At 65.3% G+C, this 42,304-nt stretch carries 34 protein-coding genes; 19 read left to right on the plus strand and 15 right to left on the minus strand.

Features of this window, described 5'->3' with window-relative positions:
* The first annotated feature begins 120 nt into the window (after nt 1-120).
* The 9 genes from murB to ligA all read left to right on the plus strand — a co-directional run bounded on the left by murB (nt 121) and on the right by ligA (nt 13,094).
* Nucleotides 121-1,041: a UDP-N-acetylmuramate dehydrogenase gene (gene murB / locus G8O24_RS35860; RefSeq protein WP_188107241.1), complete on the plus strand. Its 921-nt coding sequence runs from the start codon at nt 121-123 to the stop codon at nt 1,039-1,041.
* Nucleotides 1,042-1,062: 21 nt separating this feature from the next.
* The gene (locus G8O24_RS35865) at nt 1,063-2,049 is read left to right on the plus strand and encodes a D-alanine--D-alanine ligase family protein (protein ID WP_188107242.1); all 987 of its coding nucleotides are present in this window, start codon (nt 1,063-1,065) and stop codon (nt 2,047-2,049) included.
* A gap of 348 nt (nt 2,050-2,397) precedes the next feature.
* Nucleotides 2,398-3,423 (plus strand): cell division protein FtsQ/DivIB, encoded by a 1,026-nt coding sequence (locus G8O24_RS35870; RefSeq protein WP_188107243.1) that lies wholly within the window; start codon nt 2,398-2,400, stop codon nt 3,421-3,423.
* Complete coding sequence (gene ftsA, locus G8O24_RS35875; RefSeq protein WP_188107244.1) at nt 3,420-4,742, plus strand: cell division protein FtsA; 1,323 nt, start codon at nt 3,420-3,422, stop codon at nt 4,740-4,742. The genes G8O24_RS35870 and ftsA overlap by 4 nt, the downstream gene beginning before the upstream one ends.
* A gap of 87 nt (nt 4,743-4,829) precedes the next feature.
* Entirely contained in the window at nt 4,830-6,626 is a 1,797-nt protein-coding gene (gene ftsZ / locus G8O24_RS35880; protein ID WP_188107245.1) for a cell division protein FtsZ, read from the plus strand.
* 361 nt (nt 6,627-6,987) lie between these two features.
* Nucleotides 6,988-7,950: a UDP-3-O-acyl-N-acetylglucosamine deacetylase gene (gene lpxC / locus G8O24_RS35885; protein WP_188107274.1), complete on the plus strand. Its 963-nt coding sequence runs from the start codon at nt 6,988-6,990 to the stop codon at nt 7,948-7,950.
* A gap of 231 nt (nt 7,951-8,181) precedes the next feature.
* Entirely contained in the window at nt 8,182-9,081 is a 900-nt protein-coding gene (locus G8O24_RS35890) for an outer membrane protein assembly factor BamD (protein ID WP_188107246.1), read from the plus strand.
* Between the two features lie 24 nt (nt 9,082-9,105).
* A complete protein-coding gene (recN, locus tag G8O24_RS35895) occupies nt 9,106-10,779 on the plus strand; it encodes a DNA repair protein RecN (protein WP_188107247.1) in 1,674 nt (557 codons plus the stop codon).
* A gap of 167 nt (nt 10,780-10,946) precedes the next feature.
* Nucleotides 10,947-13,094, plus strand: a complete 2,148-nt coding sequence (gene ligA, locus G8O24_RS35900; RefSeq protein ID WP_188107248.1) for an NAD-dependent DNA ligase LigA — start codon at nt 10,947-10,949, stop codon at nt 13,092-13,094.
* A 110-nt stretch (nt 13,095-13,204) separates the two neighbouring features.
* Here ligA and G8O24_RS35905 read toward each other — a convergent pair whose 3' ends face one another.
* Nucleotides 13,205-14,482 carry a multidrug effflux MFS transporter gene (locus tag G8O24_RS35905; protein WP_188107249.1) on the minus strand — a complete coding sequence of 426 codons (1,278 nt, stop codon included), beginning with the start codon at nt 14,480-14,482 and terminating at the stop codon, nt 13,205-13,207.
* Between the two features lie 109 nt (nt 14,483-14,591).
* A complete protein-coding gene (locus tag G8O24_RS35910; protein WP_188107250.1) occupies nt 14,592-16,421 on the minus strand; it encodes an aminopeptidase P family protein in 1,830 nt (609 codons plus the stop codon).
* 185 nt (nt 16,422-16,606) lie between these two features.
* Between G8O24_RS35910 and G8O24_RS35915 the strand changes: the two genes are divergently transcribed.
* Nucleotides 16,607-16,786, plus strand: coding sequence for a hypothetical protein (locus G8O24_RS35915; protein WP_188107251.1), 180 nt, complete (start codon nt 16,607-16,609; stop codon nt 16,784-16,786).
* A gap of 11 nt (nt 16,787-16,797) precedes the next feature.
* Here G8O24_RS35915 and G8O24_RS35920 read toward each other — a convergent pair whose 3' ends face one another.
* Nucleotides 16,798-17,685 (minus strand): 50S ribosomal protein L11 methyltransferase, encoded by an 888-nt coding sequence (locus G8O24_RS35920; RefSeq protein WP_188107252.1) that lies wholly within the window; start codon nt 17,683-17,685, stop codon nt 16,798-16,800.
* A gap of 165 nt (nt 17,686-17,850) precedes the next feature.
* On the opposite strand from G8O24_RS35920, the gene G8O24_RS35925 reads away from it, so the two are divergent.
* Nucleotides 17,851-18,006 (plus strand): Flp family type IVb pilin, encoded by a 156-nt coding sequence (locus G8O24_RS35925; RefSeq protein ID WP_376708088.1) that lies wholly within the window; start codon nt 17,851-17,853, stop codon nt 18,004-18,006.
* 301 nt (nt 18,007-18,307) lie between these two features.
* Here the strand turns inward: G8O24_RS35925 and G8O24_RS35930 are convergent, their stop codons facing one another.
* Entirely contained in the window at nt 18,308-19,918 is a 1,611-nt protein-coding gene (locus G8O24_RS35930) for a phytoene desaturase family protein (protein ID WP_188107254.1), read from the minus strand.
* A gap of 224 nt (nt 19,919-20,142) precedes the next feature.
* On the opposite strand from G8O24_RS35930, the gene G8O24_RS35935 reads away from it, so the two are divergent.
* Nucleotides 20,143-22,425, plus strand: coding sequence for a spermidine synthase (locus G8O24_RS35935; protein WP_188107255.1), 2,283 nt, complete (start codon nt 20,143-20,145; stop codon nt 22,423-22,425).
* Between the two features lie 18 nt (nt 22,426-22,443).
* On the opposite strand, the gene G8O24_RS35940 is transcribed toward G8O24_RS35935, so the two are convergent.
* A complete protein-coding gene (locus G8O24_RS35940) occupies nt 22,444-23,382 on the minus strand; it encodes a glycerophosphodiester phosphodiesterase (RefSeq protein ID WP_244646200.1) in 939 nt (312 codons plus the stop codon).
* Between the two features lie 195 nt (nt 23,383-23,577).
* On the opposite strand from G8O24_RS35940, the gene G8O24_RS35945 reads away from it, so the two are divergent.
* Together G8O24_RS35945 and G8O24_RS35950 are read left to right on the plus strand one after the other, a co-directional pair.
* Nucleotides 23,578-26,769, plus strand: coding sequence for a CHAT domain-containing tetratricopeptide repeat protein (locus tag G8O24_RS35945; RefSeq protein WP_188107257.1), 3,192 nt, complete (start codon nt 23,578-23,580; stop codon nt 26,767-26,769).
* 53 nt (nt 26,770-26,822) lie between these two features.
* On the plus strand, nt 26,823-28,085 hold the full coding sequence (locus tag G8O24_RS35950) for a hypothetical protein (RefSeq protein ID WP_188107258.1): 1,263 nt from the start codon (nt 26,823-26,825) through the stop codon (nt 28,083-28,085).
* A gap of 2 nt (nt 28,086-28,087) precedes the next feature.
* On the opposite strand, the gene G8O24_RS35955 is transcribed toward G8O24_RS35950, so the two are convergent.
* On the minus strand, nt 28,088-28,873 hold the full coding sequence (locus G8O24_RS35955) for a L,D-transpeptidase (protein ID WP_188107259.1): 786 nt from the start codon (nt 28,871-28,873) through the stop codon (nt 28,088-28,090).
* A 385-nt stretch (nt 28,874-29,258) separates the two neighbouring features.
* Between G8O24_RS35955 and G8O24_RS35960 the strand changes: the two genes are divergently transcribed.
* Nucleotides 29,259-29,579, plus strand: a complete 321-nt coding sequence (locus tag G8O24_RS35960; RefSeq protein WP_188107260.1) for a hypothetical protein — start codon at nt 29,259-29,261, stop codon at nt 29,577-29,579.
* A 30-nt stretch (nt 29,580-29,609) separates the two neighbouring features.
* Here the strand turns inward: G8O24_RS35960 and G8O24_RS35965 are convergent, their stop codons facing one another.
* Nucleotides 29,610-30,371, minus strand: a complete 762-nt coding sequence (locus tag G8O24_RS35965) for an ABC transporter permease (protein WP_188107261.1) — start codon at nt 30,369-30,371, stop codon at nt 29,610-29,612.
* Nucleotides 30,368-31,291, minus strand: coding sequence for an ABC transporter ATP-binding protein (locus G8O24_RS35970; protein WP_188107262.1), 924 nt, complete (start codon nt 31,289-31,291; stop codon nt 30,368-30,370). The genes G8O24_RS35965 and G8O24_RS35970 overlap by 4 nt, the downstream gene beginning before the upstream one ends.
* A gap of 281 nt (nt 31,292-31,572) precedes the next feature.
* On the opposite strand from G8O24_RS35970, the gene G8O24_RS35975 reads away from it, so the two are divergent.
* Nucleotides 31,573-32,286: a hypothetical protein gene (locus G8O24_RS35975; RefSeq protein WP_188107263.1), complete on the plus strand. Its 714-nt coding sequence runs from the start codon at nt 31,573-31,575 to the stop codon at nt 32,284-32,286.
* 98 nt (nt 32,287-32,384) lie between these two features.
* Here the strand turns inward: G8O24_RS35975 and G8O24_RS35980 are convergent, their stop codons facing one another.
* From G8O24_RS35980 to G8O24_RS35995, 4 genes are all read right to left on the minus strand, one after another.
* Nucleotides 32,385-32,846: a MarR family winged helix-turn-helix transcriptional regulator gene (locus G8O24_RS35980; protein ID WP_188107264.1), complete on the minus strand. Its 462-nt coding sequence runs from the start codon at nt 32,844-32,846 to the stop codon at nt 32,385-32,387.
* A 97-nt stretch (nt 32,847-32,943) separates the two neighbouring features.
* Nucleotides 32,944-33,657: an SDR family oxidoreductase gene (locus G8O24_RS35985; RefSeq protein ID WP_188107265.1), complete on the minus strand. Its 714-nt coding sequence runs from the start codon at nt 33,655-33,657 to the stop codon at nt 32,944-32,946.
* A gap of 58 nt (nt 33,658-33,715) precedes the next feature.
* Nucleotides 33,716-34,090: a hypothetical protein gene (locus tag G8O24_RS35990; RefSeq protein WP_188107266.1), complete on the minus strand. Its 375-nt coding sequence runs from the start codon at nt 34,088-34,090 to the stop codon at nt 33,716-33,718.
* A 30-nt stretch (nt 34,091-34,120) separates the two neighbouring features.
* On the minus strand, nt 34,121-35,002 hold the full coding sequence (locus tag G8O24_RS35995; protein WP_188107267.1) for an NmrA family NAD(P)-binding protein: 882 nt from the start codon (nt 35,000-35,002) through the stop codon (nt 34,121-34,123).
* A 253-nt stretch (nt 35,003-35,255) separates the two neighbouring features.
* Here G8O24_RS35995 and G8O24_RS36000 point away from each other — a divergent pair, with 253 nt between their 5' ends.
* Nucleotides 35,256-36,215 (plus strand): LysM peptidoglycan-binding domain-containing protein, encoded by a 960-nt coding sequence (locus G8O24_RS36000; protein ID WP_188107268.1) that lies wholly within the window; start codon nt 35,256-35,258, stop codon nt 36,213-36,215.
* 6 nt (nt 36,216-36,221) lie between these two features.
* Here the strand turns inward: G8O24_RS36000 and G8O24_RS36005 are convergent, their stop codons facing one another.
* Nucleotides 36,222-37,295: a tartrate dehydrogenase gene (locus G8O24_RS36005; protein ID WP_188107269.1), complete on the minus strand. Its 1,074-nt coding sequence runs from the start codon at nt 37,293-37,295 to the stop codon at nt 36,222-36,224.
* A 22-nt stretch (nt 37,296-37,317) separates the two neighbouring features.
* Nucleotides 37,318-38,616 (minus strand): MFS transporter, encoded by a 1,299-nt coding sequence (locus G8O24_RS36010; protein ID WP_188107270.1) that lies wholly within the window; start codon nt 38,614-38,616, stop codon nt 37,318-37,320.
* Nucleotides 38,617-38,823: 207 nt separating this feature from the next.
* Here G8O24_RS36010 and G8O24_RS36015 point away from each other — a divergent pair, with 207 nt between their 5' ends.
* Nucleotides 38,824-39,741: a LysR family transcriptional regulator gene (locus G8O24_RS36015; RefSeq protein ID WP_188107271.1), complete on the plus strand. Its 918-nt coding sequence runs from the start codon at nt 38,824-38,826 to the stop codon at nt 39,739-39,741.
* 38 nt (nt 39,742-39,779) lie between these two features.
* Nucleotides 39,780-40,604 carry an aspartate dehydrogenase gene (locus G8O24_RS36020; RefSeq protein ID WP_188107272.1) on the plus strand — a complete coding sequence of 275 codons (825 nt, stop codon included), beginning with the start codon at nt 39,780-39,782 and terminating at the stop codon, nt 40,602-40,604.
* A 3-nt stretch (nt 40,605-40,607) separates the two neighbouring features.
* On the opposite strand, the gene G8O24_RS36025 is transcribed toward G8O24_RS36020, so the two are convergent.
* On the minus strand, nt 40,608-41,912 hold the full coding sequence (locus G8O24_RS36025) for a PQQ-dependent sugar dehydrogenase (RefSeq protein WP_188107273.1): 1,305 nt from the start codon (nt 41,910-41,912) through the stop codon (nt 40,608-40,610).
* Nucleotides 41,913-42,304 lie beyond the last annotated feature (392 nt).

Consider the following 42,304-nt stretch of genomic DNA (forward strand, 5'->3'; position numbering starts at 1 on the left):
GGCGGGGGAGAGGGGTAGCCACGAACTCCGATCTCGCTTGGGGCTACCCCCCTCCCTGACCCTCCCCCACAAGGGGGGAGGGAACGGAGAGAGTGTGCGTTCCTCACGCGAGGACGGCGCATGAGCTTTCCCGACATCACCCCCTCACTCAAAGCCGCAATGCCTGACCTCCGCGGCCGGCTGCTGGCCAACCAGTCGCTCGCCGAGCTCACCTGGTTTCGTGTCGGCGGGCCGGCGCAGGTGCTGTTCACGCCGGCGGACGAGGACGATCTCGCCTATTTCCTTGCGCATCTCGCCAGCGACATCCCGGTCTATGTCGTCGGCGTCGGCTCCAACCTGATCGTGCGTGATGGCGGCATTGCGGGCGTGGTGATCCGCCTCGCGCCGCGCGCGTTCGGCGAGACGACCGCGCGTGACGATGTCGTCACCGCGGGCGCGGCCGCGCTCGACAAGCGTGTCGCGGAGGTTGCGGCTTCAGCCAATATCGGCGGGCTCGAATTCTATTTCGGCATTCCCGGCACGATCGGCGGCGCGCTGCGCATGAATGCGGGTGCCAATGGCGGCGAGACCAAGGACGTTCTGATCGAGGCGCGCGGCGTCGGGCGCGACGGCACCAGGCACGTCTTCTCCAACGCGGACATGAAGTTCGTCTACCGCAACAGCGGCGTCGATCCCTCCATCATCTTCAGCTCGGCGCGCTTCCGCGGCGAGATCCGCGATGCCGAGGCGATCCGCGCGCGGATGGCCGAGGTGCAGTCCCACCGCGAGACCGCGCAGCCGATCCGCGAGAAGACCGGCGGCTCGACCTTCAAGAATCCGCCCGGCCATTCCGCCTGGAAGCTGGTCGATGCCGCCGGCTGCCGCGGCCTGCGTGTTGGTGGCGCGCAGGTCTCGGAGATGCACTGCAATTTCCTGATCAACACGGGCGATGCCACCGCGCACGACATCGAGACGCTGGGCGAGACCGTGCGCGAACGCGTAAAGGCAAATTCCGGAATTGAGCTGCACTGGGAAATCAAGCGGATCGGAATTTCCGGCTAACAGGACCAGCGACGAGACAACATGCGCATCACCATCCTCTTCGGCGGCTCCAACCGCGAACGTCTGGTTTCCGTCGCGTCAGCCCAGGCACTGCACCAGGCGCTTCCGGAGGCTGATCTCTGGTTCTGGGATATCGAGGACAAGGTGCACGTGGTGCAGTCGAAGCAGCTGCTCGAACATGCCCGTCCGTTTGAGGACGAGTTCAAGCCCGGCACGGTTGGCATTCCGCTGGCGCAGGCGCTCGACCAGGCCAAGGCGGAAGATCGCGTCCTCTTGCTCAGCCTGCACGGCGGCAGCGCGGAGAACGGCGAATTGCAGGTGATGTGCGAGGCGCGGGGCGTGCCGTTCACCGGCTCCGGCTCGGCCTCCTCGCATCTTGCCTTCGACAAGATCGCAGCCAAGCGCTTTGCCGCGCTCGGCGGCGTGACGCCGCCCGTGGGCATCGCGCTGGAGAACATCGACGAGGCCTTCGCCGAATACGGACGGCTGATCGCAAAGCCGGCGCGGGACGGCTCGAGCTACGGCCTGATCTTCGTCAACGCCAGGCAGGATCTCGTCGCCGTCCGCAATGCGGCCAGACACGAAGACTATGTGATCGAGCCCTACATCGCCGGCATTGAAGCGACCTGCGGCGTGCTCGAGCGCACCGATGGCTCGATCATCGCGCTGCCGCCGATCGAGATCATCCCGGGCGAGGGCAATTTCGACTACGCCGCCAAATATCTCCTGAAGTCGACCCAGGAGATCTGCCCCGGCCGCTTCACCGCCGAAGTCACCGCCGCGCTCAAGACCCAGGCGATGCTGGCGCACCGGGCGATGTCCTGCACCGGCTATTCCCGCTCCGACTTCATCGTCTCGGAGAAGGGGCTGGTCTATCTCGAAACCAACACGCTGCCCGGGCTGACCAAGTCCTCGCTCTACCCCAAGGCGCTGAAAGCTGAGGGCATTGCCTTCGCCGACTTCCTCCGCGATCTGATCGTGCTGGCGGTCCGGCAGGTGCGGAAATAATTAGGATTGGTTAATGGCCCGACCGGCCAAAACGGCCAGTTTGGCGGCGAAAACCGGTAGAATGCCGGACATCGTGGCTTAACTGCCTCACTTGCCTTGGCAAAAAGCATCCCGCGTTAACGAATTTTACCTTTTGTTTACCAGGACGTCCGAAGGTTAACGCTGGCGGCGCATATGGCGTTTTGGCTGCCGGCGCGTGACCCGTTTCGGATTGTCCCCGACCCGGCGAACGCCTTGAAGGGGAGCGGTTTCTTCTATCGAGGACCATCACCCGGCCCGGCACGACCGAGACGTCATGTTCGCCAGGACCCGCGCAAGTCGTGGGCAAACTGTTGACGAGCTCGTGCAATGGATGGTGCAGGAAGCCTCACCCGGTCGTTTGTCAGATCGCTGAGGCCCCAAGCTGACCTGAAGGCGGCCGCTATCGGAGCGGTCGTGCTTCTGCGCGAGTGGATGCAGGATAGGCGCGAGGCGACCCGCGCCGCCGCCAAGGAAAAGATCAAGCAGAAGATCAAGGCCAAGGCCGTCATCGAGCGCGAGCCGCCGCCGCGCATTGTCGCGCTGGTCGAGCGCTATCTGCCGCGCCGGGTCGGGATCAGCATGACCGTGCTGCTGCTGATCGGCAGCTGCGGCCTCGGCATCGTCAAGGGCGGCCATCTGCAGGATTTCATCACCGCGGTCAGCGACGCCCGCAACGCCATGGCCAATTCGGCCGGCTTCCGCATCACCTCGGTCGTGATCAACGGCCGCAAGCAGCTCACCCAGGACGAGATCCTCGCCATCGGCGGCGTCAGCGGCCGCTCCTCGCTGCTGTTCCTCGACGCCGACGACGTTCGTGAAAAGCTCAAGGCCAATCCGTGGATTGCGGACGCCACCGTGCTGAAGCTCTATCCAGGCCGGCTCATGATCGACATCACCGAGCGCCAGGCGTTCGCGCTGTGGCAGGAGGCCGGCCGGCTTTCCGTCATCGCCGACGACGGCGCCGTGCTCGAACCCTATGTCTCGCGCCGGTTCCTGTCGCTGCCGCTCGTGGTCGGCAAGGGCGCCGAAACCCAGGCCCGCGACTTCCTGGCGCTGCTGGCGCGCTATCCGCAGGTCAATTCGGTGACCAAGGCCGCGATCTATGTCGGTGAGCGGCGCTGGAACCTGAGGCTGAAGGACGGGCTCGACGTTCGCCTGCCCGAGCAGGACGTCGGCAACGCACTCGCCGCGCTTTCCAAGCTGGACAAAGACGACCGGCTGTTCTCGAAGGACATCGTCGCGGTCGACATGCGCCTGCCTGACCGGCTGGTGGTGCAGCTGTCCGACGACGCCGCCAAGGCGCGCGAAGACCTGTTCAAGGACAAGAAGAAAAAGAAGGCCGATCCCGTATGACCGGTCTTGATCGCACCCAGACGCCGAAAACGCGCCCGATGCCGCACAAGCGCGGCGGCCTCGTTGCATGCCTCGACATCGGCACCAGCAAGATCGCCTGCATGATCGCGCGGCTGAAGCCGTCGGCGCCGAGCGAGGCCTTGCGCGGCCGCACTCATGCGGTGGAATTGATCGGTTACAGCCAGATCCAGTCGCGCGGCATGAAGGCCGGTGCGGTGATCGATCTCGCCGAATGCGAGCAGGCGGTGCGCCAGGCCGTCGGGATCGCCGAGAAAATGGCCAAGGTGCGGGTCGAGTCCGTGCTGCTGTCGGTTTCCGGCGGACGGCTCGCGGGCCAGCTGGTCGAAGCCGCAGCCGACATTCGCGGCGGCGCCGTGACCCCGGCCGATGTCAGCCGTGTCACCTCCACCGGCATGCGCCACGCCACCGGCGAGGGCCGCACCGTGCTGCATGCGCTGCCGGTTGGCTACACGCTCGACGGCGTCAAGGGCATTCGCGATCCCCGCGGCATGGTCGCGCATCAGTTCGGTGTCGACATGAACGTCGTCACCTGTGACGCCACGGTGGCGCGAAACCTGATGCTGGCGGTCGAGCGCTGCCACATCAATGTCGAAGCCATGGCCGCGAGCCCCTATGTGGCCGGGCTGTCGGTGCTGACCGATGACGAGGCCGATCTTGGCGCGGCCGTGGTCGAGATGGGCGCCGGCACGACCACGATCGCGGTCTATTCCGGCGGGCGCTTCGTGCACGCGGCCGGATTTGCGGTCGGCGGGCAACACATCACGATGGATCTGGCGCGCGGACTCTCGGCGACCATTGCCGATGCCGAGCGAATCAAGACCTTATACGGCACCGTCATCACCGGCGGATCGGACTCGCGTGAGCTGATGTCTGTGCCGACGGCCGGTGACGACCAGGATCTGCCGCAGATCGTTTCGCGCGCCACCATCGCCAATATCGTCAAGCACCGTGCCGAGGAAGTCTTCGAAATGGTTCGGGACAAGCTGAAGGATTCGCCCTTCGCGGCAGAGCCCAAGGGCCGCGTCGTGCTCTCCGGCGGCGCCTCGCAGCTCACCGGCCTCGTCGAGCTCGGCACGCAGATTCTCGGCCGGCCCGTACGGGTCGGACGTCCGCTTGGTTTTGGCCGGCTGCCCAACGAGGCGAAGAACGCCGCGTTCGCGGTGCCGGCCGGACTACTCGTCTACCCGCAATATGTTCACCTCGAACATGTCGAACCGCGGCATACGCGGCAGCAGGTCAAGACAGGGACCGGCGGTTATTTCGGAAAGGTCGGGCGATGGCTACGCGAGGGCTTTTGATGACCGATTTCCGCAAATGTCTGATTTCACCAACTCCCGCGGCCGCAGGCCGGGGCGAACCCACGCGCGCGTGATCGAGAGGCAAACATGACCATCAGCATCAACGTTCCTGATATTCACGAGTTGAAGCCCCGGATCACCGTGTTCGGCGTCGGCGGCGCCGGCGGCAACGCCGTCAACAACATGATCACGGCGGGCCTCCAGGGCGTCGACTTCGTGGTCGCCAACACCGACGCACAGGCGCTGACGATGTCGAAGGCGCAGCGCATCGTGCAGATGGGCACCGCGGTGACGCAAGGGCTCGGCGCGGGTTCGCAGCCGAACGTCGGCGCGGCCGCCGCGGAAGAGGTGATCGACGAATTGCGCGACCATCTCTCGGGCGCCAACATGGTGTTCGTCACCGCCGGCATGGGCGGCGGCACCGGCACGGGTGCTGCTCCCGTCATCGCCAAGACCGCGCGCGACATGGGCATCCTCACCGTCGGCGTCGTCACCAAGCCGTTCCACTTCGAGGGTGGCCGCCGCATGCGCACGGCCGAGGCCGGCATCGCCGAGCTGCACAAGGTGGTCGACACGCTCCTGATCATCCCGAACCAGAACCTGTTCCGGGTCGCCAACGAGAAGACCACCTTCGCCGACGCCTTCGCGATGGCCGACCAGGTGCTCTACTCCGGCGTCGCCTGCATCACCGACCTGATGGTCAAGGAAGGCCTGATCAACCTCGACTTCGCCGACGTTCGCGCCGTCATGCGCGAAATGGGCAAGGCGATGATGGGCACGGGCGAAGCTTCCGGCGACAAGCGCGCGCTGACCGCCGCGGAAGCTGCGATCGCCAACCCGCTGATCGACGACAGCTCGATGAAGGGTGCCAAGGGCCTGCTGATCTCGATCACCGGCGGCAAGGACCTGACCCTGTTCGAGGTCGACGAAGCCGCGACCCGTATCCGCGAGGAAGTCGACCAGGACGCCAACATCATCGTCGGCGCCACCTTCGACGAAGCGCTCGACGGCCTGATCCGCGTCTCGGTCGTCGCCACCGGCATCGAGCAGGCCGCGATTGCCCGCAACAGCCAGGCGACCTCCGCTCCGGTCGCGAATGCAGCGCCGCAGCAGCTGCAGCAGGCCCCCGCGGCTCCGGCCGCGGCTGCCGAGAGCCGTCTCGCCGACCTGACCGCGCGGCTCCGCGCCGACAACCAGCGCATGGCCGAACGCGCCCAGAAGCTGGAAGCGCAGATCCCGGCCGCCGCGCCGGCCGTGCCGGTCGCGCCGCGTCCCAATGTCGAGCGCGCGGCCCTTGCGGCCATCGCCGCTGCCGTTGCCGAAGTTCCGCAGGCGCCCGCGCCGCAGACCACCTATGGCGACGTCACCGTGCGCCCGATCGCGCAGAAGCCCACGCTGTTTCCGGAGCCCGAGCAGGCCCCGCTTGCCATGCACGAGCCGATGACGCCCGAAACCTTCATCCCGCCCCAGGCCGAGCGTGCCCCGCCGCGCGCACCGCGCATGCCGCGCCTCGATGAATTGCCGATGCCGGCCCAGGCCGAGCTTCGTCAGGCCCGTGGTGAGGTCGAGGACGAGACCCCGCAGAAGACCCGCCTGTCGCTGCTGCAGCGCCTCGCCAATGTCGGCCTCGGCCGCCGTGACGAGGAAACCGAGGCACCGATCGCCGCACGCACTGCCGGTCCCGCAATGGCGCCGCTGCCCGAGCGCAAGCCGCAGAAGACCGTGCAGCAACAGATCGCAGCCAGCGAGCCGGTATCCGAGTATGCTCGCCGCCCTGCGCCGCAAGGTCTCGATGCCCACGGCCGCCCTGCGCCTGTTGCGCCGGCGCCACAGGGAGACGACCATCTTGATATCCCGGCCTTCCTGCGGCGGCAGGCGACCTGAGGATTGTTACAATAAGGCAGATGCAAAAAGGCCCCGGCGGGAAGCTTGCCGGGGCCTTTCCTTTGGCCCCGTGCATATCCGGGTTGCGCATTCAAGCAACTGATTTTAAATCATTAATTACCTGTTCAGTGCATCAGTAAAGCTGCCGGTAACGCCCCGAAACCGAGGCCCAATTTGGTTAAGCCTTGTCGTGAATACGGCGGGTTTGGGGTAACAATCGGTAAAAAAGCGTGAGTTGGCGCTGTTTGAGGCAGTGACTATGGTTTGCCGTGACTTGGGGATACGCAGATTCGGACGGTCGATCTCGATCGATCAGTCGAGCCTCGTATAAGTCGCAGTGGTCGTAGTGGGGCGGTTCCTGATGAAATTTAGCCGGCAAACAACGCTTCGTGCGCAAGCCACCGTGGCGGGCGTTGGCGTTCATTCCGGTCTTCCCGTTACTCTCACGCTTGGGCCTGCGCCTGTTGACGCGGGTTTTATTTTTATCCGTACCGGGCTTGAGGGAAGCGATCGCGAAGTTCAGGCGACCGCCGAGCACGTCGTCGCGACCGATCTCGCAACGGTGCTGGGCGACCGCGATGGGCCGCTGGTTTCGACCGCAGAACATGTACTTGCTGCACTGCGAGGCATGGGCGTCGACAACGCCACCATCGAGATCGACGGTGCGGAAGTGCCGATCATGGATGGCAGCGCAGCGGCCTTCGTTGCTGCGATCGATCAGGCCGGCATCGTGAGCCAGCCGGCTCAGCGTCGGTTCATCCAGGTTCTGAAGCCGGTCTCGGTCGCCATCGGCGACTCCTTCGGCGAATTGCGCCCTTACGCCAACGGCTTCCGCACCGAGATTGAGATCAACTTCGCCAATCCCGTGATTGGTCGCCAGAATTATGTGTTCGAACTCGTGCCGGAACGCTTCCGCCGCGAGGTTGCGCGTGCTCGGACATTCGGTCTGATGTGCGATCAGGCGCGGCTCTGGGCCGCGGGCTATGGTCGTGGTGCTTCCTTCGACAACACCGTCGTGTTTGACGAGGAGCGGCTGCTCAATCCCGAAGGGCTGCGCTACGCCGACGAATGCGCCCGCCACAAGGTCCTGGACGCGATCGGCGACCTCGCGCTGGCCGGCCTGCCGCTGCTCGGCGCCTATCGCTCGGTGCGTGGCGGCCACAAGCTCAACCATGCCGTCCTGACCACGCTGCTCGCTGACCGTACCGCTTGGCGGGTGGTCGAGGGTGAAGCAGCCCGCCGCACCAGTCGTCCCGTGGTCGAGGTCGGCAGCGGTATTATTGGTGGCCGGATTGCTGCGGCTTACGGGCCGGACGTGTCCTGACCGCCTGTTGCGGTCGGCCTTATCCGGAAAACTCCTGGTAACCATGATCCCCTAGGATTGCGGCAAGTTCGCCTTATTCCGGGCGGAATGCCTGCCTATCCGATACGTTAACGATCGTTTTTCGGTTACACCGGCGTGGTCGCATGGCAGGCACCACGGTCACTTTACGCGCCCGTGGCGGGGATCATGGGCTGGCGGGCACCGCATCACAGGGCGTCAGGTCTTAAATTCATGTCGGCACAGCGTATGACGCGCGGATATCTGTTGGTTTCTCCAAAGGCTCCGATCGGGACCCGTCGGCTGCTTCAGGCCGCGACGCTTTTTGTTCTGGCCTTGCCGCTATCCGGCTGTGGCACCGGCGCGCTGTGGGACAAGTTCACCCAGAAGGACGACACCTTCGTCGAGGAGCCCGCCGACAAGATCTACAATGAGGGCTTGTACCTCATGAACGAAAAGAAGGACATGAAGGCGGCGAACAAGAAGTTCGAGGAGGTCGACCGCCAGCATCCCTATTCCGACTGGGCGCGCAAATCGCTGCTGATGTCGGCCTACGCGTCCTACCAGGGCGGCGACTATGACAGCTGCATCGGCGCTGCGACGCGCTACGTCACCCTGCATCCCGGCAGCCCGGACGCCGCCTACGCGCAGTACCTGATCGCCGCCTCGCACTACGACCAGATCCCGGACATCAGCCGCGACCAGGCCCGTACCGAGAAGGCGATCGCCTCGCTGGAAGAGGTGGTGCGAAAGTATCCGACGTCCGAATATGCGACCTCCGCCAAGGCCAAGATCGAGGGCGCCCGCGACCAGCTTGCCGGCAAGGAAATGAATGTCGGCCGCTACTACATGCAGAAGCGCGACTACACCGCCGCGATCAACCGCTACAAGGCCGTGGTGACGCAGTATCAGACCACGCGCCACGTCGAGGAGGCGCTCTATCGCCTTACCGAGGCCTACATGTCGATCGGCATCGTCGGCGAGGCCCAAACCGCCGCCGCCGTGCTCGGTCACAATTTTCCTGACAGCCGCTGGTACAAGGACGCCTATAATCTTGTAAAATCCGGCGGTCTCGAACCGAGCGAGAATCAGGGGTCCTGGATCAGCCGGACCTTCAAGAAAATAGGTCTGTAGGACTCGGCTAGGAAATCTGGTTCCATGCTGGCGCGTCTGTCGATCCGTGACATCGTCCTGATCGAACGGCTCGATATCGAATTCGCCTCCGGACTTGCGGTTTTGACCGGCGAGACCGGAGCGGGCAAATCCATCCTGCTCGATGCCTTTGCGCTGGCCCTCGGCGGCCGCGGCGATGCCGGCCTCGTGCGCCATGGCGCCGAGCAGGGGCAGGTGACCGCCGTCTTCGATGTCCCGAAGAATCACCCCGCGACGAAAATTCTGGCCGAGAACGGGCTCGACGACACAGGTGAGATGATCCTGCGCCGGGTCCAGCTCGCCGATGGCCGCACCCGTGCCTTCATCAATGACCAGTCGATCAGCGTGCAGACGCTGAAGGCGGTCGGCGCCGCGCTGGTCGAGATTCATGGCCAGCATGACGAGCGCGCGCTGGTCGATGCTGCCACGCATCGCCGCCTGCTCGATGCCTTCTCGGGTCTCGAGAAGGACGTCGCGGCCGTCGAAGCCCTCTGGGACGCGCGCCGCAGCGCCAATACCGAGCTGGAAGAGCATCGCGCCGGCATGGAGCGCGCCGCGCGGGAGGCCGATTATCTGCGGCATGCCTCCGATGAGCTGAAGCAGCTCGCCCCGAAGGACGGCGAGGAGACCTCGCTGGCCCATCGCCGCACCACCATGATGCAGGGCGAGAAGATCGCCTCCGATCTGCGCGAGGCGCAGGAGGTCGTCGGCGGGCATAATTCGCCGGTCGCGGCGCTGTCGGCCGCCGTGCGCCGGCTGGAGCGCCGCGGCGTCAATTCGCCGGCGCTGGTCGAGCCCGCGGTCAAGGCGATCGACGTCGCGATCAATGCACTGGAAGAAGCCGACCAGCATCTGCTGGCCGCGCTCGCGGCAACCGATTTCGACCCGGCCGAGCTCGAGCGTATCGAGGAGCGCTTGTTCGCCTTGCGCGCCGCCTCACGCAAATATTCGACGCCGGTCGATGGCCTCGCCGCACTCGCCGCCAAATATGCCGCCGACGTCGTGCTGATCGATGCCGGTGCGTCGCGGCTGAAAAAGCTGGAGCAGGCCGCGATCGAGGCCGATAACCGCTATGCGGCTGCTGCGAAGAAGCTCTCGGCCGCGCGGCAGAAATCGGCCGAGAAGCTCAACAAGGCCGTCAATGGTGAGCTCGCGCCGCTCAAGCTCGAACGCGCCAAATTCATGACCCAGGTCGCCACCGACGAGGCTGCGCCGGGCCCGCAGGGCTTCGACCGCGTCGAGTTCTGGGTGCAGACCAATCCGGGCACCAAGCCGGGTCCGATGATGAAGGTCGCCTCCGGCGGCGAGCTCTCGCGTTTCCTGCTGGCGCTGAAAGTGGTGCTGTCCGATCGCGGCTCGGCGCCGACCCTGGTGTTCGACGAAATCGACACCGGCGTGGGCGGCGCGGTGGCGGATGCGATCGGTGCGCGCCTGGCGCGCCTCGCCGGCAAGGTGCAGGTGATGGCGGTGACCCACGCCCCGCAGGTCGCCGCCCGCGCCGACCAGCATCTTCTGATCTCCAAGGATGCGCTGGACAAGGGCAAGCGCGTCGCCACCCGCGTCAACACGCTCGCCGCCGACCATCGCCGCGAGGAGATCGCCCGCATGCTCGCCGGCGCCGAGATCACGGCCGAGGCGAGGGCGGCTGCGGATCGGCTGCTCAAGGCGGCGACGGCCTGATTCGCGTCCTGGACGCGCGCAGCGCGAGCCGGGCCCCAGAACGCCGCCTCATGGGCCTCGGCTCTGCAGCGCACCGGACGAACTTCGCATCGCCGGGACGCTGCGTCCGGGGCACGAGATGTCTACACGCCTTTACCGAGCTACCCGCTCCGTCGTATCCAAGCACCATGGCCAGAGCAGCAAAATCGAAACCGCTTCGTGACGTCGCCGATCTCACCAAGGCACAGGCCAAGGTCGAGCATATGCGGCTGTCGCTCGAGATCGAGGGGCACAACGAGCGCTATTATCAAGATGACGCGCCCACCGTTACCGACGCCGAGTACGACGCCCTGCGCCAGCGCCTCAATGCGATCGAAAAGCGCTTTCCGGAATTCGTCAGTGCGGAGTCGCCGTCGCAAAAGGTCGGCGCGGCACCTTCGGGCCGCTTCAAGAAGGTGCGGCATTCCGTGCCGATGCTGTCGCTCGACAACGCCTTTGCCGAAGAGGATTTGCGCGATTTCGTCGGCCGCATCGTGCGCTTCCTGAAGCTCGACGACGACAAGATCGCTTTCTCGGCCGAGCCGAAGATCGACGGCCTGTCGATGTCGCTGCGCTATGAGGGGGGCGAGCTCGTCACCGCAGCGACGCGCGGCGATGGTGCGGTCGGTGAAGACGTCACCGCCAACATCCGCACGCTCGAAGACGTGCCGCAGAAGCTGAAGGGCCGCAACATCCCCGACATCTGCGAGGTGCGCGGCGAGGTCTACATGACCAAGAAGGCCTTCCTTGCGCTCAATGAGCGCCAGAAGGCCGCGGGCGACACCATCTTCGCCAACCCGCGCAACTCTGCCGCAGGCTCCCTGAGGCAGAAGGACCCGGCCATCACGGCCTCGCGTCCGCTGGGGTTCTTCGCCTATGCCTGGGGCGAAATGGGCGCGATGCCCGAGGATACGCAGAGCGGCATGATCCACTGGTTCGAGCGTTGCGGCTTCAAGACCAATCCGCTGACCAAGCTGTGCCGCTCCGTCGAGGAGCTGATCGCGTTCCACCAGAGCATCGAGGAAGAGCGCGCCGAACTCGACTACGACATCGATGGCGTCGTCTACAAGGTCGATCGCATCGACTGGCAGGAGCGCCTCGGCTTCGTCTCGCGCACGCCGCGCTGGGCCATCGCGCACAAATTCCCGGCTGAACGCGCCATGACGGTGCTGCGCGACATCGAGATCCAGGTCGGCCGCACCGGCTCGTTCACCCCGGTCGGCAAGCTCGAGCCGGTCGGCGTCGGCGGCGTCATCGTGCAGAACGTCACGCTGCACAACGAGGACTACATCAAGGGCATCGGCAACAAGGGCGAGGTGCTGCGCGAGGGGCGCGACATCAGGATCGGCGACACCGTCGTGATCCAGCGCGCCGGCGACGTCATCCCGCAAGTGGTCGACGTCGTCCTCGACAAGCGGCCGAAGGGCGCCAAGGAATTCCACTTCCCGAAGAAATGCCCGTGCCCGCTGCACACCGACGTCGTGCGCGAGGAGACGGCAACCGGCGAGGAGGGCTCGCGCGCCCGCTGTACCGGCGAGTTCGCCTGCCCCTATCAGAAGATCGAGCACCTCAAGCTCTTCGTGTCGCGGCGCGCCTTCGACATCGACGGTTTAGGCGAGAAGCAGCTGCAGTATTTCTTCGACGAAGGATGGGTCAAGGAGCCCGCCGACATCTTCACGCTTGAGAAGCGCAATGCGAAGCTCAAGCTGGAGGAGATCGAGGGCTACGGCGCGACCTCGGTGCGCAACCTGTTCGGTGCTATCGAGAGCCGGCGCAAAATTGCGCTGGAGCGCTTCATCTACGCGCTGGGCATGCGCCATGTCGGCGAGACGACGGCGCTGGCACTGGCGCGCGGCTACGGCTCCTGGGACGCCTTCCATGATGCCTGCCTCAAGGTCGCCAAGGGCGACGAGGAAGCGATGGCGGAGATGGATGCGCTCGACCAGATCGGCGACACCGTCATCAAGAGCATCGCCGATTATTTCGGCGAGAGCCACAACCGCGGCATTGTCGAGCGCCTGACCAAGGAGGTCGAGATCGTCGACGCCGAAAAGCCGAAGAGCAATTCGGCGGTCGCCGGCAAGACCGTCGTGTTCACGGGCTCGCTGGAGAAGATGACGCGCGACGAGGCCAAGGCCACCGCAGAGCGGCTGGGCGCCAAGGTCTCCGGCTCGGTGTCGAAGAAGACCGACCTCGTCGTCGCCGGCCCCGGCGCGGGCTCGAAGCTCGCCGAGGCCAACAAGCACGGCGTCAAGGTGCTGACGGAAGATGAGTGGTTGCAACTGATCGGGGAGTGAGCTCTCACCCCGTCATTGCGAGGAGTCTGGCGACGAAGCAATCCAGACTGCATCCGCGGTGAAGTCTGGATTGCTTCGCTGCGCTCGCAATGACAGAGGGGGGCGGCCCCTCACATCATCCCAGCCTCTTCCTCTTCCGCCTGCTCGATCAGCTCCTCGCTCACCACGACCTCCCGCCGCGGCACCACGAAGATCATCATGCAGGCGCAGAGCAGCGAGATCGCAAGCACCGCCGAGGTCAACGGCAGCGTCGTTGCGGAGTGGCCGCCGAGATAGGCGCCGAATTGCGACATCAGCGCGCCGATGCCCTGCTGGAGGAAACCCATTGCGCCTGACGCGGTGCCGGCGGCCTCGGGGCGGACGCTGATCGCGCCGGCCGCGGAATTCGCCATCACGAAGGCATTGCCGACCATCACGATCATCTGCGTGCCGAACAGCCAGGCCGGCGCTTCGTTCCACCCCGTAAAGCTCCACAGCAGGTTCAACAGGCTGCCGCAGAGCTGCAGGGCGAGGCCAAACCAGATCAGTTTCTCCAGCGAGTGCCGCGGCGCAAAGCGCACGCAAAGCAGATTGCCGACGAGATACGCAAAGCCTGTGGTGGCGAACCACGCGCCGTATTCGGCGCTGGTCCGGCCCATCTGGGTCACGACGATGTAGGGACCGCCGCCGGCGAAGGTGAAGATGATCTGCGATGCCAGCACCTGACACATCACATAGCCGATGAAGGCGCGGCTCTTGATCAGGGTGCGGACGTCGCTGCGAAAGCCGCCGCTGCCGCCCGCGCGGTCGCGGCGCGTCTCAGGCAACGCGATCGCAATGCCGATTGCGACTGCGATCGCGCCGATCGTGACGGCGTAGAAGATCGCGCGCCAGCCGAACGCGGTCTCGATCAGGCCGCCGGTGAGCGGCGAGACCATCTGGCCGATCATCAGGGCGGCGATCACGAGGCTGATCATGGAAGCGACACGGTCACGCGCATAGATGTCGCGGATGATGGCGCGGCTCACCACCATGCCGGAGGCGCCGCCGAGCGCCTGGAAGAAGCGCGCCGCGATCAGCTGCGGCAGGTCTTGCGCGAAGATGCAGGCGAGGCTCGCCGCGATCATCAGCGCGAGGCCGCCAAGCAGCACCGGCCGCCGCCCGAACTTGTCCGATAGCGGCCCCATGATCAGCTGCGACAGCGCGATGCCGACCATGTAGAGCGACACCGTCATCTGCGCGATCGAGATGTCGCGCCCGAACGTCGTCGCCAGAACGGGCAGCGCAGGAACCAGAATGTAGAGCGAGATCGGCGCGATCCCGGTCATGACGACCAGCAGCAGCAACACCACGCGCGAGGTCGCGATGTTGGTTGCCGCTCCCGGTGGTTGGCTGATCATGCCGTGCATGGAGCGACACTAGCCGCATCGCTGCGGCCGCGAACATGGTCGTTTCGGTATGCGGCCATGCGCGATGCTGGAGCCTTGCGCCAATCGCGTAGCGCTATGCAGGCGCCGCTTAAGGCTTCAGCTCCACTGTTGCCTGATCGAGCCAGGCCTTCGTCGCCTGATCCAGCGCCGGGCCCACCTCGGCCCGGACGCGCGCGTGGTAGGCATTGAGCCAGGCGAGCTCCTCGCGGCTCAGCATCGCTGTGTCGATCAGCCGACGGTCGATCGGTGCGAGCGTCAGCGTCTCGAACCCGTTCATCGATTTCTCGGCGCCCCTGATGTCGGCGGCCACCACCAGCTCGAGGTTCTCGATGCGGATGCCGAAGGCGTCGGTCTTGTAATAGCCGGGCTCATTGGAGAGGATCATGCCGCGCTTCAGCGGCGTGGTGCCGAGCTTCGAGATCCGAGCGGGTCCTTCGTGCACGCTGAGATAGCTGCCGACGCCATGGCCGGTGCCGTGCTCGAAATCGACGCCGGCGGCCCAGAGATATTGCCGCGCCAGGGTGTCGAGCTGCGCGCCGGTGGTGCCATCGGGGAAGATCGCGCGCGCGATCGCGATATGGCCGCGCAGCACGCGGGTGAAGCGGTCGCGCATCTCCTCGGTCGGCTCTCCTACCGCCATGGTGCGGGTAACGTCAGTGGTGCCGTCTTCGTATTGTGCGCCGGAATCGATCAGCAGGAGGTCGCCCGGCACGATCCGCCGGTTGCTCTTGCGGGTGACGCGGTAATGCACGATGGCGCCGTTCGGCCCCGTTCCCGAGATGGTCGGAAACGACACGTCCTTCAGCGCGCCGGTGTCGCGGCGGAACGTTTCCAGCGCCTCGACCGCGTCGATCTCGGTGAGCTTGCCGCTTGCCGCCTCGCGATCGATGAAGGCGAGGAAGCGCGCCAGCGCGATGGCGTCGCGGCGATGAGCGGTCTGGGTGCCCTTGATCTCGGTCGGGTTCTTCACCGCCTTGAGCAGCGCGATCGGATCGCTGCCGCGCAGCGGCTTGCCGCCGCCGCTGGTGATGAGCCGGCTCAGCGCGTCGGCCGCCGTGGCGCTGTCGAGCGCAATCGCAGCGCCGCTTTTCGCCAGCGCCATCAGCGTCGGTGTCAGCGCGTCGGGCTCGCGCACGTCGGCGGATTGCTCGAGATGATCGCGCGTCAGGTTGGAAAGCTTGCGGTGGTCGATGAACACGGTCGGCCGGCCGACCTTGGGCACCAGCGCGTAGGACAGCGGCAGCGGCGTATGCGCGACGTCGGCGCCGCGGATGTTGAAGGTCCAGGCGACCGCATGGCTGTCCGACAGCACCAGCGCGTCGGCGCCGAGCTTGTCGATCTCGCATCTGATCTGCGCCACCTTCTCGGACTCGGTGACGCCGGCATATTGCAGGCCGTGGATCGCGACCTGGGCCAGTGGCGGCTGCGGCCGGTCCTGCCAGACCGCGTCGACCGGATTGGTGTCGACTGCCACCAGCTCGGCGCCGACCTTGGTGCAGGCGGCGGCGAGGCGCTCGGCTGCCGCAAAAGTGTGCAGCCATGGATCAAATCCTAGGCGATCACCGGATTTGAGGTGCGCGGAGACCCAGCTCTCCGGCGGCGGATCGATCAACGATTCCACCGCCCACGCCTTGGCGTCGACCTGCTTGGCCGCCTGGATCGTATAGCGGCCGTCGACGAAGATTGCGGCCTCTCGGGCCAGCACCACGGCGAGCCCTGCCGAGCCGGTGAAGCCGGTCAGCCAGGCAAGCCGCTCCTCGGAGGGCGCGACATACTCATTCTGCTGCTGATCGGCGCGCGGAATGACGAAGCCGGTCAGCTTGCGACGGGCGAGTTCTTCACGGAGTGCAGCGAGGCGCGCGGTCAATGCGACGCCGGCCTCGGGCTCCTCGAATGTCTGGAAGTGTGCTTCGAACATGGCTCAGTTTAGGATCATGGGGATCAGTCCGCAATGTAGACGCAATTGCCGTTTCATCTGGCATGGACTGTGCTTGAAAATGTTCCATTCGAATTGAGTGGAGTAATGGATGCGGCAGTTGCGCTTCGTCCGAATAACAGGGAAATTCGAGCAAGTGGTTCATCTCAACGGCGAGGGGACACACGATGCCAGCGTTCACCTTTGAGAAGATCTCGCCGCCGGTGCGCCGCGCACCGGCCGCAACCGTACCCAAGAAGCCGCGCGGCCTCATCAGTCAGCTGATCGATCGCGTCGCCGAGCGCCGGGCCAAGCGGGCCTTGCAAGGTGAGCAGGCGATGCGCCGGGACAACAAGCCGGCGGAGTAGTGCGCGGGACCCTACGAGAGTTTTCGCAGCAACAGGCTGCTCCACCCCTCGATCCGCAGATGACGGAGCGGCACGAGGCCGCGCGCCCGGTAAGCGGCAATCACGGCCGGAGCCTGATGGGTCAACAGGCCGGAGAGAATGACCCGGGCGCCGGGCGCAAGATGGCGTGCCATCGGCCCCGCCAATTGCCGTAACGGATTGGCAAGGATATTGGCCAGCACGAGGTCGAACGGTCCGCTTCTGGCAAAATCCGGCGCGGCGAAGCCGGTGGCGCGGATCACCCGCACATAGGGGCGGGTTTCATTCAAGGCTGCGTTCTCGGCCGCGACCCGCACCGAAGGCGGATCGATGTCGGAGGCCAGCACCCTCAGATGCAACGCCTTGGCGGCGGCGATTCCGAGCACGCCGGTCCCGGTGCCGAGGTCGAGCACGCGCTTCGGGCGCGCATGTTTGAGGACATGGTCAAGCAGAAGTAAACAGCCACGCGTGGTGCCGTGGTGTCCCGTTCCGAAGGCGAGGGCCGCTTCGATCTCCACGGCGAGCTTGTTTGGCGCCACACGGTCGCGGTCGTGACTGCCATGGACGATGAAGCGTCCGGCCGGCACCGGAACGAGATCTTCGAGGCTCGCCTTGACCCAATCCTTGGCCTCGACCGTGTCGAAGGCGAGCGTTGCGGCGATGTCATTTCCTGCTGAGGTCGCAACGAGATCGCGCAAGCCCGCCTGATCCGGCGCCTCGGCAAAATGCAGCGTGACGTCCCATTGCCCGTCCGGCCGCTCGAACGCGGCAACCGCGGCGTCGCCCTCGAAAAACATCTCGGTGAGCACGTCGACGACGCGCCTGGCAGCAGCCTCGTTGCCGATTGAAAAACTGGCACGATGGGTGGGGGATAGCTGCATCAGTGGGTTCCGTTGAGTTCAATTTCTGGAACTTTTGTTCCCAATTTTCCGGATAAGTTGCGGTTCCCGGGTTAACTTGACCGTAGCTTGTAATCCGTACATTCGCGGGGTGTTGGAACCGACCAGCACACCCTGGAATGGTATTGGAGGCGAGTCTTGAAGCGCATGGTTTCGAAGTTCTGGTCCGATGAGTCTGGCGCGACCGCGATCGAATACGGTCTGATCGCAGCTGGTATCGCCCTGGCCATCATCACCGTGGTGAACAGCCTGGGCACCACGATGAACGACAAGTTCGGTTCGGTTAGCAGCTCCTTGAAGTAATTTCTGCCTCCCATTTCGCGGCGGGGGCGACTTTCTTCTTAGACGATATCTTTCGACGACGCCCGCTCGGGGATTGTCCCTCTTGGCGGGCGACGTCTTTTTAGGGACGACCGAGGCGGCTATCGCTGCCTATGATCACAGCTTGTCCACCCCATGATCCGGGGCCATCCACCGGCTGAAAACCGGTTTATCCAGCCACTTCTCCACAGCCTGGCTCGCGCTTGTCTCGGATGATCGGGCGAGGCTTGCACGGCTTTACCACAGCTCTGCCAACAGGCCTGTCCACAACCTATCCACAGGCCTATCCACGGCTTGCGAACAGGCTGCGATGATCCCGCAGGATTGCGCGAGCCGCATTGTGACCGGGCGCGCCGGTGACCCCACCGCCGGGATGAGCGCCGGAACCGCAGTGATAGAGGCCCTTCAGGGGACCGCGATAATCGGCATGGCCCAGCATCGGCCGCGCCGAGAACAGCTGGTTCAGCGTCAGCGCACCGTGGAAGATATCGCCGCCGAGCAGGCCGAATTGCCGCTCCAGATCGAGGGGCGAGAGGATCTGGCGTCCGAGCACGCTGGCGGCAAAGCCCGGCGCGTAGCTGTCCACCGTCGCGATCATGAGATCGGCGACCTCGTCGCGGTGGTCGTCCCAGGACCTGCCGTCGGGCAATTCGGGCGCGACGTGCTGACAAAACAGGCTCGCCACGTGCTTGCCGGCCGGCGCCAGCGTGTCGTCGAGCGTTGAGGGGATCAGCATCTCGACGATTGGCTGCTGGCTCCAGCCTCGCGCGCGCGCGTCGAGGTAAGCGCGGTCCATGTAGCCGAGACTGGGCGCCAGGATAATGCCTGATGTGAGATGGTCACCCTCCCCGGGCAGCGCCGTGAAGGAGGGCAGGCGGTCCAGCGCGACGTTCATGCGGAAAGTGCCGGAGCCGTTCTTCCAGTGGCGGATACGGGCGAGGAAATCGGCCGGCAGCGTGTCGGCGGCGATCAACCGCGTATAGAGCAGCTTCGGATTGACGTTGGCGGCGACATATCGTGCGCGGATGGTCGTGCCGTTCTCCAGCACCACGCCGGCGGCGCGGTCGCGCTCCACGATGACCTCGCGGACGCCGGCATCCGTGTCGATCGTCACACCACGCGCTCTTGCGGCGCGCGCCATCGCTTGCGTGATCGCGCCCATGCCACCGACGGCATGACCCCAGACGCCCTTCTTGCCGTTCACCTCGCCGAAGGCGTGATGCAGCATCACATAGGCCGAGCCTGCGGCGTAGGGGCTCGCATAATTGCCGACGATCGCATCGAAGCCGAACTGCGCCTTGACCAGATCGTGCTCGAAACGCTCGTCCAGCATCTCGCCGGCCGAGCGGGTGAAGAGATCGAGCAGGCTGCGGCTTCTTTCCAGCGTCAGGCCGCGCAGGATGTTGGCCGTCGTCAGCGCGTTGGCGGCCTCGCGGATCGCGCCAGGACCGAAACCTCCGAGCAGGTTCGGCGGCGCGCGCAGCACGAACTGCCTGAGCACGTCGGCAATGTCCTCGAGCTCGCGCGAAAACCCGTCCAGCGCATCAGCATCGCGCGCGCTGAGCCGGGCGACGGACGACTTGGTCCGGCCCTCGCCGGTGAGGAGATAGTTGCCCTCGGGCGCGGGCAGAAAATTCTGCGCGCGCCGCTCGACCACGCGCAGGCCCTGTTCGGTGAGCCCGAGATCGCGGATCACCTGCGGATTGAGCAGGCTCACGGTGTAGGCCGCGACCGAGTTGCGAAAGCCCGGGTGAAACTCTTCGGTGACCGCGGCCCCGCCGACCACCTTGCGGCGCTCGACCACGTGCACGCGCAAGCCCGCCATCGCGAGATAGGCCGCGCAGGTGAGGCCGTTATGGCCAGCGCCGATGATGACGACGTCGGTTTCGATCATGACTTCCTTGGCGTCATTCCGGGGCGATGCGCAGCATCGAACTCTGGTCCGCAATTGCGCACCTGAGAATCTCGAGGTCCGGGTTCGAGCTTCGCGCGCCCCGGAACGACCCTGTAATATCAAGCCTTCCTCGCTGCAACATCACGAGACCATTTATTGCTCGTTCAGGCGCGGTGTGCTCCATTGCGCCGCCCGGCGCCCGCCGGGAGAAAGCCGGAGCTCTCATGGATTCGATCGCGCAACCCGCCGCCACGGAGCAGCCGTCCACCTCGCGCAACCGGTTGCTGCTGACGGTCTATACCGCTGCGATCTTCGTCAGCGCGCTCCTGCTGTTTTCGGTGCAGCCGCTGTTCACGAAGATGGTGCTGCCGCGGCTCGGCGGCTCGCCGGCCGTGTGGTCGGTGGCGATGGTGTTCTTCCAGTCCCTGCTGCTGGCGGGCTATGCCTACGCGCATCTCTTGATGCAGATCAGGAACCGCGTGGTGCCGGTCGTGGTGCATCTGGTGCTGTTGATCGCAGCCTTCATCACCTTGCCGCTTGGCATCGCCAGCGCCTATGGCGAGCCGCCGGCGTCCGGCTACGCGTTCTGGCTGCTCGGCCTGTTCGTGATGTCGATCGGCTTGCCGTTCTTCGCGCTCGCGGCCAACAATCCGCTGCTGCAGGCCTGGTTCGTTCGCACCGGCCATCCGGATGGGCGCGACCCCTACTTCCTCTATGCCTCCTCCAATATCGGCAGCTTCCTTGCGCTGTTGTCCTATCCGTTTCTGCTGGAGCCGATCTTCACGCTGCACACGCAGAACCGGCTCTGGACCGGCGGCTATGGTCTGTTGATCCTGCTGATCGCGGGCTGCGGCGCGCTGCTGCTGCGCTCGCCCAAGGTTGCGCTCACCGATGCGCGCCTCGACGAGGCAAATGCACCGGCGCCGACGCTGCTGACACGGCTGCGCTGGATCTTCCTCGCGGCCGTGCCGTCAGGCCTGCTGATCGCGGTCACCGCGCATATCTCGACCGACGTCGCGGCCGCGCCGCTGCTATGGGTGCTGCCGCTGTCGCTGTATCTCCTGACCTGGGTGGTGGTGTTTCAGTCGCGGCCTCTGCTGCCGCACAAATGGATGCTGATGCTACAGCCGGTCGCGATTGCCGGCGTCGTCTTCCTGCTGGCGTTTGGCGGCGAGCAGAACCTGCTGCTCACGCTCGGCGGTCATCAATTGTGCTTCTTCGTCATCGCCATGGCCTGCCACGGCGAATTGGCGCGGACGCGCCCGGCGGCCAGATATCTCACCGGCTTCTATGTTGCACTTTCGTTCGGCGGCATGATTGGCGGTCTGTTTGCCGGTCTCGTCGCGCCCTTCACCTTCTCCTGGATCGCCGAATATCCGATCCTGGTTGCGCTCGCAGCGCTGTGCCGGCCGGCGGCGAACGAGCGTCTTGCGGGCATCGTCAAATGGTACTGGCTGGTGCTTGCCGCGCTCGCAGTGGCGCTCGTTGCGCCGTCCTATCTGGCGGGCGATCTCTCGGCCTGGTTCGAGGATCACCGTGTCTGGGTGGCCGGCGCCGTCGGCATACTCGCCGCGCTGCTGGCGGTGTCGCTCAATGCCGACCGCTGGAAGATCTTCGCCACGGTCGCGCTCGCACTGGCGTTGACGCGGATCTATCCGGCCGACGAGGGCCGCGTCACCACCGTGCGCAGCTTCTTCGGCGTGCACAAGATCGTGGTGACGCCGGGCGGCTATTTCCACGTCCTGATGCATGGCACCACGATTCACGGCGCCGAACGCTTCCGCAACAATGACGGCACGCCGGTCACCGGCCGGCCCGAGCCGATCACCTACTATCATAAGGACGGCGGCATCGGTCAGGCCATCACCGCGATCCGCGAGCGCAAGGGCGCGCCGTTGAAGGTCGCGGCGATCGGCGTCGGCTCCGGCACGCTCGCCTGCGCGGCCGAGCCCGGTGAGGACTGGAAATTTTTCGAGATCGACCAGTCGATGGTGGATGCCGCGCGTGATCCCAAAAATTTCCGTTACATATCGAGCTGCCTGCCGGACCTGAAGCCGGTGATCGGGGACGCGCGCCTCACCTTCGCCAGGGAGCCCGACGGTGTCTACGATCTCATTATCGTCGATGCCTATTCGTCGGATGCGATCCCGATCCATCTGGCGACCCAGGAGGCGATGAAGATCTACAAGGACAAGCTCGCCCCGCACGGCGCCGTCGTGATGCACGTCTCCAACCGCCATCTCGATCTCGAGCCTGTCGTGGTCGGGATCGCCGATGCGAACGACCTCAAAAGCTGGGTCTATGACGAGGATTCCGGCCGCGACGCCGACTACATCTTTTCGACCGACGTCGTCATCTCCGCGCGCGCGGCGGAAGATGTCGGCAAGCTGGCCTCCTCCAAGCAGTGGGAGGAGACCGATGCGGACGAGAAGGTGCGGGTGTGGACCGACGATTATTCCAACATCCTCGGCGCGCTGTACCGGCGCTTGCGGTACGGTGAACAGTAGCGCTCCGTCGTGTGGGACTTACGGTTCGACCGGCGTCCCCGCCGGCAGCGCCAAGCCCTTCTCGCCGGCGACCTGGCGCAACAGGTCCGGCCTGTCTGAGATGATGCCGTCGACGCCGATCTCGATCATCCGCGCCATGTCGTCAGGCTTATTGACCGTCCAGACCACGACGCGTAGCCCCTGCGCATGGGCCTCCGCGACAAGGGCGGCGGTCACGTCACCGAAATAGGGCGACCACACCGCCCCGCCCGCGGCCTTGATCGTCCGCGGCAGCGAGCTGCCGTAATCCGCCGGGTTGAAGCCTGCCGTCCAGTTGGTCTCCTTATCGAGGACGACGGTCGGTGCCGAGCCGCGCTGGATCGTCAGGTACACGGTCGGAATTGCCGGAGCCCGTTGCTGGACGAGGAGCAGGGTCCGCCAGTCGAACGACTGGATCATGACGCGATCGGAAAATCTTTCGGCCTCGATCACGGCGAGCAGCTTGGCGACGAAGGCTTGCGGCTCCAGCGATTCATCCGGATGGTCGGGATCGATCTTGGTCTCGATATTGAAGCGCACGCGCTCATTGCCGGATTTGCGCACCAGCGCGAACAGCTCCTTCAGCGTGGGAATGCGCGTCCCCGGCAGGGCGCGCTGATCGGGAAACTGTTTCGCATAGGCGCTGTCCGGCCGGATCTGGCCGACGTCGTAAGTCCTGACGTCGGCGAAGCGCAGCTTCACGAAAGGCGTGCCGGGCGCAGCGACATAGGCGCCATTCGCATCCCGCGCGAGATCGGGATTGAGCCCGCGCTCGTGCGATACGACGACCTCGCCGTCGGCTGTGACGCCGACGTCGAGCTCCAGCGTGTCCACGCCCATCGTCAGCGCATTGGCAAAGGCCGGCAGGGTATTTTCCGGCAACAGCGCGCGCCCGCCGCGATGGGCCTCCAGATCGAACGCCATCGCTTGTCCGGTCATAGCTTGTCCTGTCGTGAGAACCGAAAGCACTGTCAGAATTGTCGCAACACGTGACAGCATCACAGTTTTCAGTCCTAATGAAAGGAAAAAGCATATGAAATCTCCGCCGGTTTCGTCCAGCCCCGCAGTCGACAGCGGCCGCCGGCATCTCTATCTTCCCGGGATTGCACCTCGACGCGCGTGACGGGATTTTGCATGAGCCGCGCCCGCTTGTTCGCCGCTATTTTTCTCGCGGCACTGACCCTGTCGCAGCCGGCCTTCGCCCAGCGCGGCAATGATTTCGATTCGCTGCTGGCGCAGATGAACGCGGCGACACAAGGCGGGCGCTGGGCCGAGGGGCTGGCCGCGGCGCAGAAGCTGGAAGCCCTGGTGCGCCGCCGCCAGGGCGCCGACAACATGAACTATGCCGGCGTGCTGCACAATGAAGGCATGTTCCTGCACAATCTCGGCCGCTATGGTGAAGCCGTCGACAAGCTCAATGCCGCGCTCGCGATCAAGCTGCGCAACAACGACGTCGCTTCGAGCTTGCGCACCTCCAACATCCTGGTGGGCTCGCTCGCGATGCTCGACCGGCGGGCAGAGGCGACGACGGTGGCCGAACGGGCGCTGGCTCTCGGTACCAGCGCGTTCGGCGCCAATGACGTGCACCTCTCGGACACGCTGGCCGGGCTTGGCGGACTGGCGCGCGACAAGGAGAACTACACGGAGGCGGCCGGCTATTTCGAGCGCGTGCTTACCGGCTTGCAGGCCGCCAATGCGCCGCCGCTCGCCATTGCGTCAGCCCTGGACGATCTCGGCGATGTCTACGGCTTGCAGGGGCGTTTCGACGACGGCGAGCGCATGCTGAAGCAAGGTCTTGAACGACTCGACCGCAGCTTCGGCCCCAATGCCGAGGCCGCGCCGAACTACGACAAGATGCTCAATGATCTCGGCAATCTCTATCTGGATGCCGGCCGTCTGACCGACGCTGAGGCTGTGATGCGCCGCGCGCTTGCGATCACCCGGGCGCGCAGCGGCGATGCCCATCCGAACGTCGCGGCCACCATGGGCAATCTCGCGACCGTCCTGGAGCACGAGGCGCGCTACGCCGAGGCCGAAAAGCTGTACCAGCAGACGCTCCAGGCCTATGAGCGGATCTACGGCCCAAACCATCCGACCACGGCGATCGGGCTGAACAATCTCGCCAACGCCTATTCGGCGCAGGGCAGGAACGAGGCGGCGGCGGGCCTCCAGGAGCGCGTGCTCGCGATTGATGAAAAGGCCTTCGGCCCCGATAGTCCTGATGTCGGGCGCGCCCTGAACAATCTCGCCAACAGCTATGCGAGCCTCGGCCGCAGCGACCAGGCGCTCGACCTCTACCGCCGCTCGCTCGCAGTGATGGAGCGCAAGTTCGGCGAAGGCAGCGGCGCGAGCGCGCTGGCGGCGGGTTCGCTCGGTCGGGCCTTGATGGATGCCGGCAGGACGGACGAGGCGAGACCCTATCTGATGCGTTGCCTCGAGATCGACGAGCGCGTGCTTGGCGGGGCGCATCCGCAACTGATCAAGGATCTGCGCGCTATCGCGCTGCTCGACTTGAAGACGGGCAATTTGACCGCAGCGCGCAGCTCGCTCGGCCGGGCGTTGGCGATCGCCCAGGACAGGCTCGGGCCGAACCATCAGGACACGATCGCAACGCTGCTCAACCTCGCCGAGGTCGATCGCCGCGAGGGCCGATGGGCGGACAGCCTGACGCGGCTGCGGCTCGCCGCGACCGCGCTCAACGCGCAGCGCAATGCGCAGTTCGTCCGTTTCACCGAGCTCGATCCCTGGCTGATCGATGCGATCTGGCGCGTCGCCGACGGCAGGCCCGATGCCTCGGCGACGGACGAAGCCTTCGGTGCGGCACAGCGCGCGCATGAGACCACGGCAGGTGCTGCGCTGGCGCAGATGGCGGCCCGCTTCGGCGCCGGCAATGATGCGATCGCGGGATTGGTCCGGCGGCAACAGGATCTGAAGGCGAGCCTCGAGACGCTCGGCAAGCGCGTCACATCGGAGCTCGGGCAGGCGGACGGCAAGCGCAACGACACGTTGCTTGCAAGCCTGCGCGCGCAGGCGGCGCAAGCGCAGACGTCGCTTGACGACATTACGGCCCAGCTCGACCGCAGCTATCCGGCCTATGCCGAACTGTCCAATCCGCAGCCGCTGACGATCGCGCCAGTGCAAGCGCTGCTGAGGCCGGACGAAGCGCTGGTGACGTTCATCGCACTCAGCGACAAGACCTATGCCTTCGCAGTGACGCGGGAGGCGAGCGCGCTGCGCCAGATTGCGCTCGGCAACCGCGAGCTCAGCGATCGTGTCGCGCATCTGCGGCAGGGGCTCAGCGATCCCGAGAACGCCCAATCGTCATTCGATCTCGATGCGTCCTTCGAACTGTACTCTGCCTTGTTCGCTCCGATTGCGGCCGACATCGCCGGCAAGCCGAAGCTGCTGATCGTTCCCGCCGGTGCGCTGACCAGCCTGCCGTTTCAGGTGCTGGTGACGAGGAAGCCTGATGCCGCGTCTTCCGATCGCTACCGGCAGGCGGCCTGGCTGCTCAACGAGCGTGCCATCACCGTGCTGCCCTCGGTGCCGAGCCTGCGCGCGCTACGCAGCTTTGCCAAGGACTCGCGCGCGCAAAAGCCGTTCATCGGTTTCGGCGATCCTCTGTTCCAGCGGTTACCCGGCGACAAGCGTCAAGGGCGCAACGTGCAGCCCTATCAGAACTACTATGACGGCTCCGCTGTCGATCTCGACCGCCTGCGCACGGGCCTGCCGGCCCTCCCGGAGACGGCGGGCGAGCTCCAGGCCGTGGCGCGCGCGCTTCACGCCTCGCCGCAAGATGACGTCAAGCTTGGTGCGGCCGCGACCGTGACCAGCGTCAATCTGCTGCCGCTTGATCAGTACCGTGTCGTCGATTTCGCGACCCATGGCCTCGTCGCGGGTGAGGTCAACGGCCTCAGCGAGCCGGCGCTGGTGCTGACGCTGCCGGACAAGCCGACCAATGAGGATGATGGTCTGCTCACCGCGAGCCGCATCGCAAAGCTCAAGCTCGATGCCGACTGGGCGGTGCTGTCGGCCTGCAACACCGCCGCGGGCGACAGGCCCGGCGCGGAAGGCCTGTCGGGGCTTGCGCGGGCCTTCTTCTATGCCGGCGCACGCGCGCTGCTGGTCTCGCATTGGCCGGTCGATTCCGATGCGGCGGTTCGGCTGACCACGGGCGCGTTCTCAGAGCTCGCTGCGCATCCCGGCATTGGCCGTGCCGAAGCCTTGCGACGTTCGATGAGGGCCCTGATCGCGGATCGGTCGTCGCCTCGCAATGCCGATCCTGCGGTATGGGCGCCCTTCGTGCTGGTCGGCGAGGGCGGTTGACGGCGGCTGCAGAAAGCCCAAACTGACTTGCAAAAAAGTCGGGAGCGATTCACATGCGGCTCGGGCTCATTGCAACGATGGCGGCTCTGATGCTTGGACAGGCGGCAGCCAAGGATGTGTTATCGGGCGCGAGCCTCTATGCCGACGTGACGCGCTACGCCTCCTTCGGCCTGCACCGCTTCGGCTCATCAGGCGATCGCGCTACGGCCGACTGGATTGCCGCCGAGCTGGCCGGTGCCGGCTTCGCCGTCAAGTTCCAACCTGTCGTGCTCGGCCGGCAATATGTCGTGGAGAAGGCCAGCGCGGCTGCGGCCGGCACGGTGGTCGAGGCGACGCCGTTCTGGTGGCCGCCGGAGGACAAAGCGAGCTTCCATCTCTCCGCGCCGCTCGTGCGTGAGGGCGACGTTGCCGGAAAAATTCTCATGCTTGATCTGCCGTTTGATCGCGGCGCCTATCTCGGTCCCGCTCATCGGGCCGCGATCGCCGAAGCCGCGGCGAAGAAGCCTGCGGCCCTCCTGCTGATGATCGGCAATCCCGCCGACGACCGCTTCGCCTACAATGTCACGCAAGAGGACGCGCCCTGGCCGGTGCCGGTGATGGTGGTCGGCGCCAAGGCGCGCGGTCCATTCGAGCGGGCGCTCGCGTCAGGCGCGGCGGTGACGTTCGACGCGACAGGGCATTACGATCGCAACGTCGCCGGTCGCAACGTCATCGCCGAGACCGGCATCGGTCGCGGGCCGACCATTGTTGTCTCCACGCCGATGACGGGCTGGTATTCCTGCGTCTGCGAGCGCGGACCCGGCATCGCCAATTTCCTCGCGCTGGCGCGCACGGCGGCTGCGGAGAAATGGCCGGCGCATTTCGTCTTCGTTGCCACCGCCGGCCACGAGATCGGCCATGGCGGGATGGAGCTTTTCCTGAAAGATGGCGCGCCGACGCCAAAGCAGACGCTGGCCTGGATTCATTTCGGCTCGTCGAACGCCTGCTACGCCTATGCGGAAGGCGCGCGCACCAATCGAATCGAGGAGGAGCGCTATCTGGTGCTGAGCAAGTCGGCCGTCGCGCTGACCGACGAGACCTTTGCGGCGGTTAAGGCCAAACGCCTGGTGACGGAGAAGCAGGCGGTCGGCGAATTGCGCGACGTGCACGCGGCGGGCTACGCCAATTTCCTCGGCATGGCCGGCCGCCATCAAACCTTCCACACGCCTGCGGATAATCTCGCGGCAACCGGGCCCGAGATCCTCGAGCCGGTTGCCCGCGCCTTCGTCGATGCCGTGCGGAAGATCATTGAACGCGGCGACGCCGCGTTCAAATAGCCTCAGTTCTGGTAGTAGTAATTGCGCGGCTGATAATACTGGCGCGGCTGCTGCTGCTGATAATAATAGCCCTGCTGGCCACCCTGGTCGTAATAGGGCTGCTGTTGCGGCAGCTGCTGGTAGGCCTGCGTGCCATAGGGGCGGGTGATCGGACGCGGCGCCGGGTAGCGCGCGCCGGTGTCGCTGCCGTCGGCGGGATAGATGTAGTTGTCATCCTGGGGCATGTAGCGGCGCGCGGGCTGCATCGGCGGCGTCAGATTCACGGGGTCGCCCGATGTCGCGTACTGCTCCTCGGCGGGCTGCTGGGTGCGGGCCATGGCCGTGGGGTTGCGACCGCGCGGGTTGCGGGCCAGCGCCACCTGCGCCGAGCCGGTCAGCGTCACCGTGGTGTTGAGCACGCCCTGCTCCTGGACCAGCGCATAGAGCGTCGAGGCGTTCTGACGCGACAGCCGCACGCAGCCATGCGAGGCGGGCGTACCCAATCGCCCCACCGAGTCGGTGCCGTGAATGGCGTGCCCGGCCTTGGTGAAGAAGATCGAGTGCGGCATCGGCGCGTCGTCGAATTCCTTGGAGTAGTGATCCTCTTCCATGCGGAAGGCGCGGAACGAGCCGGCCGGCGTCTCGCGCGAGGGGATGCCTGTCGACACCGGCCAGTGGTAGCGGGTGACGCCGTCGACCACGACGGTCATCTGCTGATTGTCCTTGTCGACGGTGATGTCGACCTTGGCCTGCGCGTTGCCCGCGCTCAAAAGCATCAGCGAGGTGAAAGCGATAAAAAATGAACGCATCTGACGTCTGGCCTCCGGCCTTTTCACGCTAGAGCATGACCTGGAAAAGCGTGGAGCGGTTTTCCGAAAAGATCAGGCTCAGACAATAACACCGCGGCTCTCCGTCCCCCGGCGTGCATTATGCCTGTGATCCGGCTTTCGTTCCAGCTTCGTGCCAAGCTAACCTTCCTGCCATCGTTAACGTGATGCCGGACGTAAGCAAGGCCGCTTTGGGCCGCGCATGCCCTGAGGGTGCTGACATTTTCGCGAGCGGCGGATGCGTTCACATCGCCGACAATTCGTCACAAAGCCGCAACCATTTGGCCGCTTCGGGCGTTGATCGTGACCTGCCCGACAGGCGGCTTTCGCCGCCGTCATTCCCGCCACCATTGCTTTGGGATCGAAGATGAACGAAGCCCGTATCGCAGCCTTGCCGGCCGGCCTGCCCGTCCGCCTGCTGTTCGCTGCCGCCGCCATCCTCTTGGCTTTGCTGTCGCTGCCGCATCCAGGTCACGCCCAGGGCATCGTGCGCGGCGCCCAGGAAGGCTCCTATGAAGGCAACAGGATTGCCGGACCCGTGGGCGGCGCGGTCGGAGGCGTCGTCGGTGCCGGTGTCGGCGGCGCTGTTGGCGCGGTCGAAGGCGTTTTCGGGATTCCCCACCATCGCTACTATCGCCACTGCCACGGCTATTATGACGGCTACCACCGCTTCCGTTGCTATCGGTGACGTCGCGCCATCCGGCCTCCAGACCTGCAATCAGTTCTTCAGCCGATAGCCGGTGCGGAAAATCCACCAGATCACGGCGAGGCAGATCGCCAGAAACGCCCCGGTCATGCCGATGCTGACGGACACGCTGACATCGGCAATCTCATAGAAGCTCCAGCGGAAGCCCGAGATCAGATAGACCACCGGGTTGAGCAGTGCCACGGTGCGCCAGGTCGGCGGCAGCATGTCGATGGAATAGAAGCTGCCGCCGAGGAAGGTCAGCGGCGTCACCACCAGCATCGGGATCATCTGCAACTTTTCGAAGCCGTCGGCCCAGATGCCGATGATGAAGCCGAACAGGCTGAACGTCACCGCCGTCAGCACCAGAAAGGCCAGCATCCAGATCGGATGGTGGATATGCAACGGGACGAAGAGCCCGGCCGTCGCCAGAATGATCAGGCCCAGGATGATCGACTTGGTCGCGGCGGCGCCGACATAGCCGAGCACGATCTCGAAAGAGGAGATCGGCGCCGACAGGATCTCGTAGATCGTGCCGGTGAATTTCGGGAAGTAGATGCCGAACGAGGCATTGGCGATGCTCTGCGTCAGCACCGAGAGCATGATCAGGCCCGGCACGATGAAGGTGCCGTAGCTGACGCCCTCGACCTGGCTGATGCGCGAGCCGATCGCGGCGCCGAACACCACGAAATAGAGCGAGGTCGAAACGACCGGCGAGACGATGCTTTGCAGCAGCGTGCGCCAGGTACGCGCCATTTCGAACAGATAGATGGCGCGGATGGCGCGGTGGTTCATGACGTCCTCACGAGGTCGACGAAGATGTCCTCGAGCGACGATTGGGTCGTGTCGAGATCGTTGAAGCGGATGCCGGCAGTGCGGAGGTCGCCGAGCAGGCTGGTGATGCCGGTGCGCTCCCCCTTGGTGTCGTAGTCGTAGACCAGCGTCGCGCCGCTGTCGCAGAGATCGAGCTTGTAGTGGGCCAGGCTCTCGGGCAGCGCGCCGAGCTTGCTCTGCAGATGCAACGTCAGCCGCTTCTTGCCGAGCTTCTGCATCAAGGTCGCCTTGTCCTCGACCAGCACGATCTCGCCCTTGTTGATGACGCCGATGCGGTCCGCCATCTCCTCGGCCTCCTCGATGTAATGCGTGGTAAGGATGATGGTGACGCCGGATTGCTGGAGCGTGCGGACCACCTCCCACATGCCCTTGCGCAGCTCGACGTCGACGCCGGCGGTCGGCTCGTCGAGGAACAGGATCTGCGGCTCGTGCGAGAGCGCCTTCGCGATCATCACGCGCCGCTTCATGCCGCCCGAGAGCGTGATGATCTTGCTGTCCTTCTTGTCCCAGAGCGAGAGGTCCTTCAATACCTTCTCGATATGGGCGGGGTTCTTCGGCTTGCCGAACAGCCCGCGGGAGAAGCTCACCGTCGCCCACACGCTCTCGAAGGCGTCGGTGTGCAATTCCTGGGGCACGAGGCCGATCAGCGAACGTGCCTTGCGGTAGGAGGTCTGAATGTCCTCGCCGCCGACCAGGACGCGCCCCTCGCTCGGATTGGCGATGCCGCAGATGATCGAGATCAGCGTGGTCTTGCCCGCGCCATTCGGCCCGAGCAGCGCGAAAATCTCGCCGCGCTTGATGTCGAGATTGACGTTCTTGAGCGCCTTGAAGCCGGACCCATAGGTCTTCGACAGGTCGGCGACGGAAATGATGGAGGACATGGTGGCCGGGTGGGATGGGGAAGGGGACGCCGAAAACCACCCTCTGGCGGGCGGAGACGAGCGGAGCCCTGAAATAGGAATGGCGTTGCCCGCCCGCAATTGGCGGGAGAAAAATGGTCTCAAAACAGGCCCTTCGGTGGCAGGTTTCGGGCAAGTGTTGCGCGATGGTCACGGATTGCAGCGAAGATGGCCGTTCACGCGGCTCTTTGTTGCGTCTGCGAGCGGGCCGTGGCTACGATTCCGGCCAATCGCGAAGCGTATTGTCCCCAAGGAAACAATCGATGAGACCGAACGGCCGTCACACCGCCGACACCAGCCAATTGTCTACCCTCCGCATGTGGGGGATCTGCCTGCTGTTGCTGTCAGCTGTTGCCATGAGCCCGACCACCGCCAAGGCGGCGCCGAGCCAGGCCGCGGCGACGACGCATGTCTATCTGCTGCGCGGCGTGCTCAACATCTTCTCGCTCGGGCTCGACACCATCGGTGCGCGCCTCGAGGCCCAGGGCATCCCGGTGACCGTCGCGAACTTCGTGTCCTGGTCCTCGCTCGCCGATGAGGCCGCGGCAAATTACAGGGCTGGCCGGCTCAAGACCATCGTGCTGGTCGGGCACTCCTCGGGCGCAACCGCGCTGCCCGACATGATCGCCAAGCTCAACCAGCTCGGGGTGCCCGTGAAGCTCGCGATCGGGCTCGATTCGGTGTTCAAGACCAGGCTGTCGACCGGCGCCGAGCGTTACATCAACATCTATATCGGCGACGGTCCCGGCGAGCCGGTACGCGCCGCGGCCGGCCTCCGCGGCAAGCTCGACAATGTCGATGTGCGCGGCACCGGCGTCGGCCACATCACCATCGACAAGAACGAAGCGATCCAGCGCCGCGTCATCGCCGAGATCGACGCCGCAATCGCCCGCTCGCGCGGTCCGGCTGGACCGGTCGCCGAGCCCGGCGCGCCGCGTGCCGCGCGCGCGGCGGCTGTGACTCCGGCGAGGAACTGACGCTGGTCGCCTGTAACGGCTGACGTGATAAAGCCGCCGCCGACTTGAGTGTCGGCGGCGGCTTTGTCTTGCCTGCACGTGGATTGCCGCGACGGCGCTCAGTCCTCGGATGAACTCGGCCTGATGTCACCGACGACCATGCCTCGCAAGGCTCCCCGCAGCACGGCGACATTATTCGCCCCGTTCAGCTGCTCGAACTCCCGCTGGGCACGCTGCCAAAGCGGGGCGGCCCTGTCGTGCAGACGATGGCCGGCATCGGTGAGCTCGATGAGGCGGCTTCGTCCATCGGTGGGCGAGGGCCGGATACGGACCAGGCCATCACGTTCCAGGAAGCCGACCATCTTGCCCATTGCGGTGCGTTCGATGTCGAGCTGCTCGGCGAGCGCATTGACGGCGGCGCTCCCGAGTTCGTTCAGCGCTGCCAAAGTGAGGAATTGCGTGATGCGCAGGCCAGCCGGTTCGAGGTGAGCGTCGTAGAAGCGCGAAATCTGCCGGTTCGCCTTCCTCATGGCGGAGCAGTTGCATTGATCGATTCCCAGAGGCTTGTTCACCGGCAACATCTCCTTGTCTCCATCGATTCTCATCAATGGCCCGCGCGGCGAATATAGGCGCGGCGCGGGCACAGCGATATTCTGGAAACCCTCCTCAAAACGCTTCTCAAAATCCTTGCGGCGGGGTGATGTAGCCGGGTTCCTCGGCCGCAAGCGTGCTCTTCAGCACCACCGTTCCCTTGTCGGCCATCACCTCGCTCTTGCCGGCGGCGAGGGCGTCATAGGTCTGGCTCACCACGTCCGCAGGGCTCGCCTTCGGCACGTCAATGCCGTTGGTCAGGTCGGTGTCGACGAACCCGACATGCAGGCCGAGAACCTGGATGCCGCGATCGCGCAAGTGGAAGCGAAGCTGGTTGGTGTAGCTCCAGGCCGCGGCTTTCGAGGCGGCATAGGGCGCCAGGATCGGCCGCGGCAGCCAGACGATGTCGGAGAGCACGTTGATGATGGCCGCGTTCGGCTTCGTCGACAGGTTCGGCTCGAAGGCCTGCGTGACGCGCACGACGCCGTAATAATTGGTGTCGAACAGGCGCTCCGATTGCGCCACGACGTCGGTCGACAGCGGCCCCTCGATCAGGGCGGCGATGCCGGCGTTGTTGATCAGCACCGTCGTATCGGCCGCCAGCTTGGCGGCGGCGGCGATCGATGCCGGATCGGTAACGTCGATCTTCACCGGGATGAGGCCGGGCTCGCTGAAGCCGTCGGTCTTGCGCATGCCCGCATAGACCTTGGCCGCACCGCGGCGGCGCGCCTCGCGTGCAAAGGCCAGACCCAGGCCGCGATTGGCACCAGTGATGAAGACGGTTGCGTTCTTGATATCCATGACAGTCTACCTTTCCAATGTCGTCGGAGGCTTGTTCGCGCCGCCGGCTTGTTTCGGTTCAGAGAAAGAGAGTTTCCGGCAGTTGCTTCGAAAGCCGCTCGCGCAAGCCGGTGGCGAGAGACAGCACCGCGCCGAGCGGACTCATCCGCACGCTGACGCGCGGCACCGATCCGTCGGGATTGTGCTCGACGATGACGGAGGCGCTCAGCTTCTCTCCGCCGCTGAGCGCGGCCTCGTATTCGAGAACGAGTCGCGAGCCGACATTCTGTACAAACGTCGGTGTCTGCGACGCGTAGAAGGTGCCGACGGCATCGACAACGCGGCGGACGTTGTCGCGTCCGATGACCGGGCCGCGCAGCACGGAGCTGACCAGCTCCGCGTCATCAGTCAGATCGTCGAGAAACGGGTGACGCTCGGTTTGTGAGTGGGACATTTTCGAACCCCATATTGGCTTTGATCGTGTTCAGGCGAACACGGCGCGGTTCTGCGCGATGAATTGCCGGACCGAGAGCGGCGGCGTTCCCGTGATTTTCTCGACCGCATCGTTGGTGCCCGAGAAAATGCCGTCGCGATAATTCTGGGCGACTTCGACCAGGTGCTGCACCAGGAACGGAGGAAACTTGTAGAGCTTCTCCATCTTCTCTTTGAACGCCGCGATCGAGGTCGGCGCGTAGTCGATCCGGGCGCCGAGCACCTCGCTCATCTCGGCGGCGATCTCGGTGTGGTTCATCTCCACCGGGCCGTGCAGCGGATAGATCTTGCCCTCATGGCCTTGCGGCTTGGCCAGCAGGTGGGCGATGACACGGCCCTGATCGTCGCTCGCGATCGGCGCGTGGCGTCCGTTCTCGAACGGAAATTCGATCTTCTTCTTCGCCCAGATCTCCTTGCCGAAATGCGGGTAGACCAGCCAGTCGGCAAAGAAGGTTGGGCGCAGATGCGTCGTCGCGACACCCGACCAGTCGAACACCCGTTCCGAAATCCAGTGATCCTGCGCCGCATGGCTCGCCGATTCCCGGCGTGCCGAGATCTGCGACATGTTGACGATCGCGCCAACGCCGGCCTCCTTCGCCGCCTGGGCGAAATAGGCGGCGGCACCGATGATTCCGGGCGCGATCGGATGGAGGAAATAAGCAGAGTGGATGCCTTCCATGGCCGCGCGAATGGCATCGATGTCGGTGAAATCGCCGATGGCGATCTCGACCCCCCGCTGCCTCAGCGCCGCGGCCCGCTCGCCGTCCGAGCGCACATAGGCGCGCACCGTCTTGCCGATCCTCAGCAGTTCGTCGATGGCCGCGCCGCCGGTCCGGCCGGTCGCACCGCTAACCAGAATGGTCGCTTCGCTCATGATACCGCTCCTTCATTCAGTTAAGAGCATATGCTCTTATTTACGACAATGTAGGTGCATATGCTCCTAAGTCCAGCGGCTTCTTTGAGCCGAAGAGGGGAGGCTGTTCACATCGCCGTGTAGCCCGAAGGCAAGAGCGGGGACGGGAGCAAGGAAGGCTACGCTCGGCGGATCCCTGCCCCAAATTCCGCCCATTCGGTCACTAAGCGCCGCGGAGGGGGCGGTTGCCCCCGTGGTGGGGACTGCGGGACTGATGATTGATCCAAGGCGACTTGTGGTGTTGGCAGCGATCGCGTTGCTCGCCTTGAATCCCGGCTTGGCCGCAGCCTCGCCCGCGAAGCCGAAGCCGGCTGTGGCCCCGGCCGTCGCGCCGCCGCCTGCACCGCCAGCCGAACCGCCGCCGCCGCCGAAGATCTATCTGTTCCGCGGCGCCATGGGGCCGATCTTCTCGACCGGCATGGACCGGCTCAGCGAGAAGCTGACGGCGGCCGGCTTCTCGGCCGACGTCTACGAGTTCACCCTGTGCCGTTTCATCGGCAACCGCGCCATCGCCAGCTACAAGGAAAGCCCGGCGCCGATCGTGCTGATTGGCCATTCCATGGGCGGGCTATGTTCGGTCCTGATCTCCGAGATGGCGGCCAAGGAGAACGTCCCGATCAGCCTCGTCATCGCCATCGACCCCGCGCACGCGACCGATGACGTGCCGCTCAATGTCGAGCGCTTCATCAACATCTTCCTGTCCGACAGCGTGCTCGGCGGCGGCGACGTGGTGGCCGTGCCCGGCTTTCGCGGCCATTACGCCAGCTATGATTTGAAGCTGAACAGCCGCGTCTCGCACATCAACATCGAGAAGTCCGACGACATCCACCGCCAGATCCTGGAGATGGTGACGCAGCTGCCGCGCATCCAGGCGCCGCAGACCGAGGCCGATGCGGTGCCGCTGCGCTATCAGGTTCCCGGGGACACGCTGGTCGAATTATGGGACAGCGGCGTGCGTGTGCCGGTTCGCACCGGCGATACCATGGAGAGCATTGCAGCCACGTATCGCGTGCCGCTGTGGACGCTCGCGCAGAGCAATTCGCTGGCGGAGAACGCGACGCTAACTCCCGGGCAGTCGATCATCGTGCCCAGACATTTGACACCGCCGGACGCCACGGCGGCGGCCGCGATGGCGATGCCACCGCCGGCACAACCTTCGCGGCGGAAGAAGTAGGTTCCCTCAGTCGTTCGAGCCGTGGATCGCGTCGATCACGGCGTCCGTCACTTCCCGCGTCGTTGCCTTGCCGCCGACGTCAGGCGTCAGAATGCCGGCCGCGCAGACGCGCTCGACGGCCTTCATCAGCCGCGCGGCCGCGTCCTTCTCGCCGAGATGCTCCAGCATCTGCGCGCCGGTCCAGAACGTTGCGACCGGATTGGCGATGCCCTTGCCGGTGATGTCGAAGGCCGAGCCGTGGATCGGCTCGAACATCGAGGGGAAGCGGCGCTGCGGATCGATGTTGCCGGTCGGCGCCACGCCGAGGCTTCCCGCGAGCGCGCCGGCGAGATCGGAGAGGATGTCGGCGTGCAGATTGGTCGCCACGATGGTGTCGAGGCTCCTCGGATGCAGCGTCATCCGCACCGTCATGGCATCGACCAGCATCTTGTCCCAGGTCACATCGGGGAATTCGGTCGCGACTTCGGCGGCGATCTCGTCCCACATCACCATGCCATGGCGCTGCGCGTTCGACTTGGTCACCACGGTCAGGAATTTGCGCGGGCGCGACTGCGCGAGCTGGAAGGCGTAGCGCATAATCCGCGTCACGCCGACGCGGGTGAACACGGCGACTTCGGTGCCGACCTCTTCCGGCAGGCCCTTGTGGGCGCGGCCGCCCATGCCGGCATATTCGCCTTCCGAATTCTCGCGCACGATCACCCAGTCGAGATCGCCGACGCCGACATTGCGCAGCGGCGAGGCGACGCCGGGCAGAATCTTGGTCGGCCGCACATTGGCGTATTGGTCAAAGCCCTGGCAGATCGGCAGGCGCAGGCCCCACAGCGTGATGTGGTCGGGCACGTCAGGGGCGCCGACCGCGCCGAAATAGATCGCGTCGAACTTCTTCAGTTCTGCAAGACCGTCCGCCGGCATCATCACGCCATGCTTCTTGTAATAGTCCGAGCCCCAGTCGAACGTCTTGACGTTGAAAGCGAGATCGCCGCTGCGTTTTGCGAGAGCCTCCAGCACGCGAACACCGGCCGAGATCACCTCGGGGCCGATGCCGTCGGCGGGAATGGCTGCGATCGAATGGGTGCGCATCAGGATTGCTCCGTTTGAGAGATCAGTGGGATTGCGGGACGGCTTCGACCGGCGCGGTTTTCGCGCGCGACAATAGCAGGGTCAGGACTGCGGAGAGAATGAGCAGGCCGCTGACGAAATAAAGACCGCCGACGAAGCTGCCGGTCTGGTCCTTGATCCAGCCGATCATGGCGGGACCGACGAAGCCGCCGAGATTGCCGATCGAATTGATGGTGGCGATGCCGGCGGCGGCCGCGGGGCCGGACAGGAACAGCGTCGGCATGCTCCAGAGCGGCGGCTTCGCCGAGGAGATGCCGATGTTCACGAGCGTCAGCGCAACGAGGACGGCGACCACGCCAGTCGCAAGACCGGCACAAGCAAGCCCTGCTGCAGCCACAAGACAGGCAATCACGACGTGCCAGGTGCGCTCGCCGGTGCGGTCCGAATGCCGTGCCCACAGCACCATGGCGACGACGGCGGCTGTCGCCGGCAGTGCATTGAGGAAACCGACCTGAAGCGAGGAGAGGCCGAACTGCTTAATGATCTGCGGCGCCCAGACGCCGAGCGTGTAGAGGCCGGCCGAGGTGCCGAAATAAATCAGCGACAGCGCCAGAACGCGCGGATCGGCAAGCCCGCGCCAGATGTTGTGGCTCGCGGTTGCGGCCTTGCGCGTGGTCTCTTCGTTCATGGTCTCGACCAGCCAGCGCCGCTCGTCCTCGCCGAGCCATTTCGCCTTCTCCGGTCGATCGGTCAGGAACGCCAGCACGACGAAGCCCAGCAGCACGGCCGGTAGCGCCTCCAGCACGAACAGCCATTGCCAGCCCTTGAGCCCGAGCATTCCGTCCAATTCCAGGAGCGCGCCCGAGACCGGCGAGCCCAGCACCGTCGAGAGCGGTGCGGCCGCCATGAACAGTGCGGTCACCGCCGCGCGCTGGCGCGCCGGGAACCAGTAGGAGAGATAGAGGATGATGCCGGGAAAGAACCCGGCCTCGGCGACGCCGAGCAGGAATCGCAGGACGTAGAAACTGGTCGCGCCTTGCACGAACGCCATCGCTGCCGAGACCAGGCCCCAGGTGATCATCACCCGCGCGATCCAGATCCGAGCGCCAACCTTGTGCAGGATGACATTGGAGGGCACCTCGAAAAGGAAGTAGCCCCAGAAGAAGATGCCGGCGCCGAAACCGTAGACGGTCGGCGACAGCCCGATGTCCTTGTTCATCGTCAGCGAGGCGAAGCCGATGTTGACGCGGTCGATGAAGGCCACGAAGTAGAGCAGCATGATGAAGGGAACGATGCGCCAGGTGATCTTGCGCAGCACGCGCGTCCGAATCTCGCTCGTCACCTGAGACCTCCCTGGAACCGTTGTGCGGCAGCGAAACTAGGCGAGGGCAGGAGGCGGGCTCAATCGGCGCTGGTTTATACAAAAAAATGATATAATCATCGCAAGGTTCGCCTTGACCGTCGCAGCCGGGCTGGCCATCCACGCCTTGCCCGTGGCGCAAAAACAAGCCCGGGCATGACGACTGCCTGCAGACGAGAGGATTTGCGAATGGAATTGCATCAGTTGCGATGCTTCGTGGCGGTGGCCGAGCAGCTGCATTTCGGCCGCGCCGCGCAGCATCTCCAGATGCTGCCGTCCGCGCTCGGGCGCCAGATCAGGCTGCTGGAAGAGGATCTGGGCACGCGGCTGTTCGCGCGCACGACCCGCGCCGTTTCGCTCACCGAGGACGGCGCGACGCTGCTGCGCGACGCCCGGGTCATCCTTGCCAAGGTCGAGGCCGTCGAGAGCAGTTTGCGCAACCGCTCGCGCACCGGCCCGGCGCGACGGCTGCGGATCGGCGCCATCGACAGCGCCGCGGCCGGGTTGTTGCCGCCGTTGCTGCGCGATTTTCGCGCCGGGCATCCCGAGGTTTCGGTGCAGCTTCTGGAAGACAAGACGGTCCGCCTGTTACCAAAGATCCTGACCGGCGCGCTCGATCTCGCCTTCGTCCGTCCGCCTGACCGGCCGGACAAGCGGCTGGAATTCCATCCTCTGCTCCAGGAGACCGCGATCGTGGCCTTTCCGCAGCGCCACGCGCTCGCCACGCGCAAGTCGATCACGCTGGCCGAGATCGCGGGCGAGCCGATGCTGGTGCCGGACCGCCGCTCGCGGCCGCATAGCCACGACCTCACGATCAAGCTGTTCGAGCAGGCCGGATTGACGCCGCGCATCGTGCAGGTCGCGGACGAGAAGCAGACCATCATCAATCTGGTGGCAACCAAGCTCGGCGTCGCGATCGTGCCGCGATGGACCACGCGCATGGCGGCTGCAGGCGTGCGCTTCGTGCCGCTGCGACCGAAGCAGCGCGGCCCGGTCGGCCGGTTGCCGCTGGCCGCGGCCTGGCTGCGCAGCTCGCGCGATCCGGCCCGCGATGCCATGCTGGCCGTGCTGGAGGCACGTCTGCGCTTCTATGCGCGGGAGGCGTGAGGCGCTATGACATTGGCCTGGACAAACGGTGGGATGCGATGACGGATCAGAAAGTTTCGAGCAAGTTGCGGGTGGCCATCGCGGGGCTGGGCTCGATCGGCACCAAGATCGCGACCGCGCTCGACCAGGGCATCGAGGGCCTGGCGCTGTCGGCCGTGGCGGTGCGTGATCCGGCCAAGCATCAGCCGTTTCTCGCCGGACTGCGCCAGCAGCCGCAAATCCTGCCGGTCGACCAGCTCGGCGAGGCCGCCGACATCGTGGTCGAATGCGCGCCGAGCAGCCAGTTGCGCGTGATCGTCGAGCCGGCGGTGACGCGGGGCAGATCCGCAGTCGTCGTCAGCGTCGGCGGGCTGCTCGACAATTTCGATCTCGTCGATCTCGCCCGCGCCAAGGGGGGCCGCATCCTCGTGCCGACGGGCGCGCTGATCGGGCTCGATGCCGTCAACGCGGCTGCCCTGGGCACGATCCATCAGGTGAAGATGGTGACGCGCAAGCCGATTGACGGGCTGAAGGGCGCGCCGTTCATCGTCGAGAACAAGATCGACATCGACAATCTGCGCGAGCCGCTGAAACTGTTCGAAGGCAGCGCGCGCGACGCCGCAAGAGGCTTTCCGGCCAACGTCAATGTCGCCGTTGCGCTTTCGCTCGCGGGCATCGGCCCCGATCGGACCCAGATCCAGGTCTGGGCCGACCCGACGGTGACGCGCAACGTTCACCGTATCGAGGTCGAGGCGGATTCGGCGCGGTTCTCGATGGGCATCGAGAACATCCCGTCCGAAAATCCCAAGACCGGGATCATCACCGCGCTGTCGGTGATCGCCCTGCTGCGCAAGCAGCGCGCCACGCTGTGTGTGGGGACGTGATTCTTAAGCCCCCGTCACGCGCCAGATCACGTTGCCGACGTCGTCGGCCATCAGCAGCGACTTCTTGTCGGGGCCGATCACGACACCCACCGGGCGGCCATAGGATTCCTTCTCGTCCGGGGACAGGAAGCCCGACAGGATGTCGCGGCCGGGGCCCGAGGGCTTGCCGTTCTGGAACGGAATGAACACCAGCTTGTAGCCGGACAGTTTGCTGCGATTCCACGAGCCGTGCTGGCCGATCACCATGCCGTCTCCGAAGCCGGGCAGGGTCCCTGCGGGCATCCAGCACAGGCCGAGCGAAGCGGTATGGCCGCCGAGCGCATAGTCAGGCTGAATCGCCTTGGCCACCATCGCGGGATCCTGCGGCACACGGTCGTCGACCGTCTTGCCCCAGTAGCAATAGGGCCAGCCGTAGAAGCCGCCGTCGCGCACGGAGGTGAGATAATCCGGCGGCGTCTCGTCGCCGAGCCCGTCGCGCTCGTTGACGACGGTCCAGAGCACATTCGTAGTCGGCTCCCAGGCAAGCCCGACGGGGTTGCGCAGGCCCGCGCCAAAAATGCGATGGGTGCCGGCAACGAGGTCGAGCTCATAGATGGCGGCGCGGCCTTCCTCGACCTCGAAGCCCATCTCGGCGATGTTGCTGAGCGAGCCGACGCCGGCATAAAGCTTCTTGCCGTCAGGGCTGGCGAGCAGGCTGCGCGTCCAATGGCCGCTCGGCTTGAACGTGGTGAGCCGCTTGCCCGGCGCGGTGATGCTGTCGGCATTGGCGACATAGGGGAAGGCCATCACGCCATCGGTATTGCCGACATAGAAGGTGTCGCCGACCAGCGCCATGCCGAACGGCTGGTTCAGGTTTTCCATGAACGCGCCGCGATGCTCGGCGACTCCGTCGCCGTCCTTGTCGCGCAGCAGGGTGATGCGGTTGGCGGACACGCCGAGCGCCGCTGCGCGCCGCATCGTCGCCTGCATCGCGTAGTGGAACACGCTGCGCGGAGGACCTGCGATCTGCGTCGCTTCCGCGATCAGCACGTCGCCATTGGGTAGCACTTCAATCCAGCGCGGATGGTCGAGGTCGGTCGCAAACGCATTGACCTTGAGCCCGGGCGCGACCGTCGGCTTCTGGCCCGCGCTCCAGCCGCGCGCGGTCGGCATCTTCAAGGTCGGGATCGCGCCTTGCGGCTTGGCTTCGGGAATGGCCGGCGTCTGGCCCCAGGCCGGTGCCGCCTCGGTGCCCGTCAGCTTCCGCCACTGCAGCGCGATGCCGCCGAGAACTGCAACGAACTGCGCGAAGATGCTGGAAAAAGTCATGAGGAGTCCCTGTTTGCGCGCGCATCCAACTGGCTGTCGGGGCAGACGTCAACCTGTGAGCCGCGCCGATGCGACCTATTCCCGTGGAATGGCAGCCGATCGAATTTGCATGGCGAGGGGCGAAGCGGTTCCTGACCCGTCATCCTGAGGTGCGAGTGGCACGATGCCAAGCATCGTGCCGGGAGCCTCGAAGGATAGACGGCCCGGCTGGAGCTCGGCCGTGCATCCTTCGAGGCTCGGTCCGCGATGCATGTGCATCGCGAACCTCGCACCTCAGGATGACGGGACTAATAGCAACGCTGCTCAGGGAAGGATTTAGGGCTCGCGCGTCTTCACCGCGGCGACAGGAACGGAATGATCATCGGCACGCGGCGGCAATAGGCGCCGTAGGC

It is taken from the genome of Bradyrhizobium campsiandrae (genome assembly GCF_014529705.1).
Taxonomy (GTDB): domain Bacteria; phylum Pseudomonadota; class Alphaproteobacteria; order Rhizobiales; family Xanthobacteraceae; genus Bradyrhizobium; species Bradyrhizobium campsiandrae.

Coding starts and splice junctions, on each gene's coding strand:
- G8O24_RS35925 (WP_376708088.1), top strand. CDS start 17,851: ATGGTTTCGAAGTTCTGGTCCGATGAGTCTGGCGCGACCGCGATCGAA.
- G8O24_RS35930 (WP_188107254.1), bottom strand. CDS start 19,918: ATGATCGAAACCGACGTCGTCATCATCGGCGCTGGCCATAACGGCCTC.
- G8O24_RS35905 (WP_188107249.1), bottom strand. CDS start 14,482: ATGCACGGCATGATCAGCCAACCACCGGGAGCGGCAACCAACATCGCG.
- ftsZ (WP_188107245.1), top strand. CDS start 4,830: ATGACCATCAGCATCAACGTTCCTGATATTCACGAGTTGAAGCCCCGG.
- G8O24_RS35945 (WP_188107257.1), top strand. CDS start 23,578: ATGAGCCGCGCCCGCTTGTTCGCCGCTATTTTTCTCGCGGCACTGACC.
- G8O24_RS36025 (WP_188107273.1), bottom strand. CDS start 41,912: ATGACTTTTTCCAGCATCTTCGCGCAGTTCGTTGCAGTTCTCGGCGGC.
- G8O24_RS35965 (WP_188107261.1), bottom strand. CDS start 30,371: ATGAACCACCGCGCCATCCGCGCCATCTATCTGTTCGAAATGGCGCGT.
- G8O24_RS36005 (WP_188107269.1), bottom strand. CDS start 37,295: ATGCGCACCCATTCGATCGCAGCCATTCCCGCCGACGGCATCGGCCCC.
- G8O24_RS35870 (WP_188107243.1), top strand. CDS start 2,398: ATGGATGGTGCAGGAAGCCTCACCCGGTCGTTTGTCAGATCGCTGAGG.
- G8O24_RS35950 (WP_188107258.1), top strand. CDS start 26,823: ATGCGGCTCGGGCTCATTGCAACGATGGCGGCTCTGATGCTTGGACAG.
- G8O24_RS35970 (WP_188107262.1), bottom strand. CDS start 31,291: ATGTCCTCCATCATTTCCGTCGCCGACCTGTCGAAGACCTATGGGTCC.
- G8O24_RS35980 (WP_188107264.1), bottom strand. CDS start 32,846: ATGTTGCCGGTGAACAAGCCTCTGGGAATCGATCAATGCAACTGCTCC.
- G8O24_RS36015 (WP_188107271.1), top strand. CDS start 38,824: ATGGAATTGCATCAGTTGCGATGCTTCGTGGCGGTGGCCGAGCAGCTG.
- G8O24_RS35975 (WP_188107263.1), top strand. CDS start 31,573: ATGAGACCGAACGGCCGTCACACCGCCGACACCAGCCAATTGTCTACC.
- G8O24_RS35995 (WP_188107267.1), bottom strand. CDS start 35,002: ATGAGCGAAGCGACCATTCTGGTTAGCGGTGCGACCGGCCGGACCGGC.
- G8O24_RS35890 (WP_188107246.1), top strand. CDS start 8,182: ATGTCGGCACAGCGTATGACGCGCGGATATCTGTTGGTTTCTCCAAAG.
- G8O24_RS35910 (WP_188107250.1), bottom strand. CDS start 16,421: ATGTTCGAAGCACACTTCCAGACATTCGAGGAGCCCGAGGCCGGCGTC.
- G8O24_RS35960 (WP_188107260.1), top strand. CDS start 29,259: ATGAACGAAGCCCGTATCGCAGCCTTGCCGGCCGGCCTGCCCGTCCGC.
- ftsA (WP_188107244.1), top strand. CDS start 3,420: ATGACCGGTCTTGATCGCACCCAGACGCCGAAAACGCGCCCGATGCCG.
- lpxC (WP_188107274.1), top strand. CDS start 6,988: ATGAAATTTAGCCGGCAAACAACGCTTCGTGCGCAAGCCACCGTGGCG.
- G8O24_RS35915 (WP_188107251.1), top strand. CDS start 16,607: ATGCCAGCGTTCACCTTTGAGAAGATCTCGCCGCCGGTGCGCCGCGCA.
- G8O24_RS35940 (WP_244646200.1), bottom strand. CDS start 23,382: ATGACCGGACAAGCGATGGCGTTCGATCTGGAGGCCCATCGCGGCGGG.
- G8O24_RS35920 (WP_188107252.1), bottom strand. CDS start 17,685: ATGCAGCTATCCCCCACCCATCGTGCCAGTTTTTCAATCGGCAACGAG.
- recN (WP_188107247.1), top strand. CDS start 9,106: ATGCTGGCGCGTCTGTCGATCCGTGACATCGTCCTGATCGAACGGCTC.
- G8O24_RS35990 (WP_188107266.1), bottom strand. CDS start 34,090: ATGTCCCACTCACAAACCGAGCGTCACCCGTTTCTCGACGATCTGACT.
- G8O24_RS35985 (WP_188107265.1), bottom strand. CDS start 33,657: ATGGATATCAAGAACGCAACCGTCTTCATCACTGGTGCCAATCGCGGC.
- G8O24_RS36000 (WP_188107268.1), top strand. CDS start 35,256: ATGATTGATCCAAGGCGACTTGTGGTGTTGGCAGCGATCGCGTTGCTC.
- G8O24_RS35955 (WP_188107259.1), bottom strand. CDS start 28,873: ATGCGTTCATTTTTTATCGCTTTCACCTCGCTGATGCTTTTGAGCGCG.
- G8O24_RS36020 (WP_188107272.1), top strand. CDS start 39,780: ATGACGGATCAGAAAGTTTCGAGCAAGTTGCGGGTGGCCATCGCGGGG.
- G8O24_RS35865 (WP_188107242.1), top strand. CDS start 1,063: ATGCGCATCACCATCCTCTTCGGCGGCTCCAACCGCGAACGTCTGGTT.
- G8O24_RS35935 (WP_188107255.1), top strand. CDS start 20,143: ATGGATTCGATCGCGCAACCCGCCGCCACGGAGCAGCCGTCCACCTCG.
- murB (WP_188107241.1), top strand. CDS start 121: ATGAGCTTTCCCGACATCACCCCCTCACTCAAAGCCGCAATGCCTGAC.
- ligA (WP_188107248.1), top strand. CDS start 10,947: ATGGCCAGAGCAGCAAAATCGAAACCGCTTCGTGACGTCGCCGATCTC.